The 57,671-nt window shown below is 32.6% G+C and carries 54 protein-coding genes (1 of these 54 running past the window's edge); 30 read left to right on the top strand and 24 right to left on the bottom strand.

The window, feature by feature from the left end:
- On the bottom strand, positions 1 to 124 hold the beginning of the coding sequence (locus tag O9267_RS12040) for a CvpA family protein (protein ID WP_298179863.1). It extends 368 nt beyond the left edge of the window; the window shows 124 of its 492 coding nt (coding positions 1-124); its start codon is at positions 122 to 124; the stop codon falls past the left edge of the window.
- A 154-nt stretch (positions 125 to 278) separates the two neighbouring features.
- Between O9267_RS12040 and O9267_RS12035 the strand changes: the two genes are divergently transcribed.
- From O9267_RS12035 to O9267_RS12025, 3 genes are all read left to right on the top strand, one after another.
- Positions 279 to 635 (top strand): hypothetical protein, encoded by a 357-nt coding sequence (locus tag O9267_RS12035; RefSeq protein WP_298179860.1) that lies wholly within the window; start codon positions 279 to 281, stop codon positions 633 to 635.
- A 77-nt stretch (positions 636 to 712) separates the two neighbouring features.
- Entirely contained in the window at positions 713 to 1,732 is a 1,020-nt protein-coding gene (gene pheS / locus O9267_RS12030) for a phenylalanine--tRNA ligase subunit alpha (RefSeq protein WP_298179858.1), read from the top strand.
- A 104-nt stretch (positions 1,733 to 1,836) separates the two neighbouring features.
- Entirely contained in the window at positions 1,837 to 2,244 is a 408-nt protein-coding gene (locus tag O9267_RS12025) for a hypothetical protein (protein WP_298179855.1), read from the top strand.
- Here the strand turns inward: O9267_RS12025 and O9267_RS12020 are convergent, their stop codons facing one another.
- The 11 genes from O9267_RS12020 to O9267_RS11970 all read right to left on the bottom strand — a co-directional run bounded on the left by O9267_RS12020 (position 2,245) and on the right by O9267_RS11970 (position 18,080).
- Positions 2,245 to 2,463 carry a hypothetical protein gene (locus tag O9267_RS12020; protein WP_298179852.1) on the bottom strand — a complete coding sequence of 73 codons (219 nt, stop codon included), beginning with the start codon at positions 2,461 to 2,463 and terminating at the stop codon, positions 2,245 to 2,247.
- A gap of 1 nt (position 2,464) precedes the next feature.
- On the bottom strand, positions 2,465 to 3,460 hold the full coding sequence (locus O9267_RS12015) for an NAD(P)H-dependent glycerol-3-phosphate dehydrogenase (protein WP_298179908.1): 996 nt from the start codon (positions 3,458 to 3,460) through the stop codon (positions 2,465 to 2,467).
- Positions 3,461 to 3,766: 306 nt separating this feature from the next.
- Positions 3,767 to 7,030: a PA domain-containing protein gene (locus O9267_RS12010; RefSeq protein WP_298179850.1), complete on the bottom strand. Its 3,264-nt coding sequence runs from the start codon at positions 7,028 to 7,030 to the stop codon at positions 3,767 to 3,769.
- A 126-nt stretch (positions 7,031 to 7,156) separates the two neighbouring features.
- Positions 7,157 to 9,916: a T9SS-dependent M36 family metallopeptidase gene (locus O9267_RS12005; protein WP_298179848.1), complete on the bottom strand. Its 2,760-nt coding sequence runs from the start codon at positions 9,914 to 9,916 to the stop codon at positions 7,157 to 7,159.
- Between the two features lie 85 nt (positions 9,917 to 10,001).
- Positions 10,002 to 11,336, bottom strand: coding sequence for a deoxyguanosinetriphosphate triphosphohydrolase (locus O9267_RS12000; protein ID WP_298179846.1), 1,335 nt, complete (start codon positions 11,334 to 11,336; stop codon positions 10,002 to 10,004).
- 36 nt (positions 11,337 to 11,372) lie between these two features.
- Positions 11,373 to 11,825: a GNAT family N-acetyltransferase gene (locus O9267_RS11995; protein WP_298179844.1), complete on the bottom strand. Its 453-nt coding sequence runs from the start codon at positions 11,823 to 11,825 to the stop codon at positions 11,373 to 11,375.
- A 5-nt stretch (positions 11,826 to 11,830) separates the two neighbouring features.
- On the bottom strand, positions 11,831 to 12,052 hold the full coding sequence (locus tag O9267_RS11990; RefSeq protein ID WP_298179841.1) for a hypothetical protein: 222 nt from the start codon (positions 12,050 to 12,052) through the stop codon (positions 11,831 to 11,833).
- Positions 12,053 to 12,147: 95 nt separating this feature from the next.
- Complete coding sequence (locus tag O9267_RS11985) at positions 12,148 to 14,565, bottom strand: ribonucleoside-diphosphate reductase subunit alpha (protein WP_298179838.1); 2,418 nt, start codon at positions 14,563 to 14,565, stop codon at positions 12,148 to 12,150.
- A 92-nt stretch (positions 14,566 to 14,657) separates the two neighbouring features.
- Entirely contained in the window at positions 14,658 to 15,635 is a 978-nt protein-coding gene (locus O9267_RS11980) for a ribonucleotide-diphosphate reductase subunit beta (RefSeq protein WP_298179835.1), read from the bottom strand.
- Between the two features lie 261 nt (positions 15,636 to 15,896).
- Positions 15,897 to 16,463 carry a DUF3109 family protein gene (locus O9267_RS11975; protein WP_298179832.1) on the bottom strand — a complete coding sequence of 189 codons (567 nt, stop codon included), beginning with the start codon at positions 16,461 to 16,463 and terminating at the stop codon, positions 15,897 to 15,899.
- Between the two features lie 3 nt (positions 16,464 to 16,466).
- Entirely contained in the window at positions 16,467 to 18,080 is a 1,614-nt protein-coding gene (locus O9267_RS11970) for a T9SS type A sorting domain-containing protein (RefSeq protein WP_298179829.1), read from the bottom strand.
- A gap of 101 nt (positions 18,081 to 18,181) precedes the next feature.
- Here O9267_RS11970 and O9267_RS11965 point away from each other — a divergent pair, with 101 nt between their 5' ends.
- From O9267_RS11965 to O9267_RS11955, 3 genes are read left to right on the top strand one after another with little or no spacing between them, the layout of a single operon-like run.
- The gene (locus O9267_RS11965; protein ID WP_298179906.1) at positions 18,182 to 18,760 is read left to right on the top strand and encodes a MarC family protein; all 579 of its coding nucleotides are present in this window, start codon (positions 18,182 to 18,184) and stop codon (positions 18,758 to 18,760) included.
- A gap of 42 nt (positions 18,761 to 18,802) precedes the next feature.
- Complete coding sequence (locus tag O9267_RS11960; RefSeq protein ID WP_298179827.1) at positions 18,803 to 19,003, top strand: hypothetical protein; 201 nt, start codon at positions 18,803 to 18,805, stop codon at positions 19,001 to 19,003.
- 3 nt (positions 19,004 to 19,006) lie between these two features.
- Entirely contained in the window at positions 19,007 to 19,615 is a 609-nt protein-coding gene (locus tag O9267_RS11955) for an FAD-dependent oxidoreductase (RefSeq protein ID WP_298179825.1), read from the top strand.
- A gap of 48 nt (positions 19,616 to 19,663) precedes the next feature.
- Here the strand turns inward: O9267_RS11955 and gdhA are convergent, their stop codons facing one another.
- Positions 19,664 to 21,007 (bottom strand): NADP-specific glutamate dehydrogenase, encoded by a 1,344-nt coding sequence (gene gdhA / locus O9267_RS11950; RefSeq protein WP_298179822.1) that lies wholly within the window; start codon positions 21,005 to 21,007, stop codon positions 19,664 to 19,666.
- Between the two features lie 265 nt (positions 21,008 to 21,272).
- Between gdhA and O9267_RS11945 the strand changes: the two genes are divergently transcribed.
- Positions 21,273 to 22,028, top strand: coding sequence for a glutamate dehydrogenase (locus O9267_RS11945; RefSeq protein WP_298179819.1), 756 nt, complete (start codon positions 21,273 to 21,275; stop codon positions 22,026 to 22,028).
- 51 nt (positions 22,029 to 22,079) lie between these two features.
- On the opposite strand, the gene O9267_RS11940 is transcribed toward O9267_RS11945, so the two are convergent.
- Complete coding sequence (locus O9267_RS11940; RefSeq protein ID WP_298179816.1) at positions 22,080 to 23,222, bottom strand: cystathionine gamma-synthase; 1,143 nt, start codon at positions 23,220 to 23,222, stop codon at positions 22,080 to 22,082.
- A gap of 30 nt (positions 23,223 to 23,252) precedes the next feature.
- On the bottom strand, positions 23,253 to 23,708 hold the full coding sequence (locus O9267_RS11935; RefSeq protein WP_298179813.1) for a DinB family protein: 456 nt from the start codon (positions 23,706 to 23,708) through the stop codon (positions 23,253 to 23,255).
- A 68-nt stretch (positions 23,709 to 23,776) separates the two neighbouring features.
- Between O9267_RS11935 and O9267_RS11930 the strand changes: the two genes are divergently transcribed.
- From O9267_RS11930 to gmk, 6 genes are all read left to right on the top strand, one after another.
- On the top strand, positions 23,777 to 24,130 hold the full coding sequence (locus tag O9267_RS11930) for an ArsC/Spx/MgsR family protein (RefSeq protein ID WP_298179811.1): 354 nt from the start codon (positions 23,777 to 23,779) through the stop codon (positions 24,128 to 24,130).
- Positions 24,130 to 25,008 carry a DMT family transporter gene (locus O9267_RS11925; RefSeq protein ID WP_298179808.1) on the top strand — a complete coding sequence of 293 codons (879 nt, stop codon included), beginning with the start codon at positions 24,130 to 24,132 and terminating at the stop codon, positions 25,006 to 25,008. Before O9267_RS11930 ends, O9267_RS11925 begins: the two co-directional genes overlap by 1 nt.
- A 62-nt stretch (positions 25,009 to 25,070) precedes the next feature.
- Positions 25,071 to 25,445 (top strand): four helix bundle protein, encoded by a 375-nt coding sequence (locus O9267_RS11920; protein ID WP_298179806.1) that lies wholly within the window; start codon positions 25,071 to 25,073, stop codon positions 25,443 to 25,445.
- 78 nt (positions 25,446 to 25,523) lie between these two features.
- Entirely contained in the window at positions 25,524 to 26,384 is an 861-nt protein-coding gene (locus tag O9267_RS11915) for a YicC/YloC family endoribonuclease (protein ID WP_298179804.1), read from the top strand.
- 30 nt (positions 26,385 to 26,414) lie between these two features.
- Positions 26,415 to 26,915: a MepB family protein gene (locus O9267_RS11910; RefSeq protein WP_366522006.1), complete on the top strand. Its 501-nt coding sequence runs from the start codon at positions 26,415 to 26,417 to the stop codon at positions 26,913 to 26,915.
- Positions 26,912 to 27,481, top strand: coding sequence for a guanylate kinase (gmk, locus tag O9267_RS11905; RefSeq protein ID WP_298179801.1), 570 nt, complete (start codon positions 26,912 to 26,914; stop codon positions 27,479 to 27,481). The genes O9267_RS11910 and gmk overlap by 4 nt, the downstream gene beginning before the upstream one ends.
- Here gmk and O9267_RS11900 read toward each other — a convergent pair.
- A complete protein-coding gene (locus O9267_RS11900) occupies positions 27,478 to 28,719 on the bottom strand; it encodes a pyridoxal-dependent decarboxylase (RefSeq protein WP_298179799.1) in 1,242 nt (413 codons plus the stop codon). The two genes, gmk and O9267_RS11900, sit on opposite strands and share 4 nt — an antisense overlap.
- A gap of 172 nt (positions 28,720 to 28,891) precedes the next feature.
- Here O9267_RS11900 and uvrC point away from each other — a divergent pair, with 172 nt between their 5' ends.
- From uvrC to O9267_RS11830, 14 genes are all read left to right on the top strand, one after another.
- On the top strand, positions 28,892 to 30,691 hold the full coding sequence (gene uvrC, locus O9267_RS11895) for an excinuclease ABC subunit UvrC (protein WP_298179797.1): 1,800 nt from the start codon (positions 28,892 to 28,894) through the stop codon (positions 30,689 to 30,691).
- Positions 30,692 to 30,703: 12 nt separating this feature from the next.
- Positions 30,704 to 33,082, top strand: coding sequence for a patatin-like phospholipase family protein (locus O9267_RS11890; RefSeq protein ID WP_298179794.1), 2,379 nt, complete (start codon positions 30,704 to 30,706; stop codon positions 33,080 to 33,082).
- A gap of 139 nt (positions 33,083 to 33,221) precedes the next feature.
- On the top strand, positions 33,222 to 34,694 hold the full coding sequence (locus tag O9267_RS11885) for an amino acid permease (protein WP_298179792.1): 1,473 nt from the start codon (positions 33,222 to 33,224) through the stop codon (positions 34,692 to 34,694).
- 262 nt (positions 34,695 to 34,956) lie between these two features.
- Entirely contained in the window at positions 34,957 to 36,117 is a 1,161-nt protein-coding gene (locus tag O9267_RS11880; RefSeq protein ID WP_298179789.1) for a homogentisate 1,2-dioxygenase, read from the top strand.
- A gap of 78 nt (positions 36,118 to 36,195) precedes the next feature.
- Positions 36,196 to 37,356 carry a 4-hydroxyphenylpyruvate dioxygenase gene (hppD, locus tag O9267_RS11875; protein ID WP_298179787.1) on the top strand — a complete coding sequence of 387 codons (1,161 nt, stop codon included), beginning with the start codon at positions 36,196 to 36,198 and terminating at the stop codon, positions 37,354 to 37,356.
- A 290-nt stretch (positions 37,357 to 37,646) separates the two neighbouring features.
- A complete protein-coding gene (locus O9267_RS11870) occupies positions 37,647 to 38,420 on the top strand; it encodes a DUF3108 domain-containing protein (protein ID WP_298179785.1) in 774 nt (257 codons plus the stop codon).
- Entirely contained in the window at positions 38,420 to 39,334 is a 915-nt protein-coding gene (locus O9267_RS11865) for a tryptophan 2,3-dioxygenase family protein (RefSeq protein ID WP_298179782.1), read from the top strand. The genes O9267_RS11870 and O9267_RS11865 overlap by 1 nt, the downstream gene beginning before the upstream one ends.
- A gap of 90 nt (positions 39,335 to 39,424) precedes the next feature.
- Positions 39,425 to 40,651, top strand: a complete 1,227-nt coding sequence (locus tag O9267_RS11860) for a peptidoglycan DD-metalloendopeptidase family protein (protein ID WP_298179900.1) — start codon at positions 39,425 to 39,427, stop codon at positions 40,649 to 40,651.
- 196 nt (positions 40,652 to 40,847) lie between these two features.
- Entirely contained in the window at positions 40,848 to 42,488 is a 1,641-nt protein-coding gene (gene pgi / locus O9267_RS11855; RefSeq protein WP_298179780.1) for a glucose-6-phosphate isomerase, read from the top strand.
- 132 nt (positions 42,489 to 42,620) lie between these two features.
- Entirely contained in the window at positions 42,621 to 45,929 is a 3,309-nt protein-coding gene (locus O9267_RS11850; protein ID WP_298179777.1) for a carboxypeptidase regulatory-like domain-containing protein, read from the top strand.
- A 30-nt stretch (positions 45,930 to 45,959) separates the two neighbouring features.
- Entirely contained in the window at positions 45,960 to 47,123 is a 1,164-nt protein-coding gene (locus tag O9267_RS11845; RefSeq protein ID WP_298179774.1) for a fasciclin domain-containing protein, read from the top strand.
- 89 nt (positions 47,124 to 47,212) lie between these two features.
- The gene (locus tag O9267_RS11840) at positions 47,213 to 47,635 is read left to right on the top strand and encodes a hypothetical protein (protein ID WP_298179772.1); all 423 of its coding nucleotides are present in this window, start codon (positions 47,213 to 47,215) and stop codon (positions 47,633 to 47,635) included.
- A 79-nt stretch (positions 47,636 to 47,714) separates the two neighbouring features.
- Positions 47,715 to 48,233, top strand: coding sequence for a septal ring lytic transglycosylase RlpA family protein (locus O9267_RS11835; protein WP_298179770.1), 519 nt, complete (start codon positions 47,715 to 47,717; stop codon positions 48,231 to 48,233).
- Complete coding sequence (locus tag O9267_RS11830) at positions 48,230 to 48,619, top strand: septal ring lytic transglycosylase RlpA family protein (RefSeq protein WP_298179767.1); 390 nt, start codon at positions 48,230 to 48,232, stop codon at positions 48,617 to 48,619. Before O9267_RS11835 ends, O9267_RS11830 begins: the two co-directional genes overlap by 4 nt.
- Positions 48,620 to 48,807: 188 nt before the next feature.
- Here the strand turns inward: O9267_RS11830 and O9267_RS11825 are convergent, their stop codons facing one another.
- Positions 48,808 to 49,275, bottom strand: coding sequence for a CYTH domain-containing protein (locus O9267_RS11825; RefSeq protein WP_298179764.1), 468 nt, complete (start codon positions 49,273 to 49,275; stop codon positions 48,808 to 48,810).
- Between the two features lie 139 nt (positions 49,276 to 49,414).
- On the opposite strand from O9267_RS11825, the gene dinB reads away from it, so the two are divergent.
- Entirely contained in the window at positions 49,415 to 50,497 is a 1,083-nt protein-coding gene (gene dinB / locus O9267_RS11820) for a DNA polymerase IV (protein WP_298179744.1), read from the top strand.
- Positions 50,498 to 50,635: 138 nt separating this feature from the next.
- Here the strand turns inward: dinB and O9267_RS11815 are convergent, their stop codons facing one another.
- From O9267_RS11815 to O9267_RS11790, 6 genes are all read right to left on the bottom strand, one after another.
- Positions 50,636 to 51,409 (bottom strand): Bax inhibitor-1/YccA family protein, encoded by a 774-nt coding sequence (locus O9267_RS11815; RefSeq protein ID WP_298179742.1) that lies wholly within the window; start codon positions 51,407 to 51,409, stop codon positions 50,636 to 50,638.
- A 138-nt stretch (positions 51,410 to 51,547) separates the two neighbouring features.
- Positions 51,548 to 52,978 carry a pyruvate kinase gene (gene pyk / locus O9267_RS11810; protein ID WP_298179740.1) on the bottom strand — a complete coding sequence of 477 codons (1,431 nt, stop codon included), beginning with the start codon at positions 52,976 to 52,978 and terminating at the stop codon, positions 51,548 to 51,550.
- Between the two features lie 5 nt (positions 52,979 to 52,983).
- Positions 52,984 to 53,460: an IPExxxVDY family protein gene (locus O9267_RS11805; protein ID WP_298179738.1), complete on the bottom strand. Its 477-nt coding sequence runs from the start codon at positions 53,458 to 53,460 to the stop codon at positions 52,984 to 52,986.
- A gap of 109 nt (positions 53,461 to 53,569) precedes the next feature.
- Positions 53,570 to 54,316: a ribonuclease III gene (rnc, locus tag O9267_RS11800; protein WP_298179735.1), complete on the bottom strand. Its 747-nt coding sequence runs from the start codon at positions 54,314 to 54,316 to the stop codon at positions 53,570 to 53,572.
- 7 nt (positions 54,317 to 54,323) lie between these two features.
- Complete coding sequence (gene fabF, locus O9267_RS11795; RefSeq protein ID WP_298179733.1) at positions 54,324 to 55,577, bottom strand: beta-ketoacyl-ACP synthase II; 1,254 nt, start codon at positions 55,575 to 55,577, stop codon at positions 54,324 to 54,326.
- Positions 55,578 to 55,751: 174 nt separating this feature from the next.
- Entirely contained in the window at positions 55,752 to 55,988 is a 237-nt protein-coding gene (locus O9267_RS11790; protein WP_007137004.1) for an acyl carrier protein, read from the bottom strand.
- Positions 55,989 to 56,161: 173 nt separating this feature from the next.
- Here O9267_RS11790 and purN point away from each other — a divergent pair, with 173 nt between their 5' ends.
- Both purN and rnhA read left to right on the top strand, forming a co-directional pair.
- Complete coding sequence (gene purN / locus O9267_RS11785; RefSeq protein WP_298179730.1) at positions 56,162 to 56,728, top strand: phosphoribosylglycinamide formyltransferase; 567 nt, start codon at positions 56,162 to 56,164, stop codon at positions 56,726 to 56,728.
- A 3-nt stretch (positions 56,729 to 56,731) separates the two neighbouring features.
- A complete protein-coding gene (gene rnhA / locus O9267_RS11780) occupies positions 56,732 to 57,211 on the top strand; it encodes a ribonuclease HI (RefSeq protein ID WP_298179728.1) in 480 nt (159 codons plus the stop codon).
- A gap of 54 nt (positions 57,212 to 57,265) precedes the next feature.
- On the opposite strand, the gene O9267_RS11775 is transcribed toward rnhA, so the two are convergent.
- Positions 57,266 to 57,671 (bottom strand): OmpA family protein (locus O9267_RS11775; RefSeq protein ID WP_298179726.1); only part of this gene is annotated, 406 nt, incomplete at its 5' end.

Below are 57,671 nucleotides of genomic sequence, written 5' to 3'. Positions count from 1 at the left end.
CAGCAATATAAATTCCGACAAAAAACGAAATAAGAGAAGCTAATTCTACAAAAAGTCCATTTTTTAATCCTTTATATGCACTATAACCAAGTAATCCTGCTAAAACGATATCAATAAAATCCATAAATACTTTTTTAAGCAACAAATATAGCTGAAATTCCAAAAGTCAAATTCCAAATTCCAAAATTTCAGTATTGATAAACTATATTTGCAAAAAAGTTTACGGTCATTTTTCAAAATTTGAAATCAAAAACCGTTACTCTTCAATCTGAAATCACATGTCAAGAGATATACAACTTAAAGAACGCTGGGAAAACCTAGTAGAAATCCTTTCTAATCAATTTTCGCAAGGAGAAGATTTAGATTTGGATGCCATTATATATTTAATTGGTTTACAAGAACTTGGAAAAGTACATAATCAATTCAAAAAAGACGAAAAACTCGACTTAATGCATATTGCCATCTGCCGATTACTAGAACCTTATGGTTATTATGAATTTGACTATGTTGACAAAGAAGGTTGGCCACATTATCGAGTAAAAGAAGAATTACCACCACTAAAAGCTGGCGAACAATCTGTACTAATGAAAGAAGCCATCGTGAATTACTTTCTCGAAAAAGAACTTATTGATTAATATTTATTTTGTACAGACAAGTCGCGACTTGTCCCTATCAAAAAAATCACTAAATTTGCACCTTCAAAGAACGAACGATGATAGATAAGATTAAAGAACATATTGAAGAAGCCAAAGCCTTCAACGAAAAAAACAAAGAAGCATTAGAGCAATTCCGAATTAAATATTTAGGAAGTAAAGGTTTGTTGAAAGAACTTTTTAATGAGTTCAAAAACATTCCAAATGACCAAAAGAAAGACTTCGGGCAAGTGATTAATACACTTAAAGCTGTTGCTGAAGAAAAAGTAAAAACCATTCAAGAAGAGTTAGAAAGCAAAGAAGAAGTTAAAGGTTTTTATGGCGATTTGTCTCGTCCTGGTGAGCCAATTCAAATTGGTTCTCGTCATCCTATTTCGTTAGTAAAAAACCAAATTATTGATATTTTTTCAACCATAGGATTCAATGTTTCCGAAGGTCCGGAAATTGAAGACGATTGGCATAATTTCACTGCATTAAACTTGCCAGAATACCATCCGGCACGTGATATGCAAGATACTTTTTTCATCCAAACCAATCCTGATGTTTTGTTAAGAACACATACCTCATCAGTGCAAGTGCGTTATATGGAAAACAACAAACCGCCAATTCGTACGATTTCTCCGGGAAGAGTTTTTCGTAATGAAGCGGTTTCATCACGTTCTCACTGTATTTTTCACCAAGTAGAAGGTTTGTATATAGATAAAGACGTTTCTTTTGCCGATTTAAAACAAACGCTTCTATATTTCACCAAAGAAATGTTCGGAAAATCTAAAATTCGTTTACGTCCGTCTTATTTCCCGTTTACAGAGCCAAGTGCAGAAGTTGATATTTATTGGGGTTTAAAAACCGAAACGGATTACCGTATTACTAAAGGAACAGGTTGGTTAGAAATTATGGGCTGCGGAATGGTAGATCCAAACGTACTTAAAAATTGCGGAATTAATCCAGATGAATACAACGGATTCGCCTTTGGAATGGGAATTGAACGTATTGCGATGTTGCTTTATCAAATTGGCGATATTAGAATGTTCTATGAAAATGACGTTCGTTTCTTAGAGCAATTCAAGTCAAGCATATAATTTTTTTAACCACAAAGAGCACAAAGTTTTTTCACAAAGCTCACTAAGTTTTGTGTTCTTCTTGCATTCTTTGTGCTCTTCGTGGTTATTATTAATTTTAAAACATGAAATCAGATATTACAATTCCAACTGTAGAAAACGTATTCCTTGCCGCCGTTCAAGAATGGAGCGACGATTTTATGGAAAAAGTTTGGTATGTATATCTAGTAAACGATTCTGATTTCAATTTAGATAGCGTAATGGTGGTTTCTAAAGCCTTTGGAACTATTGACGGCGAAATGAAAAAAACGTCGCTTCTTCGCCACGCATTTATGCAAGTGCCTGCGGTTTCTGTTGTTAAGGTAGAAATGGTAGAAAAAAGCGTTTTACAGCTCAACAACGAATTTATGGTTACTTATTTTATCGGTAACACTTTATACGATAAAAAATTTATTTTCAGAGCACAATCCATCACACCAGATTATGTAGAAGAAGTTCCTATTCTGTTTGTCGATGGTGTGATTGTTAGATAATTACTGATTATTTTCTCTTTTGTTTTTGGAATTCCAATTGAAATATCCTAAGACAAATATTCCAAGAAGTATAAAAGAGACAGCTCTAATGTAAAAATTTTGATCAGAAAATTGTTGGGCAAAAGATTTTTCTTTTAGTTCAAATAACATCATAAAAACGACCATAAACAATCCCCAAACACCACCCATTTTAATTTGATATTTCCATCTTTCACTCATGCTAATCTAATTTTTCGGTTAGTTTTTTGAATGTACTTTTGGCATCTTTCCCTTCATACAAAATTTCATAAACAGCATCAATAATTGGTGTTTTGGCTTTGTATTCTTGATTTAATTTGTAGGCACTTTTTACAGCATAATATCCTTCGGCTACCATACTCATTTCCATCATAGCAGATTTCACTGTATAGCCTTTACCTATCATGTTTCCGAACATTCTATTACGTGAAAAAACCGAATATCCAGTAACTAATAAATCACCCAAATAAGCCGAATTATTGATGTTACGCTTCATTTTATGTACTTTTCTGATGAACTTTTTCATTTCACGAATAGCATTACTCATAATCACCGATTGGAAATTATCTCCATAACCCAAACCATGAGCAATTCCAGCGGCGATTGCATAGATATTTTTGAGCATTGCTGCGTATTCAGTACCAATAATATCGTCAGAAATTTTAGTTTTTATATAATTTCCAGCTAAGACTTTGGCAACTACTTTAGCTTTTTCAGAATCGCCACATGCAATTGTTAAATAAGAAAGTCTCTCTAAAGCAACTTCTTCTGCGTGACATGGACCAGTTATTACGCCAATATTTTCAAATGGAATATTATATTGTTTATTGAAATGTTCGCCGACAATCAAAAACGTTTCAGGCACAATTCCTTTGATTGCAGAGAAGATAACTTTATCTTGTAGGCTTACGGTCAATTTTTCTAATTCTGCGCTTAAAAACGCTGAAGGAATAGCAAAAATGATGTAATCAGCATAAGCAACCGCTTCGTTAATATCAGAAGTTAATTTTAGTTTGTTAGTATCAAACTCTACCGAACTCAAATAATTAGGATTGTGTTTTTGGGATTTTATGTGGTCAATTGCCGATTGATTTCGCATGTACCAAGCAATTTCGTCAAGATTAACACACAGCATTTTTGCTATTGCTGTAGCCCAACTTCCACCACCGATTACCGCAAATTTTGGATATTTATTCAATTTTGTCATTCCGTAGGAATCATTTATTATTAAATTTTACTCTTATCAAAAATAGTTAAAATATTAGAAATACACTCAGAAAACGGGCAGTATTTAACTTTAACTTAATTTTATGATATTCAATACAATACACAAAAAAGAGATGCGTTATAAATAAATATAAAATTGTTACAAATTAGTTAAGTTTTGTTTTGAGGTTTGGGGAAAGACGTTCATGATACATTTCATGAGCGTCTTTTGTTTTTGAAACAATTAAAAAAAGCCGATAACTTTCGCTATCGGCTTTGATTTATATAATTGAAAAAATTAGTTTTTAATCAATTTTTCAGTATAGTTTAATTTTTGTCCATTAACATTAAGAATATAAACACCAGATTGTAAATTACTTAAATCTATTGATTTAATATCGTCAGCATTAACATCCTTTTTGCTAAAAACTTCTTTTCCGTTTATATCCACAACTTTAACATTCACTCTTGAAGAAATGTCTTTGATTTGGATAGAATATAAACCATTAGAAGGATTAGGAGAAACAACCACTGCATTAGTATTTTCAAAATTAATAGTTGAAAGAGATGGAGCAGTAAATGCACCTGAGAAAATTCCTCTACCATAAGTTGCTGCAAAAACTACATTGTCATTTCTTAAATCTAAATCGGTTACTTTTACGTTACTCATTCCATTGTATGATTGTAACCAAATTGGAGAAGCTGTGTTAAAAGTATTTGTGTACCAAACACCTAGTTCAGTTCCAATGATAACTTCGTCAACATTTAAAGGATTTCTTAAAACTGCTTTTACAGGAATATCAGGGAAATTACCTTCTTTATTTTGCCAAGTTACACCACCATCAGCAGTATACCATAAACTAACTACATTGTAATTATGGAAAGTTACAAAAATTTCGTTTTCAGAATTCCCGTACTCAACATCAGAAACACTGCCAACAAAGCCGGGTCCAGCAATATTTGACCATACAATTGCTGCACCTGCAGTAGTTGTACCGTTATCTGCATTTTCTACTTTTAAAAGTCTTCCATTTCTGGTACCTATTAGCAATGTAGAAGTAGATGTTGAAGAAATATATGGGCTAACGGTTAATGCCGTTGCTGCACTATTCATAATTGGGTTTGATAATAATGCTTTTTGAATTGCGCCTGATTTAACATTTTTATATCTTCTAATTCTATAATTTGGATTTGTAAAATATTCTGAATATAAAATATCTTTACTAGAATCTAAGGTCATCGGATTGATAAATGAACCATTTCCTGGCACAGCAGATTCTGTATTAATAGATCTTGTTTGACCACTTACATAATTATATAATCTAATAGTGTTGTTATAAACATAATTAGTGATTCTATATTGATCTATACCATCTTGATCAAACATTGAATAAGCGCCATCACCTCCTTGAACTTCTACAGAAGCATTTTGACCTGGTGTAGCATTTAAAAACATTTGAGAGCCATTATCTTGAGCACCCGCTACAAAATTATCTCCAGGCAAACCATTGGTGGTTGGAGCAACTCCTAAACTATAAAACTGTGTAACATTAAAACCGTTATTTCTAACAGAAATAGTGTTTCCTCCATCATTACTATAAAATACTCCTCCGTCATTACCAAAAACCATTTTACTTGCATTGTTAGACGCAAAAGAAGCTGCATGTTGGTCGGCGTGAACTTCTTGAAGAACATTTCCTGTCCAATCAGATTTTCTTACCCAAGATGTTCCTCCATCTGTTGAATTAAAAATATTGATTCCACCAACAAACAATTTTTGATCATTTGTAGGGTCAACTTCTAATACTAAATCATAACCAGCTTGTCCTCTTGTAAAATCATTTGCAGGAATTCCGCTATCAGGATCATCTGGTAATGCCAAAGATGTTGGAGCGGTTGCAAAACCATCTATTGTACTTATTATAGAAACTGTTTCTGTAGTTGGAGTTGGAATACTTACTTCTGCTAAAGCATAAACTTTATCGGGAACAGTTGAAGATACAGCTATTTGTGTTCTTTTAGCATCTTGTATTTGGTGTTTTTGAGTGAAAGTGTTTCCATCTGTCGAAGAGAAAATCTTTCCACCTCCATCACCCCAAACCGCACTATTGGTTGTTGCTAACCATATTTTGTTGTCTGCACCAAATTCAATATCATTTGGGCAATGTTTTTTACCATTTGCCGTTAGTGGAAGTACTACTTCAGACCAAGTTGTACCATTATCAACAGATTTATACAAACCATAGGTAGTTCCGCCAAGATATGTAGTTGAACCTGATGCGCTATAGAAACTATCTCCAGCAGCAACATATATCTCAGATGTTCCAGCGTTATTTCTAATTTTTATTGCGTTTACATGTTGAATCCCAGGTAGCATATAACCTGTGAAATTTCCGTTTGAAGGATTTAAAGAAACATTTACTGCTCCTGATAATAATGCGTTCTGTAACATATTGCCATCCACTTGTGTAATCATTACAGACGGAATAGTAATAGTTGTATCTGTTCCACCCATCGAGAAAGGTGCGTCTGTATTATTATTCATAATAATTACAGCAATAGCACCAGCTAATTGTGCATTTTTAACTTTAACTGTAAAATTACATGTGCCTCTTCTAACAAGAGCAATCTTACCAGCCAATGCACCTGAATTAACAAAAGCACTACATCCTTCTGTATTGAAAGTTGTTCCATCATCTGCAAGTACTATATCACCCGTAATTGGAGAACTTATTGCAGGAGCAGAATCAAAACCTTCACTAGATTCAACCATTATATAACTTCCAGCAATAGTTGATGGAGAATTTACTGTAAGATTTGAGGCATTATCAAAGTAAATTGGAGCCGAAATTCCACCAAAAATATTTGACCATGTTGCGCCACCATCAGTTGATTTCCATACTCCATCTCCATTAACATCGCCACTAACATACGATTCACCTGTTCCTACATAAAAAACATTTGAATTATTCGGATCAACAGTAATACATGACACTGCTAAATTTTCAGGAATGCCTACTCTTACCCAAACTGAACTTGGATTAGAAATGTTGGTGTTTTTCCATAAACCACCACTTACACCACCAGCAAAAACAGTTTCATTTGTTGCATCATTTGGATCAAACATAACAGCTCTTGTTCTTCCGCCCACGTTAGTTGGCCCTCTTTCTATCCAGTTATTGTCAACTCCATCACCAGGTGTTCTACCACCTAATTCTTCTCTATCTTTTAGAAGTTTTTTTCTAAGTTCAACAAGGTTTTGTGTATCAGGTTTCCCAGTTTCAGGATTCATGGTTAGTTCCCATTCTGTTTCGAAATATTTGTTAGGTGGTATTCCCATTGCTCTTCTTTCCTTTTTTGATAACTGTAAAGTTTTCTTAAAAGGGCTTTTCTCAAGGTTTTCAGAATGACACTCTCTTAGTTCAAGTGTTTTTGCATCAGGTTTTTGAGCAATAACTTTGTTTGTGCTTTCTTTTTTTAATTTAGATTTTGTTTGTTTGTTTTGAGCATACGTTGACACAAACAACAAAAACGAGCAGATTAGTAATAATTTATTTTTCATAGAAAGTTAGTTGGTTTATTGTTGTAAAAATAAGTATTTTAATGTAATATGTAGTAAAAATAGAAAAATGTTACAAAAAAAGCCGATAACTTTCGCTATCGGCTTTGATTTATATAATTGAAAAAATTAGTTTTTAATTAATTTTTCTGTATAATTTAAATTATTAGCATTCACTTTCAAGATATATACTCCTGATTGGAATTGGCTTAAATTGATAGTTGCTTCGTTATTAAAGTCAGCATCTGTTTGACTCAATACTACTCTTCCATTAATATCAACAACTTGCATGGTTACTTTACCTGAGAACTTATTAATTCTTACATTAAAGACACCATTTGAAGGATTTGGAGAAACATTAATCATTCCTTCATTATTGAAATAATCAACAGCTAATGTACAATTTGGTCCTGCAGGGAAAGCTGTGAAATCTTCAACTTGGTCACCAGAATTATTTGCATCTCCTGAAGAAGCATTAAGTCCTAAACCTCTTCTTCTGAATACTTCCGCAATCATACAATAGTCTTGTCCTCCTGTAGTTGCTTGATCAGCAGCAAAAAGATTATCTCTTCCACTTACCATTGAAGCAGTATTACATGCTTGTAACTTAAGAGCATCTAATGCTAATTTCATTACTTTGTTATTACCGCCAGTTCCTGTGTAAATATTTGGATCATAACCATATTTATCAATGTATGCCCATGTTAAATCCCACATTACTGTAGCCCAAGTTTCACCTATTGTATATCTATAACCTGAATTGGAATTATCAGGATTGTTAGAACTATTTAAAGTTCTTGGATTAACATTCATATCAGTTGTGTATGGAAATTCTCTTAATCCAGGACCAGTAGTATTTGCTTGATTCATAACATAAGTTCCAATATAAACATTATCTGTAGCAGTTGCTCCAGGTTTAATTTGCATCATCATACTAAACCAGTCAGACCATCCTTCTCCCATTTGTTCAAGATTAGTCATACAAGAAGAGTTTGTTGGTCCACCAATCAACTTATTAGAAATTCCATGTCCATATTCGTGAGCAACAACACCATTATCATAACTTCCATCAGAAAATAAATAAGAATTGCCTGGATCTTGTACAGTAACATTTACAGTACCCAATGCCAATTGAGCAATTAATTCATCCCCTAAATCTTTAGTAATAGAAATAGCAGGTATAGTAATATCGTTAAGACCCGTTGATGTCATACCAATAACGAAAGGCAATCCTGCACCAAGTGATTCATAGTGACTTTGCGAAAGGCTATCTGCTATAATAACAGCCACTGCACCTGCATTTTGAGCATTTTTTACTTTATCTTTAAAGAAACACCCTCCTCTTTTAATTAATACTATCTTGCCATCTAATTCAAAAGAATTAGTAGCTGCTTGACACGCACTGTTTGGGTTTTGACCTACATTTACGGGTACATTTGTATATAAAGCCAAATCAGATGTAATTCCTGCTGGAGCTATTGGAACAGGAATATGATCTGTTCCTTCAAAAGAATTATCTTTAGCTGGTTTTGGCCCTGCAATAGACGAAGGAGAATTAACATTTAAATAATTTACCAAAGGAGCACCATCATCCCACATAAACATTTGCATTCTAGGTCTAACTCCATCGTTTGGTGTAGAAAAGTTTGCATTGTTTCTGTTTTGAAGATTTGTAGCAGTAAATGGTGGCAAAGTTTCAGCATTTGCTATTCCGTCTTGTCCGTCAGCTAATACGTAATCTCCAGTTGCTGAAGTAGCTCCACCACGTCCTAGATTATTTTGTTGAAAATTACCCGCAACTTCTGTAAAACCATATTGGTACCAAACATCATGCATGATATTATTCATGTAAAATAAATTGGTTAGAGATGATGACAAATAAGTTGATGGTATTGAAGAAGTTGCACCTGGAGCAAAATCAAAATTTAATGATGCTCCTCCTTCTGCTCTCGTTCCATTTCCATTATTAGCATCAATATCATCTTGAGCTAAAACGTTGTTACCTCTACTGTAAGTAAATTTTAAAGAAGCATTTGTGCCTCCGATAGTATTAGCATCGTGCCATCCGTTTGGAGAAGCTAGTGCATCCCCTTCTGTTGTAATTAGATCAAAAGGACTGTGATTTGGACTTGTATAGTTAAATGGGATTACTCTATAGGTTCCAGCTGGAGCTACCACTAAGGAATTTGAAGATTTTAAAGCTTTGTTTTCAAAACTAAAGTTTTTTTCTGCTTTATGAGTATCATGATTGTGATATCTATGATTTGCACCAAAAGCACAAGAAATAACTAAATCTTTTTTCTCAAGTATAGAACCGTTTAAAGCATCAATTCTCAAATCCCACAGATTTTTACCATCGGGTGTGTAGAACTGATAATACCAAGCTAATTTTAAACTATTGTTTGGCATAGTTTGGTAAACCAATTTAGCTGTAATTAAGTCTTCATTAAGACCATCTGTAAGCATAAATGATTTGCTATTCTTTGTTTCTGCGATAGTAAATGTTGGTGTTTGAGTAATTCCTAATTTAGCATAAGCAGCAGAAATTCCTTGTAAAACAGACAATGTAGGAGTTGTAGTGTTAACTCTTGCCGCTACATTATTTTGAAAATTATTAACAACATTGATTACTTGGTCGTTTTTTACCCAAGCAACAGATTGTGCATTAAAAACAGGAATTCCTTGATGTTTTTGAGTAAAGTGAATACTTGTAATACCCGTTCCAGCACCTGGAACTTCGCTCTCGATTTGCCAATCTGAAGCGTCTTGTTTTGTAATCCCAAATCGTGCTACATTAGCATCAAGATAGGACTGGATTTTTTGTTGTGTAGTTTGCGAAACAGCAACTAAACTGAACAAAAATGTAGTTAATAGTGTAATTTTTTTCATCTTATATAATTTTTTTGGAAAACAAACTTAATTTAATTTTACTACATTTCAAAAAAAAGCCTTAAATATTAACAATTACAAGCAATTAAGCTGTAACTATTTGATTATATAAAACAGCTTTTCCATCGGTTAACATAGAAATAAAATGGCAAATATGAATCAATCTTTCGTATAAAGTTTCTTTTTCTAAATGATGTTTTTCGGGTAGAATTTTTAACAATAGTTTATCGTAATTAGTTGCTTTTCCTTCATAATTGTTATTGTAAGCCGTTATGAATTTATCCAATAAATTATTAATTATTTGATAACCTGATAACTCTTTTTCAATAACTTCTCGACTTTGGTAAATATTTTTTACGCTTAACTTTATAATATCATCAATTTGAGCTTTGTATTTGCTTTTGTCGGTTAGAGCATAAGGAAATTCGCCTTTAAGAATGGCTTCTTCGTTTTCTACAAACACTCTTACAGCATCGTTTATCAAATTTCCTATGGCTAATGCACGCAAATAACTTATTCTATCTTCTTTGGTTGTAAGTGTTTGATATTTTGTTGTATCAATTGTATCTTTTACTAATTTTATTAAATACTCCAAAGCATAATCTTCGGAAACTAATCCAAGGTTTATTCCATCTTCAAAATCGATTATGGTGTAGCAAATATCATCGGCTGCTTCTACCAAATAGGCTAACGGATGACGTTCAAAACCAATATCATTTCCTGATTTATTTGGAATCAAACCTAATTCGTCTGCCACTTCTTTGAAAAAATCTTTATCTGATTGAAAGAAGCCGTATTTTTTGTCTGCAATATTAGAAGTTGGTTTCTTTGGTAAACTTTCTTTTGGATATTTCATAAATGCACCCAAAACGGCATAAGTCAATCGAATGCTACCTTCAATTCCAGGTCGAGAACTTGTAAGCACTGAAAATCCGTTGGCGTTTCCTTCAAAATCTATTAAATCTTGCCACTGTTTATTGGTTAATTGGTCTTTGTATTTTTGTCCTTTTCCGATAGAAAAATATTCTCCAATTGCTTTTTCACCCGAATGCCCAAATGGTGGATTACCTATATCGTGAGCTAACGAAGCTGCTGCTACAATGGCTCCAAAATCATTCGCTTGATAACCATGAATTTCTTTAAGATGTGGATATTTTTCAATGATTTTTTTACCTACTAATCTTCCTATTGAACGTCCAACAACTGAAACTTCTAAACTATGTGTCAATCTTGTATGAACAAAATCGGTTTTTGACATTGGAATTACTTGCGTTTTATCTTGCAGACTTCTAAAAGCTGCCGAAAAGATAATTCGGTCATAATCAACCTCAAAGCCTAATCTTGTATCGTCTTGTTCTATTCGCAAGCGTTTGCCTTTGTCGCCTTGACGTTTTAGTGATAAAAGTTGTTCCCACTTCATGATTAACTTAGGATTTAGGATTTTGATATTTAGGATTTAAATTATATTTTTTTTCATGCAAATACTATTTTCAACGCCTATGTATTGCCCGAAGTTTTCGGTGACTTTATAACCAACTTTTTTATACAAATGAATGGCGTCTTTTTGCATAAATCCTGTTTCAAGAATAGAAACTATATATTTTTCTTCTTTTGCCCAATTTTCTAATTCTGATAAAATTGTTTTAGCAACTCCTTTTCCGCGATATTCTGGCAAAGTAAACATTCTTTTGATTTCGACGGTTTCTGAATCATATTCCTTGTAGGCGCCAATACCAATTGCTATCTCATTTTCATAGCAAATTAAAGCATTCTTCAATAAACTAGATTTATTAAATTGTGCATAAAACGCATGATCATCGCCATCTAAAACTCGCAAATAAGCATCTAATTGAACGACTAATTTTTCAAAATCTTTGTTGTCAGAAGTTGTGCGTTTTAACGAAATCATTTGATTTACTTTTTATCATTTGCCAAAAAGAAATTTCTCGATTTCTTTGGATATTGGTTGTAACTTCTATCGCTAGGATTAGCTATTACGGTTTTGATATTGATTTTATCGCCTAACTTAAAACTTGCCTCTGTGTATTGATAATCCAACAAATATTCTCCGCAAAAATAATTTCCGTCTTTGTCTTTTTCTATTATTCCTGTGTAAACTCCTTTTTCTGTTGCCATTGCTTTTTTATTTGATTTTCAAAGATAATTAAAAAATAAAACAGCCGTCAATTAGACAGCTGTTTATATTTATAATCTAATATCTATATTTATTATTAAGAACCACACATTTCGCAATCATCTGGTCCAGCATTTCTTGCTCTTTCTACCATTGCAGCAAAATCTTCTGCTGTCATTTCACCCGTTTCATTTGGAGCGGCAACTTCTAGTGCAACGGCTTCTTTTTCGGCTAGTGGTTCTGCTTTTTTATCATTGTTTAATGTAAACTTGATAGCATCAACCGCTGCTTTTGTTCTTAGGTAATACATACCTGTTTTCAAGCCGCTTTTCCATGCGTAAAAGTGCATTGATGTCAATTTTGCATAATTAGCATCTTGCATAAACAAGTTCAACGATTGCGATTGGTCAATAAAGTAACCTCTATGACGCGACATGTCTATAATATCTTTCATCGACATTTCCCATACGGTTTTGTACAATTCTTTCAAGTCTTGTGGAATATCTAAATCTTGAACAGAACCGTTGTTTCGCATTAATTCTTGTTTCAATGTTTCGTTCCATAATCCTCTTTCTACTAAATCGTTTAGTAAATGTTTGTTTACCACGATAAATTCGCCAGAAAGTACACGACGTGTATAAATATTAGAAGTGTAAGGTTCAAAAGCTTCGTTATTTCCAAGAATTTGCGATGTTGAAGCCGTTGGCATTGGCGCCATTAACAGTGAGTTTCTAACACCGTTTTCCATTACTTCTTTTCTCAAACTTGCCCAATCCCATCTTCCTGATAAGTCAGCATCTTTTAATCCCCAAAGGTTGTATTGGAATTCACCTTGCGAAATTGGTGAACCTTCAAAAGTTGAGTATGGACCTTCTTCTTTTGCCATTTCCATAGAAGCAGTTACAGCTGCAAAGTAGATAGTTTCAAAAATATCTTGGTTCATTTGCTTAGCTTCGTCACTTGTAAATGGTAAACGTAGCATAATGAAAGCATCTGCCAAACCTTGAACTCCTAATCCAACTGGACGATGACGCATATTTGAGTTTTCGGCTTCTTTTACTGGATAGTAATTTCGGTCGATAACTTTGTTTAAGTTTCTAGTTACACGTTTTGTTACATCATATAACAATTGGTGATTGAATTTTCCGTTTTCAACAAACATTGGCAACGAAATTGAAGCTAGGTTACAAACTGCAATTTCATCTTCAGAAGTGTACTCCATAATTTCGGTACACAAGTTTGACGAACGAATTGTTCCAAGATTTTTTTGATTCGATTTTCTGTTTGCTGCATCCTTGTACAACATATAAGGTGTTCCAGTTTCGATTTGTGATTCTAGGATTTTTTCCCAAAGTTCACGCGCTTTAACTGTTTTTCTTCCTTTTCCTGCTGCTTCATACGAAGTATATAATGCTTCAAATTCATCGCCATAAACATCACATAATTTTGGACATTCGTTTGGACACATCAATGTCCAATGAGCATCTTCTTCTACACGTTTCATGAACAAATCAGATGTCCACATAGCGAAGAATAAATCTCTAGCACGCATTTCTTCTTTTCCGGTATTCTTTTTCAAATCAAGGAATTCAAAAATATCAGCGTGCCAAGTTTCTAGGTAAATCGCAAAACTTCCTTTTCTTTTTCCACCACCTTGATCTACATAACGAGCCGTATCATTGAATACTCTCAACATCGGAACAATTCCGTTTGAAGTTCCGTTAGTACCGCGAATGTATGAACCTGTTGCACGAACATTATGAATAGACAATCCGATTCCACCAGCCGATTGCGAAATTTTGGCCGTTTGTTTTAACGTGTCATAAATTCCATCGATACTGTCGTCTTTCATCGTTAATAAGAAACAAGAAGACATTTGTGGTTTTGGCGTTCCTGCATTGAATAATGTTGGCGTTGCGTGGGTAAAGAACTTTTTCGACATTAAGTCGTAAGTTTCAATAACCGATTTTAAATCGTTTAGGTGAATTCCAACCGAAACACGCATCAACATGTGTTGTGGTCTTTCTACGATTTTTCCATTGATTTTCAGTAAATACGAACGTTCTAATGTTTTGAAACCGAAATAATCGTAGTTGAAATCGCGGTTGTATATAATGTGTGAATCTAAAAATTCAGCATTTTCTTGAATTACTTTGTGAACTTCTTCAGAAAGTAATGGTGCTTCTTGGTTGGTTCTTGGATTTACATAATGAAACATATCGTTCATTGTTTCCGAGAATGATTTTTTAGTATTTTTATGTAGATTTGAGATAGCAATTCGAGCTGCTAATTGAGCATAATCTGGATGTGCAATGGTCATAGAAGCTGCTGTTTCGGCAGCTAGATTATCTAGTTCGGATGTGGTTACACCGTCATATAATCCTTCAATAACACGCATGGCAACTTTTACTGCATCAACTAAATCGTTTAAACCATAGCATAGTTTTTTAATTCTATCTGTGATTTTGTCGAACATTACCGGCTCTTTGTGGCCGTCTCTTTTTACTACGTACATAAGTTTTTGTTTTTGTGAAATAGAAAATCCCTTCGCTATTTCGGGTTATTTGTAATCTTTTTTATCAACCCTTTCTGGGTCAAATGGAAATCTTAGAAATCTGCGTCGAAACTAATTTTACTTGCTTCAGAATCGGTGTTCATTACACCTGCTTTTTGGTATTCGGCAACTCGTTTTTCAAAGAAATTGGTTTTTCCTTGAAGGGAAATCATATCCATAAAATCAAAAGGATTTGACGAATTGTATACTCTGTCGCAACCTAATTCTACCAATAATCTATCAGTAACAAATTCTAAATATTGTGTCATCAAAGTGGCATTCATACCTATTAAACTTACTGGAAGCGATTCGGTAATGAATTTTCTCTCAATGTTTAGTGCGTCTGTTAGAATTTCTGTTATTCTTGCTTTTGGAACTTTATTTACAATATGATTGGTATGTAAATGCACGGCAAAATCGCAATGCATTCCTTCGTCACGCGAAATTAATTCGTTAGAAAAAGTCAATCCTGGCATTAAACCACGTTTTTTCAACCAAAAAATAGAACAAAACGAACCAGAAAAGAAAATTCCTTCTACAGCTGCAAATGCAATTAATCTTTCTGCGAATGAATCAGATTCTATCCATTTCAATGCCCAATCAGCTTTGTCTTTAATAGCTGGAAAAGTTTCTATTGCGTGAAAAAGTTCATGTTTTTCTGCTTCATCTTTTACATAGGTATCAATTAATAAAGAATAGGTTTCGCTATGGATGTTCTCCATCATAATTTGAAAACCATAAAAGAATTTTGCCTCTGGATATTGCACTTCACTTACAAAGTTTTCAGCTAGATTTTCATTTACAATTCCGTCAGATGCCGCGAAAAATGCTAAAATATGCTTGATAAAATATTTTTCATCATCATTCAACTTATTGTTCCAATCGTTTAAATCGGTGTGTAAGTCAATTTCTTCGGCAGTCCAAATGCATGCTTCTTGCTTTTTGTACCATTCCCAAATATCTTGGTGTTTGATTGGGAAGATTACGAAGCGATCTTTGTTTTCTTGTAAAATAGGTTCAACTTGAGACATGATGTAAATTTATTGTAAATTTTAAGTAAAAATTAAGAATTTTTCCGATTACAAAGATTGCAATTAGTTGTGTGAAATGAAAGCCAAACTTATTCACAATCGCAACTAGTTTTTAACAAAGAAGAATGATAAAAGTATAAAAATGATTGTTTTTAATATATTGTAAATCAATAACTTAAAATAAAACAAATGTTCTGAACCCCTTGAAACAAAGGGCGTTTGGAGTAATGAACAATTATATTTTTTGTAGAGTTCTGGAAGTTATTTTTTTAATTCTTCTGCTACTTTTTCAAGTTCAGAATACCAATCTTCACCAAATTTTCGGATGAGCGCTTCTTTGACAAAAATGTAAATTGGAACTTGTAATTCTTTACCCAAAGAGCAAGCATCATCACAAATATCCCAACGATCATAATTAACCGCGGCAAACTCAGTAAAATCTTTTACTCGAATTGGATATAAATGGCAAGAAACTGGTTTTTTCCAAGAAACTTCGCCTTGATTATAAGCTTGTTCGATACCACAAAGCGCGGTTTTACCATCAAAAATTACGTACGCACAGTCTTTTTCGTTTATTAAAGTTGTTTCAAGCGTTCCGTCGGTTCCTATTACAGATGTTCCCAATTTTTCGATAGCTTCTATTCCTTCTTTGCGAAGAAAAGGTTTCACTTTTGGGTAAATTTCAGCAAGAATTTTGGTTTCTTCTTCGCTCAAAGGTGCGCCAGCATCGCCATCGACACAACAAGCGCCTTTGCAAGCCGAAAGGTTACATACAAAATCTTTTTCGAGAATATCTTCTGATACGATGGTTTTTCCTAGTTGAAACATGCCTTAATTTGAAATAATAATTTTATGAGTTGATAATTTGTTATTGTTGTCAGTTAAAAGAAGAAAATAAATACCATTTGGCAATTGTTCAATATTAATTCTGGAATTATTTTCAAGAGATTCTTTTTGAACCAACATTCCAATTGAATTGAAAAATTTAGCTTCAAGTAATTGCTTTTCCGATAAAATATTTAAATAAGAACTTGCAGGATTTGGTGTAATTTTAATATGAGAAACATTTTCAAAGCTTTCATTTGACAATGAACCAATACTAAAAACTTTGCTTTGAGTATAATTTGAAAATTGATTTTCAGCAATTGAAATCAACTTTTTATTTAAACCATTAATTTCATTTATAAAAATATAATTAGCATTTACTGTCAAAAGATTTAATCCGTTTTCATTAATAACAGCACTTTGATAATAATCCTCTAATAAATATTTATTTTTATAATTGTAGCAAACTTCTATCAAAGCATCAGGAACAATTTTAGATTCTGAAATTGAATTAACATTAATTACCTCAAAATCTTCATTAGGAACAGGAAGCGATATTGTTTTCCATAGACTATGGTCAGAATTATAAATTTTTAGTTGATTATTTATAGGTTTATCAAATGTGTAATATTTCTCCATACCTGAGTTATCAAGTTTCAACCTTCCTACCAAGCTTTCATAAGCATTCTCTAAAGATAAATTTGAAACATTAAACACACTTGTTGTATATGAATAAAAGTTTTGAGATGTGTTAGGATAGGAAACCATTAATTTATTTTCAAGACCATCTAAAACACTAAGCTCAATGCCTGACGCATTTGGCAATGACAGTAATTCTTCATTGCTTTCATTTATAATTTTGCATCCATATATATACATTGGAGTCATTACAAAATAATATCTATACCCAACTTCAATGAGATTATCAGAATTGATTTGATTTTCAGACAAAAAAGACACATCAAACAAGGTTGCGTCTAGTGGTATTGTAAGATTTATTATTTTCCAAATTGAATAATTTGTGTTGTAAATTATTACTCTTTTGTTTATTTTATCTAAAACATAATATTTTTCTCCAGAATTTTCTAGTTTTACTCTTTCAATTTGTCCAAATATGTTTGTGTTTTCAAGAACTAAACTAGGGAACGAATACACGTTACTATTAGGATTATTACTATCCGCATTCATTGTAATTAATTTACTATCAAGCCCTTCAATTTCATCAATAAAAACCCAAAAACAGTTTGGAATTGTTAAAATGACTGTTTGATTTTCTGAAATCACTTTGGTCTCATAACTGATAGAAGAATTATTATAATAGCCAAAAATTACTTCTAAATTAGTATCAGGATTAATCAATGATTCTGAAATGTGAAATATTCTGGTTGGAGCTAGTTGGTTGTTTCCAATAATTGGCAAAACAATTGTTTTCCATAAAGTATGGTCAGAATTATATAATAGTAATTCATTAGTGCTATTTTTGAACATATAATACTTCTCTCCAGAATTTTCCAAATTTATTCTTTGAATTAGACCATCATTATAGGTGTGTTCCAAGTTAATTTGTCCCGAAAAAAATGATGTAGAAAAAAGCAATAAATAGGTAAATAAATTTTTCATATTGTAGCTTTTAGAATTAGTAACAAGAGAATTTGAAAACAAATTTACTCTTTTTCCCTTTAAGATTTCTGTTTTACCTAATTTTACACATTTAAAAAAGTATTATGTATTTAGATTTTAGAGAAATTGTCACCGTAACTATGGTTTTGTTTGCAGTAATTGATATTGTCGGCACAATCCCTATTATTGTAGATATGCGAAATAAAGTCGGGCATATTGAATCGGAAAAAGCATCTATTGTTGCTGGAGTTATTATGATTGTTTTCCTTTTTATAGGAGAAGAATTCTTAAAACTTATTGGTATTGATGTGCATTCGTTTGCCGTTGCAGGTTCGTTTGTGTTGTTTTTTCTAGCTCTTGAAATGATTTTAGGAATTCGTATTTATAAAGATGAAGCGATGACATCAGCATCAATAGTTCCATTAGCATTTCCGCTTATTGCAGGTGCTGGAACGATGACTACTTTGTTGTCTTTGCGTTCACAATTTTATTCAATAAATATTGTAATAGCCATTATTTTAAACATTTTATTGGTTTATGCCGTTTTAAAATCATCTGCTAAAATTGAAAAACTACTAGGAAAAACAGGTTTAGGCGTTATAAGAAAAACATTTGGAGTAGTTTTGTTAGCGATTGCTGTTAAATTATTTGCTGCAAATGTTAAGGGTTTATTTGCTTAACAACTTTTTTAGTATTTTTGTATCCAATTATATTTCAAAATAATGAAAATCTTTACCTACGTATTACTTTTTCTTGCTATTGCACTAATTGTTTTTAACATCACAATGTTAGATTTCAATAATTTATTAGAAGGAGACAGTTTTGTTGCACTTATAGGAATTGTTGCTTCTTTTTGTGCTGTTTTAATCTTGTTGATTTTTAGAATGTCAAAATCAATTGAAGAAAAGTTCAAAAATCAATAATTTATGTTTGATGTTTTGATAATTGGTGGCGGTGTAGCTGGCGTTTCTTGCGCACTTGTATTAGGTTCGGCAAAAAATAAAACTTTTGCATCTGATAAAAAAGTTGGTATTATTGCACATCAAAAAACCTCAGCATTGCAAGAAGCATTATTTAATAACGCATACGGAATCCCGACTGGGAAATTAGGTTCGGAATTATTAGAAGAATCTTTGCTGCAACTTTCTACATTATATCCTCATATTACTCAAATAGAAGATGAAAAAGTGATGAAAATTACTGGTTCTTTTCCAAATTTTGAAGTCATTACCAACAAAGATTCCTATTTGACTAAAAATATTGTTGTTGCCATTGGAAGTTCAAACACATTTGCTATTGAAGGTTTAATGGACTTTGTTTATCAACATCCAAAAGCAATTGTTGAAAAAAAACGAATTTATTTAAAAAACAATGACCATAAAGTAGCAGAAGGAATTTTTGTTGCAGGAACTCTTGCTGGTCATAGAAGTCAACTAGCCATTGCGGCAGGAAGCGGCGCAGCTGTTGCAACCGACATCCTTACTTTATGGAACAATGGTATTGACGCTCAAAGTCATGATAGTATAAAAAAATAAAGCTACCTTATTATAGATAGCTTTATTTTTATTTATTGTTTGTTTGTTTTATACAACACCTTGTCCTAACATAGCATCGGCAACTTTTACGAAACCTGCAATATTAGCACCTTTTACATAATCTACGTATCCATTTGCATCTGAACCGTATTTTACACAAGAAGCGTGAATATTTAACATGATGTTTTTAAGTCTTTCATCAACTTCTTCTGTTGTCCAGCTTAAACGTAATGAGTTTTGAGACATTTCTAAACCAGAAGTGGCAACACCACCTGCATTAGAAGCTTTTCCTGGAGCAAATAATATTTTTGCATTTTGGAAAACAGTAACCGCTTCTGGAGTTGAAGGCATATTAGCACCTTCAGCAACACAGATACATCCGTTAGCTACTAACGTTTTTGCTTCCTCTTCGTTCAACTCGTTTTGAGTTGCACATGGTAAAGCAACATCACATTTAACTTCCCAAGGACGTTTTCCTGCAACATATTTAGCATTTGGATATTTGTTCAAATAATCACTAATTCTACCATAGTTTACATTTTTGATTTCCATGATGTAAGCTAATTTTTCTGCATCAATACCAGCTTCATCGTGAATGTATCCAGCAGAATCAGACATAGTAACTACTTTTCCTCCTAATTGAGTTGCTTTTTGAGCAGCATATTGCGCTACATTTCCTGAACCAGAAATTACAACTGTTTTTCCTGTAAAGCTATCGCCTTTGGTAGCCAACATACTTTGAGCAAAATAAACATCACCATAACCTGTAGCTTCTGGACGAATTAATGAACCTCCAAAAGAAATTCCTTTACCAGTTAAAACTCCAGTAAATTCGTTTCTTAATCTTTTATATTGACCAAACATATAACCAACTTCTCTTCCACCAACACCGATATCTCCAGCAGGAACATCAGTATCAGCTCCAATATGTTTTGATAATTCAGTCATAAATGATTGACAGAATTTCATGATTTCGTTATCTGATTTACCTTTTGGATCAAAATCAGCTCCTCCTTTTCCTCCACCCATTGGTAAAGTTGTCAAACTGTTTTTGAAAGTTTGCTCAAAAGCTAAGAATTTTAGGATGCTTAAATTTACAGATGGATGAAAACGAATTCCTCCTTTGTATGGTCCGATTGCTGAATTCATTTGAATTCTGTATCCGCGATTTACTTGCGTATTACCAGCATCATCAAGCCAAACAACTCTGAACATGATAACACGTTCTGGTTCAACCATTCTTTCCAATAGCATTTTGCCTTGGTATTTTTTATTTTGTTCGATAAAAGGAATTACAGTTTCTGCAACTTCTTTAACTGCCTGCATAAACTCAGGTTCGTTTTGGTTTCTTTTTGAAACTAATTCAAGAAAAGTGTTAATACTTTGTGACATGATTATTAGATTATTAACGTTTAAGAAAACGTTTTCGTTTGTGATGACAAATATACATTTTATAAAAATATTTGAGTGATTTTTTTTAAATTCTCAAAAGAATTATTTTTTTTATAATAAATCTTAAAAAATCATAGTATATACTTTCTTTTTTAAATGTTTTGATAGGTTTTTCTCTATTTGAATAACTATTTTTTTATTTTCTTTTATATGTGAATGATGTTTTTATATATTTGTAACCAAATAAGTAAAATCCTTTCTTTCTATGTTAAAGAAACTTCTATTAACATTCGTGCTAATTTTTGGTGCTTACAACGCCAACGCTCAATATTACAACACCTATACCGAGGTTGGTATTATGGCTGGTCCAGTATTTTTTAAATCTGATTTCGGCGAAGCTGGAAATGTAGAAAACTTTGTAAAAAATAACGGCTTTTCTATTGGTGGTTTTTTCTATATTTCTCAAGTTGAAGACTTAGAAAGTTTTAGAGAAAATTTTAAACTTCGTGCTGAGTTATCTTATCTAAAAGCAGATCTTGAGCATTATGGTCAGTATGTAGACCCATCTAAAAAGAGTTTATTTGCCAACCAATTAAGAGCAATGTCTGGGTCAACCCAAGTCACAAGCGCTGGTTTTCAAGTGGAGTTTTACCCTTTTAAAATTGATGACTACGTTAGAGGTATGACTTTTAGTCCATATGTAGGTTTTGGTCCACAAGTGAATTATTTTTCTTCTAAAGTTACTTCTTCATTAGGCGAACTTAATTTTCCATATACTACTCCAGTTAAATATATGAATGCATTAAGAACAAACGATGATTATGCATTTTCATTAACTGGAACTTTAGGCATTAGATACAAATTATCTGAATACCATTCTCTTATTGCTGAAGCAAGAGGTCAGCACTATTTTTCTGACTGGGTTGACGGTATGAATCCTGATAAATATATATATACAGAAAACAAATCAAATGATTGGAATATAGGTATAAACTTAGGTTATATCTATTATTTCTATTAATTAAATATCTTTATAAAAAGCCCCGATTTAAAAAAAATCGGGGCTTTTTTATTATCTGAAAGCTTGTTCTAAGTCGGCAAGTAGATCATCTATATCTTCTACTCCTACACTTAATCGAACTAAGTCGTCAGTAATTCCAACTTCTTTTCGTTTTTCTTCTGGTATAGAAGCGTGTGTCATTAAAGCTGGATGATTGGCTAAAGATTCAACTCCGCCTAGAGATTCCGCTAAAGTGAATACTTTCAATTTTTCTAAAAAAGAAATCGCATCTTCTTTTCTTCCTGATGTAAAAGTGAATGAAACCATTCCACCAAAAGACTTCATTTGTTTTTTAGCAATTTCATGAAATGGATGGTTAGGTAATCCTGGATAAAATACCGTTGAAACTTCTGGATGATTACTCAAAAATTCGGCAACTTTCATACCATTTTCACAATGTCTCTGAACTCGTAAATGCAATGTTTTAATTCCTCTAAGAACCAAATAACTATCCATTGGACCAAGTGTTCCACCGGTTGCAAATTGTTTAAAATGCAATTCATCACCCAATGCTTTATCTTTTATAATAAGAGCACCAGCAATAACATCTGAATGTCCACCTAAATATTTTGTGGCTGAGTGCATTACAATATCAGCTCCTAAATCTAGTGGTTTTTGTAAATATGGTGTAGCAAAAGTATTGTCGACTGCAAAAAGTAAATTATGCTTTTTTGTTATTTTGGCTATTTCTGCAATATCCGCTAATTTCATTAATGGATTTGTGGGTGTTTCAACCCAAACCAATTTGGTGTTTTCATTGATTAATGATTGAAATTTCTCCAAATCATTCATATCGACAAAATGGAATTTTATACCACTATCTTTATATAAACGGGTAAACAATCTATAGGTTCCACCATATAAATCATCCATCGCTATAATTTCGTCACCTGCTTTGAACATCCTCAACAAACAATCAGTTGCTGCTAAACCTGATGCAAATGCTAAACCACGAGCTCCATTTTCTATTGAAGCTAAAGCATCCTCTAATGCTTGACGAGTTGGATTGGCTGCACGACTGTACTCATAGTCACCAACTGGTTGACCTGGACTTTTTTGTACATAAGTTGATGTCTGAAAAACTGGAGTCATAACAGCTCCTGTAACTTTTTCATGATGTTGACCACCATGTATCACTTTAGTATTGAATTTCATTTTTTTTAATTTTTTACAAAGATAAATAGTTTACACAAACTTCTTAATATTTAACATCATTCCCAAATGAATTCCTTCATGATAATTATTAAATTCTAACGAATCTTGAAATGAACCCAAATGAAATCCGGTTTTGGTTTGGTACTCGGTAAAGTTTTCGAACAAACCATTTGCAAAATCATTTTTGGTCTGCGCAATTGTTGAAAGTAATAACTGTTTAATTTCATCTAAATCTTCTTGAGTTGCATTTCCATTTGGTCTTGAACCGTTTTGGTATTTCTCAATCATCGCTTCCGAAATAGAAACAGGTAATCCTGAAAGTGTGTAGATTAATTTTTGTTGCGAAACAATGACATGACCAGCATTCCAAATGATATTATTGCTAAAACCATCAGGGATTTTGTTTAATTGCGGTAACGAATAAGTTTCTAAAAACTTTAAATAAATGTGGCGGCTGGTTTCCCAAACTTTGAATAATGATTCCATAACTTAAATTTTTATCAAAAATACAGATTATAAGTTTGAAATGAATTTTCTTTGCAAAAACAATTCTTATGGCAAACAAAATATACTACTTAGCTTCATGCGATACTTGTAGAAAAATTATAAAATCGCTTCCAAATACCGATAAATTAGAATTTCAAGATATTCGACAAAATCCAATTACCGAACAACAATTGGATGAAATGCATCAATTATCGGGCAGTTACGAAGCTTTATTTAGCCGAAAAGCGCAACTATACAAATCGATGGATTTAAAAAGTAAAAACTTGACTGAAGCTGATTATAGAAACTATATTTTAGAACATTACACGTTTTTAAGTCGTCCCGTTTTTATCATTGATGGCAAAATTTACATCGGAAACAGCCAAAAAAATATTGCAGAAGTAATTAAAGCATTGAGTTAATGTCAAAAAGAAATTGGGCATTACTAGCCGCTACTTTAGTATCAATTATTTATGGCGTAACCTTTACCATTGCCAAAGATGTAATGCCAAAATATGTTGAACCATTTGGTTTTATAACCATGCGAGTTGGTGGTTCGATGTTGCTGTTTTGGTTAGTTTCATTTTTTGGTCCAAAAGAAAAAATTGCCAAAGAAGATTTTCCTCGAATAGTAGCTGCCGCTTTGTTTGGCGTGGCTTTAAATATGCTGACATTTTTCAAAGGGTTGAGTTATACTTCGCCAATTATGGGAGCCGTTTTGATGGTTACAACACCAATGATTGTATTGATTCTTTCCGCAATAATTATGAAAGAACGAATGCAAAAACGTAAAATTTTCGGAATAATGTTGGGTTTAACCGGAACCATAACACTCATTCTTTACGGGAAATCGATGGTTAATGCTCCAAATGCAACTTTGGGAAATCTACTAGTTTTTATAAATGCCGTTTCATATGGTTTTTATCTAATAATTGTAAAAAAATTAATGGATAAATACAACGCTTTCACTTTCGTAAAATGGATTTACACCTTCGGATTCATAATGGTGTTACCTTTTGGCTGGAATGAATTTCAAGCGATTGATTGGGCAATAGTTCCAACTACTATTTTCTGGAAAATTGGTTTTGTAGTGATTTTTTCCACGTTTTTAACCTATTTACTCAACTTGGTTTCGATGCGCGAATTAAAACCAACAACCGTTGCTGTTTTCATATATCTACAACCGCTTTTTGCAACGATTTTCGCCGTAAGTTTAGGGAAAGATGATTTGAGTTTAGTCAAATTACTTTCGGCAGTTTTGATATTTACAGGTGTTTATTTGGTAACGCAGAAAAAGTAGGCAGTCGTATAGTTTAGTCGCAGTTGGCAGTCACAGTTGGCAGTAATTAAAAAAATAAATATATGGATTACAAAGACTTATTGGCATATAAAAAAGCTTTTTCTTTGGCAATGGAAATTTTTAAAGTTTCCAAGTTATTCCCAAAAGAAGAAACTTATTCATTAACAGACCAAATTAGACGTTCATCAAGAAGTGTTTGTGCAAACATGGCGGAAGCATATAGAAAAAGAAGATATGTAAATCATTTTATAAGTAAATTAACCGATTGTGATGGTGAAAATTCTGAAACAAATACTTGGCTTGATTTTGCTTTAGAATGTGAATATATCAGTATTGAAATTCATAAAAGTTTAAACGAAAAATCCTTAGAAGTGGGAAAACTTATTAATTACATGATTAATAATCCCGATAAATTTGGTTGCAATTCAGAAAAATAAAAAAACTGTAAACTGTGACTGTAAACTGTGACTGAATAATTAACACTTTTTATTATCTTTGAATACTTATAAAAAAATATGATACAATCCATGACGGGTTTTGGGAAAGCTTCTTTGCAATTACCTACCAAGAAAATTACAGTTGAAATCAAATCGCTTAATAGTAAAGGTTTAGATCTGAATACCAGAATGCCATCGGTTTACCGCGAAATGGAATTGGGTTTACGCAATCAATTATCACAACGATTAGAACGCGGAAAAATCGACTTTTCACTTTATATTGAAGTTACTGGCGAAGAAACATCTTCTAAAATTAATGTGCCAATTGTAAAAGGGTATATCAATCAGATGAAAGCCGTAATTCCAAATGCTGACGAAACCGAATTGATGAAAATGGCAGTAAGAATGCCCGATGCGCTAAAAACTGAACGTGACGAAATAGACGAAAACGAATGGAAAGAAATTCAAAAAGTCATTGATGATGCGTTAGAAAACATGGCACAATTCAGAAAAGACGAAGGTGCTTCTTTAGAAAAAGAATTTCAATTGAGAATTGCCAATATTCTTTCATTAATGAATGATGCCGTTTCGTACGATGCTGAAAGAGTTGAAACGGTAAAAACTCGTTTAAGAACGGCTTTAGACGAATTAAAAGGCAATGTTGATGAGAATCGTTTTGAGCAAGAATTGATTTTTTATCTTGAAAAATACGATATTACCGAAGAAAAAGTACGTCTTGAAAATCACTTAAATTATTTCAAAGAAACGCTTGCTGGAAGTGAAGCCAACGGAAGAAAATTGGGATTCATAACGCAAGAAATGGGAAGAGAAATCAATACAATGGGCTCAAAATCAAATCATTCTGAAATGCAGAAATTGGTTGTGATGATGAAAGACGAATTGGAGAAAATTAAGGAACAAGTTTTGAATGTTTTATAAAGAAAATAGAGAACTGAATAGACTCAAAAAATGATGAATTCAATTTTAATCGAAACTAAAGAATTAGTATTTGACAAGTTGGGTTTTAAATTATCAAATATCGAAATTGAGAAAGAAAGTTCTGAATATTGTGCACATCGATTTGAAATAAATAATTTGAAAATTGTTTTCCGTCAAGCCAAAATTACTCCAACTAAAATGGGACAATTTGTAACTTTATGGAAGCGAAAAACAGAAAAAAGTCATATTGAACCATTAGAGTTTACCGATGATTTTGATTTTGTTTTAATAAATGTGAAAGAAGGAAATTATTTCGGACAATTTGTTTTTCCAAAATCAGTTTTACTGCTAAAAGGAATTATTAGTGACATAAAAGAAGGGAAAAGAGCCTTTCGAGTTTATCCAAGTTGGGTTAAAACGGAAAGTTCTCAAGCTCAAAAAACACAAAAATGGCAATTGGATTATTTTATAGAAATTCCAATTGATAAAAATAGTGATAGTAACCAAGCTAAATGCTTTTTTAAACAATGAACAAAGGAAAATTACTCGTATTCTCAGCTCCATCTGGTTCGGGAAAAACAACTATAGTGCGACATTTATTAGAACAAAACGATTTGAATTTGGAGTTTTCAATTTCGGCTGCAACTCGTGATCCTCGCGGTGAAGAAGTTAACGGAAAAGATTACTATTTTATGTCAATTGCTGATTTTAAAAAACACATCAAAGCCGAAGATTTTGTAGAATGGGAAGAAGTCTATCGTGACAACTTTTACGGAACGTTAAAAAGCGAAGTCGAGCGTATTTGGGCAAAAGGGAAAAACGTAATTTTTGACATTGATGTTGCTGGCGGATTGCGAATTAAATCTAAATTTCCGCAAGAAACATTGGCCGTTTTTGTAAAACCACCAAGTGTTGACGAACTAAAACGCCGTCTAAAAGAACGTTCAACCGAAAGCGATGAAAAAATCAATATGCGAATTGCCAAAGCGCATGTTGAACTAGCAACCGCACCACAATTTGACAAAATCATCAAAAACTATGATTTAGATGTAGCTAAAGAAGAAGCGTATCAGTTGGTGAAAAAATTTGTGTCTTAACTTTTAACGCAAACCGCCGCTTTCAATTCCTCAATAAAAATGGATAAATGTTGTACTTCAACGTGATTCATAAGTACGATTTTGTACCATTTATTTTCATGATTGTGCGTTTCTGGAACTAAATCATACTTTTCAGCAATTTCTCTTGGAATATATTCTGCATGAATAGTAACAATATTCATAAATGGTTCACGGAAATATTTAATTCCTAGTTTATCCAATTCATTACACAAAAATTGCGTTCTCATTTGTAAAACACTAATTTTTTCAAACCATTTGTGCGGTCCGTAAGTAAACAAAATCATCCAAACGGCAATCGCATTTGCACCAGAACGACTTCCGCAAAGCGTCAAATCCATTCCTTCTACATATTGTGCTTCTTTGGTAAGTACATTTTCAATCAAACCTTTTCGGCAAATAAAAATTCCTGTTCCATAAGGCGCTTGAAGCATTTTATGAGCATCAATTGTAATCGAACTGATGTTTGGATTACTAAAATTTATAGTAGAATTTTCATTACTAAATGGATAAACAAATCCGCCATAAGCGCCATCAATATGAAGTTTAAAATCTAAATTGTATTTTTCTAGAACAGAAATATAATCTTCCGGATTATCAACAGAACCAAACATTGTGGTTCCCATATTGGAAATTACAATGAAATATTTTTTCCCATTGTTTTTGGCTTTAACTATGATTTCTTCTAATGCAATTGTATCAATTTCTCTGTTTTCAAATGAAACTGGAATTTTCAACCAATCCAATTGTAATAAATTAGCACCTTTCGGAATAGAATAGTGTGTGTCTTCCGAAGCTAAAATTAATATTTCCTCAAGTTTAGCGTCTTTTTTGTACATAAAAAAGTTGCGATACATCCAAATAGCTTGAACATTAGCTTCAGTTCCACCTGGAGAAATATAGCCGTCAAAATCGTTTGGTTTTGATTTAAAAACATCAGTAGCAAGTACGTTCAAAACTTCTTTTTCCAATTCGTGAGTTCCTTTAAAAGCACTTTCAGAATCACCCAAAGTATGACATCCAATATGATTTGGATTAGCAACAAACGTTTGCAAAACTGGCGCGTCTTTCAAAAAATCGGCATCATAAAATACTTTTCCATCCAATTTTGATGCTGGATAACCCAATGAAGTGTCTTTTGCAAAATTGACATTCGCATTCAAAGCTTGTTGAATTTTATTTTTTCGTTCCTCTTTTGGGAGTTTTTTCCAATAAATCATACCTGAAATTTTCGCCAAAACTACTTTAACCACTTAATATAAAACATGATAATTGTTAGTTTAAAAGATTGCCAATAGGAATTTGCTTTGTGAAGAATTTAAAGTTAAATTTGTTTGAAGATAATTTACAAAATCTATTTTCTTTATTCTTTGCTCTATTTTCTTAAAAACAATGAACAATCCATCTTTAGAACTTCAAATACAAACGCTTCCCGATAATCCCGGAGTATATCAGTATTATGATAAAGAGGATAAAATTCTATATGTAGGAAAAGCCAAAAACCTCAAAAAACGAGTTTCTTCCTATTTCAATAAAGTGCATGATAACGGAAAGACAAATGTGCTAGTTCGCAAAATTGTTACTATAAAACATATTGTAGTTTCGTCTGAACAAGATGCGCTTTTGTTGGAAAATAATTTGATTAAAAAACTCCAACCGCGTTACAATGTCTTATTGCGAGATGATAAAACTTATCCTTGGATTTGCATCAAAAAAGAACCTTTTTCTAGGATATTTCCAACGCGTAGAATGATAAAAGACGGTTCGGAATATTTTGGACCTTATACTAATTTCAAAACGGTTAATACGATTTTGGATTTGATAAAAGAATTATATCCATTGCGAACTTGTAACTATGATTTAACCGAAAACAATATAGATAAAGGAAAATATAAAGTTTGTTTAGAATTTCATATTGGTAATTGCAAAGGCGGATGCGAAGGTTACGAAATTGCTGAACATTATCAAATTCAAGTCAACGCTATTCGTGAAATATTGAAAGGAAATTTCAAAGAGAGTTTGAAAGATTTTAAATCTAAAATGCAGGAATTTGCAGCTAATATGCAATTTGAAGAAGCACAACAAATCAAAGAAAAAATCGAAGTACTTGAAAACTATCAATCACGTTCAACAGTTCTAAATCCGAAAATTTCTAATATTGATGTATTTTCAATTATTTCCGATGAAACTATGGCGTATGTCAACTTCTTGCAAATCGCACACGGAGCTATTATTCGTTCGTATACATTGGAATTAAAGAAAAAATTAGATGAAACCAACGAAGAACTTCTGGAACTAGCCGTTGTCGAACTTCGGGAGCGTTTTCATTTGACTTCTAAAGAAATTGTTTTGCCATTTCCTTTAAATCTTGGAGATAATATAAAAATTACCGTTCCACAACTAGGCGACAAAAAACAAATTCTTGATTTATCTGAACGAAATGCTAAATATTACCGTTTAGATCAGTTAAAACAAATTCAAATTGTTGATCCCGAACGTCACACGAATAGAATTATGGCGCAAATGCAAAAAGATTTACGCCTTTCGGTTGAGCCACGACATATTGAATGTTTTGACAATTCCAATATTCAAGGAACCAATCCTGTTGCTGCTTGTGTAGTTTTTAAAGACGGAAAACCATCCAAAAAAGATTACCGTCATTTCAATATAAAAACTGTTGAAGGTCCAAACGATTTTGCCTCAATGGAAGAAGTCGTTTACCGCAGATACAAGCGATTATTAGACGAAAACCAACCATTACCTCAATTAATAATCATTGATGGAGGAAAAGGACAACTTTCATCTGCTTTAAAAAGTATTGACGATTTAGGTTTGCGAGGAAAAATAGCCATCATTGGAATTGCAAAACGCCTCGAAGAACTTTTCTATCCTGGCGATTCAGCACCATTATATCTCGACAAAAAATCGGAAACACTTAAAGTTATTCAGTTTCTAAGAAACGAAGCACATAGATTCGGAATCACATTTCACCGTGACAAACGAAGCAAATCGGCATTAAATTCATCCATAGAAACCATTCCTGGAATTGGAGAAAAAACGATGCTCACATTAATAAAACATTTCAAAAGTGTTAAAAGATTAAAATTAGCCACCGAAAAAGAAATTTCTGACGTAGTTGGTGTATCAAAAGCCAAAAAAATTTCCGACTTTTACCATAAATTAGATAATTAATATTTGAAGCGAATGTTTAAGGCATACTTTCAGTCCATATTCCCGCTATCCATTCCAATCTTTTTCTTTTCAAAAAGAAAAGAAAAAGGATTTCCATTCCTATCGGGGCTAGTTGGTAATGGTCTTTTGTCAAAATCAATTTTCAAGAACATCTTTTCGTTTCAACTCGCAATCCGCAACTCGCAACTCGCAACTTTTTTACTAATAACTTCCATCTTCCATCTTCCGTCTTCCGTCTTTTCTCAAGAAACTATAAAAAAACAAAAAATCGGACTAGTATTAAGTGGTGGTGGCGCAAAGGGTTTTGCTCACATTGGAGTTTTAAAAGTAATTGAAGCTGCCGGAATAAAAATAGATTATATTGGAGGAACCAGTATGGGAGCAGTTGTTGGCGGATTATATGCCTCAGGTTATAACGCAACTCAAATAGATTCTATTTTTAGAAAAATAAATTTTGACGAACTTCTTCAAGATTACAATCCAAGAACATCCAAAAGTTTTTACGAAAAAAGAAACGACGAAATGTATGCCATTTCATTGCCTTTCAACAAATGGAGTTTGGGAATTCCGGTAGCATTATCCAAAGGATTATATAATTACAACGTTCTAAACCAACTAACAAATAAAGTAAGACACGTAAGAGATTTTAGCAAATTGCCAATTCCTTTTTTGTGCATTGCAACCGATATTGAAACAGGTGAAGAAGTAATTTTAGACAAGGGTTATTTACCACAAGCAATGTTGGCTAGTTCAGCATTTCCAACACTTTTTTCACCAGTAGAAATTGATGGAAGATTACTTATTGATGGTGGTGTTACCAATAATTATCCTATTGATCAAGTAAGAAAAATGGGAGCCGATATCATCATTGGCGTTGATGTTCAAGATGATCTAAAAGACAGAAATTCTCTAAAAGATGCCACTCGGATATTAGTTCAAATATCTAATTTACAGATGATTGAAAGCATGAAAGAGAAGATAAGCAAAACAGATATTTATATAAAACCAGATATTTCGGGTTATAATGTAATCTCATTTGATGATGGAAGAGATATTATTAGAAAAGGAGAAGAAGCTTCTTTTACAGTGTATGAAAAATTAAAAGTTTTAGGTAATACAGAAACATATAAACTTCAATCTTTAAAAAACGTTAACGATAGTATTCAAATAAATAGAATTAGTTTTTCAAATTTAAAAAATTACACAAGAGCTTATGTTGTAGGTAAACTTGGGTTTAAACAGCCATCAAAAATAAGTTATACAGATTTAAAAAACGGATTAAACAAATTAAATGCAACTCAAAATTTCAGTTCTATCGGTTATAATTTAAACCAATTAGATAATGGTGATGATTTACAGTTAACATTGACAGAAAGTAAAAACAAAACATTTTTAAAATTTGGCTTACACTATGATGATTTATACAAAAGTGCCATTTTAGTTAATTTAACTCAAAAAAAATCAATATTTAGAAATGACGTGCTTTCGTTAGACTTAGTGCTTGGCGATAATTTTAGATATAATCTGGATTATTATGTTGACAATGGTTTTTACTTTAGTTTCGGATTCAAATCGAGATTAAATCAGTTTAACCGAAATGTTTCAACCGATTTTAGCAACGGAAGTCTATTTACATCACTTAATATTACATCTCTAAATGTCGATTTCCTAGATTTGAATAACCAGGCTTATGTTCAAACTATTTTTGCTCAAAAATTTCTAATTGGCGTTGGAGTTGAATGGAAACATATGCGAATAAGATCAAAAACGCTCAACAATTCAGCATCTATATTTGAAAACAGCGATTATGGAAGCGCTTTTAGTTACATAACCTATGATTCTTATGATAACAAATATTTCCCTAGAAAAGGATGGAATTTTAATGGAACTTTTCAAACCTATCTTTTTTCAAATAATTATTCCGATCAATTTAATAGATTTTCAACAGTAAAAGGTGAAATTGGAATTGCCAGAAAATTGTATAAAAAAGCAACTCTTAAACTTCAAGCTGACATTGGATTAGTTATTGGCGAAGAAAGTGTTTCCTATTTAGATTATGTTTTTGGGGGTTATGGCTACAACACCATTAATAATTTTAATCATTTTTATGGTCATGATTTTATATCGATGGCTGCTGATAGTTTTATAAAAACTGCTGCTACTGTTGATTATGAAATTTTCAAAAAAAACCACTTGAATTTTTCTGCAAACTATGCAATTATAGAAGATGCTCTTTTTGAAAAAGTAGATTGGATTGATAGAAAAAAACAATCAGGATATGCTGTTGGTTACGGACTTGAAACTATAATTGGCCCAATAGAATTTAAATATTCTTGGTCGCCAGATAATCCAAAACCTTTTGCTTGGTTGAGCGTTGGTTTTTGGTTTTAAATTCTTCATCAAGTGTATTTTTCTTTTTTTACTAAAAAAATGATATATTTGGAACCTTCATGAATCTTTTTTGATTTTAAAGATTTATTGAAATTTTCAAAAATAAAATAAAAACTAACCAAACTAAAAACTAAAAAATATGTCAATCTGGAAAAGAAAACCTATGGCTATTTTGCTTGCAGAAGCATCAGAATCAGAAAAAGGATTAAAAAGAACATTAACTGCTTGGTCATTGGTCGCTCTTGGAATTGGAGCTATTATTGGAGCTGGACTTTTTGTTAGAACAGCAACGGCAGCAGCTCAAAATGCTGGTCCATCAGTAACCATTGGATTTATAGTTGCTGCAATTGGTTGTGCATTAGCAGGTTTATGTTATGCCGAATTATCATCTTCTATTCCAATTTCAGGAAGTGCATATACTTATACTTATGCAACAATGGGCGAATTATTAGCTTGGATAATTGGTTGGGATTTAATTCTTGAATATGCCGTGGGAGCAGCAACGGTTGGTATTGCTTGGAGTGAATACCTCAATAATCTGCTGGTCAATGTCCTCCATACCAGTCCGATTCCTTATGAATTATGTCATTCGCCCTTTCAAACATCGGCAGATGGAGTTACTGGAATTATAAATTTACCAGCATTGTTTATTGTAGCAGTAATTAGTTTATTATTAATAAAAGGAACCCAAGAATCAGCGTTTGTAAACGGAATTATTGTTGTTGTAAAAGTGGCAATTGTTGTAATGATTATCGTTTTTGGATGGAGTTTTATAAATCCAGCAAATCACACTCCTTATATTCCTGAAAGTTCTATTTTTACAGACGAACACGGAGTTGGTCATAATTTTGGAGGTATTATGGGAATACTTGGTGCAGCAGGAACAGTGTTTTTCGCATTCATTGGTTTTGATGCAGTAAGTACAGCCGCTCAAGAAACTAAAAACCCAAAACGCGATATGCCTATCGGAATTTTAGGTTCACTAGCTATTTGTACCATTTTATATATTCTTTTTGCTCATGTTTTAACGGGTTTAGAATCAGTAGAGTTTTTTAGAACTGGTGGAAAAGAAGCATCAGTTGCTAATGCAATTACTTCTGCAATGCCAGGTTATGGTTGGTTGGCTCAATTTGTAACAGTTGCCATTTTATTCGGATTTACTTCTGTAATATTAGTAATGTTACTTGGTCAATCAAGAGTTTTTTATGCAATGGGAAGAGACGGTTTATTGCCAAAAGCATTCGGAGATTTACACCCAAAATTCAAAACGCCTTACAAAGCAAATCTTGCTATTTTAGTTATTGTAGGTTTATTTGCAGCATTTGTGCCTGGAGACATTGTTGGTGATATGACAAGTATTGGAACTTTATTTGCCTTTATTTTAGTTTGTATTTCGGTAATTGTTTTGAGAAAAACAGAACCTGATATGAAACGTGAATTTAAAACACCTTTAGTTCCTTTAGTTCCAATATTAGGAGTTGTTGTTTGTCTTGCGATGATTTATGGTTTAGGTTGGACAAACTGGTTAAGACTTGCCGTTTGGTTAGCGCTAGGGCTTATAATATATTTTGCATATAGTAAAAAGAATAGCAATCTGAATAATCCAAAATAAATAGATTTTCAGCTATTCTAAAAAGCATTAAAATTTGATTTTTCATTTTTTAATGCTTTTTCATTTTATAAATATTTTATAATTTTTATCAACTAAAATAAATTTTCCCGATATTTGTTTTATGAAAAAATGGGACAACCTTTTAATCCATTTAAAATTCCTCATCAAGAGAAATCCTGAATGAGTTGATTCTTTTTGAGTGTTAACGAAAGTTAGGTTCTCCTAAACTTTTATACTTTTAAACTTTTAAACAAAAAGAAAAATGCCATTTTATCACAAACTTGGAAACATTCCACCAAAACGACATACACAATTCCGAAAACCAAACGGCGATTTGTATTATGAACAACTTTTTGGAACAGTTGGTTTCGACGGAATGTCAACCAATTCCTATCACGAACAACGACCAACGCAAGTAAAAGAAATTCGTTCACAATATAGCGTTGCGCCAACTATTGCAAAATCAAACAACATTCAGTCCTATAAATTAAGAGGTTTTGAAGTGGCACCACAAGACGATTTCTTAGAAAGCCGCAAAATTGTATTAACCAATTCCGATTGTCATATTGTTTTAGCAGCTCCAAGAAAATCAACAACCGATTATTTTTATAAAAATACTGATTCTGACGAAATGATTTTCATTCATCAAGGATCAGGAAAATTAAGAACTATCTACGGAAATCTTGACTTTAAATATGGTGATTATCTAATCATTCCTCGTGGTATCATCTACAAAATAGATTTTGATACTGAAGAAAATCGTTTGTTTATTGTCGAATCTCATTCTCCAATTTACACACCAAAACAATACAGAAATTGGTTTGGACAATTATTAGAACATTCACCCTATTGCGAAAGAGATATTCGTCGTCCATATGAATTAGAAACAAATAATGAAATAGGAGATTTTATTATTAAAGTAAAAAAGAAAGATGAAATTTTCGAGATGGTTTATGCTTCACATCCATTTGATGTAGTTGGTTACGACGGTTTTAATTATCCATACGCACTATCTATTCACGATTTTGAACCTATTACAGGTCGCATTCATCTTCCGCCACCAGTTCATCAAACATTTGAAACTTCAGCTTTTGTAGTTTGTTCATTTGTTCCAAGACTATACGATTATCATCCTTTATCAATTCCAGCACCATACAATCATAGTAATATAGATGCCGATGAGGTTTTATATTATGTAGATGGCGATTTTATGAGTAGAAACGATGTAAAACCTGGCAATATTTCGCTTCATCCAGCAGGAATTCCTCACGGACCTCACCCAGGAGCAGCAGAAAGAAGTATTGGTAAAAAAGAAACGCTTGAGTTAGCCGTAATGGTTGATACATTCAAACCTTTAATGGTTACAGAAGAAGCTATGAAAATTGCTGATGAAACCTACTACCTGTCTTGGTTGGATAAATAATAATAAATTTTTAGAAAATATTTTTTGAATAAAGTTGAATCTTAATTCTTAAAACTTTCATCTTAATACAAAACAAAAATGAGTAAAGAAGTAAAATCCGTAGATTACGGACTAGAAAAAATATTCAGTGGAGCACAAGATTTTCTTCCACTATTAGGAACAGATTATGTTGAATTTTACGTTGGTAACGCAAAACAATCAGCACATTATTACAAAACAGCCTTCGGATTTCAATCGCACGCATACCGTGGATTAGAAACAGGTTCTAAAGATTCTGTAAGTTACGTTTTGAAACAAGACAAAATTCGTTTGGTTCTAACAACTCCATTAAACAGTAGCTCACCAATTAATGATCATTTGCGCAAGCATGGTGATGGTGTAAAAGTTATTGCTCTTTGGGTTGAAGATGCAAAATCTGCATTTGAAGAAACTACTAAACGTGGTGCAAAACCATTTATGGAACCAACAGTAGAAAAAGACGAGCACGGAGAAGTAGTTCGTTCAGGAATTTACACCTATGGTGAAACTGTTCACATTTTCGTTGAAAGAAAAAACTACAACGGCGCCTTTTTACCAGGTTTTGTAGAATGGAAATCAGAATATAATCCAGAACCACTAGGTCTAAAATATGTAGATCATATGGTGGGAAATGTAGGTTGGGGACAAATGAACCAATGGGTAAAATGGTATGAAGACGTTATGGGATTCGAAAATTTCTTATCGTTTGATGATACTCAAATTCACACCGAATATTCAGCTTTAATGAGCAAAGTAATGAGTAACGGTAACGGAAGAATTAAATTTCCAATTAACGAACCAGCAAAAGGAAACAAAAAATCACAAATTGAAGAATATTTAGATTTTTATGAAGATTCAGGCGTTCAGCACCTTGCTGTGGCAACAGATGATATAATAAAAACAGTTGCTGGATTAAAATCTCGTGGAGTTGAATTCTTGCCACCACCACCACAAGCCTATTATGATGATATTCCGAACAGATTAGGTGTTCACAGAGACATGATGAAAGAAGATATCAAAGAATTGCAAAAACTTTCTATTTTAGTTGATGCTGATGAAGATGGTTATCTTTTACAAATATTCACAAAACCAGTGGAAGACAGACCAACCTTATTTTTTGAAATAATTCAAAGAATGGGCGCAACCGGATTTGGAGCAGGCAACTTCAAAGCACTTTTTGAGTCAATTGAAAGAGAACAAGCGCTGAGGGGAACACTATAAAAACCATCATTTCTTAAACATTTCGCAAACTACAACGTTGTAGAACGTGTTCAATTATGAAATAAATGTTAAAATTGATTTTTTATTGATGATATATCAAAAAAACGTTTTACATTTGCATCAGAAATAAAAGGGGTGGTTCCCTGTTATTTTTATAAATTTTTCATAATTTATAGTTTTTTGGTTGGTTAATAGCATAAAAACTCCGTCATTTTTTGATGGAGTTTTTTTGTTTTTAGTACATTTGGAACAGAAATTGTATTAGACTTACAAAATATAAAATTTATACAATGAAAAATTTTCTCTTATTAACACTATTACTGGTTACTGTAAGTTTTAATAATCAAAAACAATCTGCTTTTGAAGTAGGCGAATGGTTTAAATTTAGAATACATTACGGAGTTGTAACAGCCGGTTATGCAACTGTTGAAGTAAAAGAAGCTGTAAAAAACAACAAAAAAGTTTTTCACGCTGTTGGAAAAGGTTATACAACTGGTATGACTAAATTTTTCTTTAAAGTTGAAGATAATTACGAAAGTTATTTTGACAAAGTAACCAGCAAACCCTATCAATATGTTAGAAAGATTGATGAAGGTGGTTACAAAAAAAATCAAGAAGGATTTTTCAACCAAGACAAAAACACTATCTTAGTTAAAGATTATAAAAACAAAACCGAAAAAACGTTTACAACACCAGAAAACGTTCAAGATATTTTGTCAACTTTTTATTTTTTGAGAAACCATCCAAATATTGATAAGCTAAAAGTGGGCGAATCTATTATTGCTGATATGTTTTTTGATGATGAAACGTTTAAGTTCAAACTAAAATATATTGGTAATGAAGATATAGAAACTAAATTTGGAACTGTTCCAACCATGATTTTTAGACCTTTAGTTCAATCTGGAAGAGTTTTTAAAGAAGAAGAAAGTGTAACCGTTTGGATTTCAGCCGATGAAAATAAATTACCAATAAGAATTAAAGCAAGTCTTGCAGTTGGATCTCTAAAAGCCGATTTAGAATCTTTCAAAGGATTAAATAATTCTTTCAAAATAAAAATGAAATAATGAACCAACAAACAACAAAATTAATTTCTGAATTAGAAAAAAAATTTGATGCTATAAATCAAAATACAAATACACATCTTGAAGGTTTACTTTGGTCAAAACCAATCACCTATTGGGATTATATTCAAACAGATGCTTTATTAAATCTGCAAACTCAAAAAACCATTTTGCCCGACGAAATGGTTTTTATTATGTATCATCAAGTCAATGAGTTATTGTTCAAAATGGTTCTTTGGGAAATTAAACAAGTATGCCATTGCGAAAAACCCGAAACCAAGTTTTTTGCCGAAAGATTAATGCGAATTTCTCGTTATTTCGACATGCTTACAACTTCATTCGATATTATGGGCGACGGAATGGAAATAGAGCAATACATGAAATTTAGAAACACATTAACGCCTGCCAGCGGATTTCAATCAGCACAATATCGTTTAATCGAATTTTCTTCAACCGATTTAATCAACCTTATCGATTACCGTTTCAGAGCAACTATTGATAGAAATACTCCTTATTCCCATGCTTTTGAGCATCTTTATTGGCAAGCGGCCGGAAAAGACCACACAACAGGCGAAAAATCTTTTTTAATTCTTGAATTCGAAAGAAAATATAAAGAAGAGTTTTTGCGTTATATGGAAGAATACAATACCATCAATCTTTGGCAAAAATTCAAACAATTACCTGAAGAAGATCAAAAAGATGCTGATTTAGTAGCGGCTATGCGTCATTACGACAAAACAGTAAATATCACTTGGGTTATGGGACATTTGAATGCAGCCCGAAAATATATTGGTGATGGCGATGCAACAGGCGGAAGCGATTGGAAAAAATACATGCATCCTAAATACCAACGAAGAATTTTCTTTCCAGAACTTTGGAGCGAAGACGAATTAAAAAACTGGGGAGAAGACGTCTAATTTTTTTATTTGCCACGTTTTTCTTAACTTCGTAAAATGCTTTCAAGAGAAAAGTCTTTTCTTGTTGACAATGTGGCAATTAAAAATTATTTGAAAAAAATAACGTTAATATTACTTCTACTTCTTTCTTTTTCTGCTTGTAAAAAAGCCGAAGAAGATTTTATTATTGAAGATATTGAACCGCGCAAACCAATTGTCGATTTCGGATTCAAATATGACGATTTCAATGTGCATTATGACACAATTGGACATCAAGATACTTTTGAAAGAATTCTGAAAAAACAAAACCTTAATGGCAAAAAAGTTGCTGAGATAATTGATGTTGTAAAAGATTCATTTCCAACACAAGTACGTTTTATGCGACCTTATGTTTGCTTGCGCTCTAAGAATAAATATCACAAACTTCAATATCTTATTTACCAACCCAATCGATTAGATTATTACTTGGTTGATTTGACCGATTCTGTTGTTGGATTCAAAAAATCAAGACCTTTATCATTCAAAATAAGAACAATTGCTGGTAGAGTAAACGGTTCACTTGCTGCAACACTCAAAAAGGAAGGAATTGACGCTTCTATGTCTAAAAAATTAACCAAAGTTTATGCTTGGTCAATCGATTTTTTCAAGTTGCGTCGTGGCGATAAATTTGCCTTAAGTTTTACTGAAAGATATATAAACGACACACTTTACGATGGAATCGATTCGCTAAGAGCTGCTTTTTTTGAATACAAAGGCGAAAAAATATATGCTTTCCCATACACACCTAATGCTAGTAGTAGCAAAGTCGATTATTACGACGAAAACGGAAAAGCGCTAAAAAATTATTTCTTAAAAGCACCTTTGAAATTCGTAAACATAACATCACGTTTTTCTAAAAACCGCTTTCATCCAGTACAACTTCGCTGGAAACCTCATAGTGGAACCGATTACGCAGCACCAACAGGAACACCAATCATGACAACTGCTGCGGGTATTGTAGAACAAACAGGTTATACCGCTGGAAATGGGAATTTTGTAAAAGTAAAACACGACAAAACCTATTCTACACAATATCTTCACATGTCCAAAATCATGGTACGTCGTGGTCAGAGTGTTCGACAAGGCGATATTATTGGTAAAGTAGGAAGTACAGGGCTTGCCAGTGGTCCGCACGTATGTTATCGTTTCTGGAAAAATGGCGTTCAAGTTGATGCTCTTAAACTCAAATTACCCAATTCCATTCCGATGGATAAAAGACATTTGCCTAAGTTTTTAGAATACAGCAAACCTCTCAAAAAAGAACTCGATAGCGTTGCTTTAGCTAAATTTGGGTATTAAATTTTAGAAGCTAATCTCGCCATCATTCCAAATTTTTAGGCATTCTAGCTTTTTTTGAATGACTTTACAGGAACTTCCGTTGGTCGTTCTGCAAAGTCAGCAAAAAATAGCCATACTGCCCAAAAGATTTTCCCTTCTGTCAAGGCTAAAAATTCCCAAACAATGATTACTTTTGCACATCTAAAATTATAAAAAGATGGCACTACAAAATACTAATCCTACTACAACAAAAGCTTGGGGAAAATTGCAACAACATTTCCAAACCATGCAAACAGCCTCCATGAAAGAGATGTTCGCTGAAGATGCTTCAAGAGCGGCAAAATTTCATATAAAATGGGAAGATTTTTTAGTAGATTATTCTAAAAACAGAATCAATCAAGAAACCATCAATTTATTACTAGAATTAGCAAACGAAGTCAATCTAAAACAAGCAATTGCAAGCTATTTTGACGGACAAGCCATTAATCAAACCGAAAACAGAGCGGTTCTTCACACTGCATTGCGAGCGCCAGAAAAAGCAACCGTCTTGGTAGATGGAAAAAATGTAATGCCCGAAGTTTATGAAGTAAAAAACAAAATAAAAGCATTTTCCAACGAAGTAATTTCGGGACAAAGAAAAGGATATACAGGAAAAGCATTTACTGATATTGTAAACATTGGAATTGGCGGCTCAGACCTTGGACCAGCAATGGTTGTTGAGGCTTTGCAATTTTATAAAAACCACTTAAATGTACATTTTGTTTCCAATGTTGACGGTGATCATGTAAACGAAGTAATCAAGAAAATAAATCCAGAAACAACATTGTTTGTGATTGTTTCTAAGACATTTACAACACAAGAAACCTTAACTAATTCTGAAACCATAAAAGATTGGTTCTTGAAATCGGGCCAACAAGAAGATATAGCCAAACATTTTGTGGCCGTTTCAACAAACATCCAAAAAGTAACCGAATTCGGAATTGATTCTAACAACATTTTTCCAATGTGGGATTGGGTTGGTGGTCGTTTTTCACTTTGGAGCGCAGTTGGTTTGTCTATAAGTTTAGCCGTTGGTTTTGATAATTTTGACCATTTGCTAAAAGGCGCAAACAAAATGGACGATCATTTCAAATCAGAATCTTTTGACCAAAATATACCTGTAATTCTGGCTTTATTGAGTGTTTGGTACAATAACTTTTTTGGAGCAGAAAGCGAAGCGCTAATTCCATACACACAATATTTACAAAAACTAGCACCTTACTTACAACAAGGAATAATGGAAAGCAATGGAAAAAGTGTAGGTCGTGACGGAAAAATTGTGAATTACCAAACTGGAACTATCATTTGGGGTGAACCAGGAACTAACTCGCAACATGCTTTTTTTCAACTAATTCACCAAGGAACAAAATTAATCCCAACCGATTTTATAGGTTTTGTAAAACCTTTGTATGGCGATAAAGACCATCATGACAAATTGATGTCTAACTTTTTTGCTCAAACAGAAGCATTACTAAATGGTAAAACCCAACAACAAGTTCAAGCAGAATTTGACAAACAAGGAGTTGCTGCCAAAAAAGCTGCTTATCTTTTACCTTTCAAAGTTTTTGCAGGAAATAAACCAACCAATACATTGTTAATTAATCAACTAACACCTGAATCTTTGGGTTCATTAATAGCTTTATACGAACATAAAATTTTCGTACAAGGAATTATTTGGAACATTTTTAGCTATGATCAGTGGGGTGTTGAACTTGGAAAACAATTAGCCAATTCAATTCTAGATGAAATTAATTCTAAAGAAGTAAAAGTACACGACAACTCTACAACTTTCTTATTAAATTATTATTTAGGAAAATAATTTTCAACCGACAAAATATACTTTAATTTGTATTCAAAGGTTTTCACAAAGGAATAGGAAAATTGTTAATATTATCATAACATAGATGTTTTGATTAGGTTGTACTTTTGCGGAAACTTAAACAAAACAAAAATGAAAAGAAAATTATCGCTTTTTTTTCTCTTCCTATCTATGATTGGTTTTTCACAAGTTACGAAATCTTCTATTTCGGGAACTGTTAAAACTGACAAGGGAGAGCGATTGCCAGGAGCAACTGTTGAGGTAAAACACGTTCCAACTGGAACTAAATATTTTGCCAATTCTGATGCATCAGGAAATTATGGAATTCCATCGTTAAGACCAGGTGGACCTTATACAGTTTCAGTATCTTATGTTGGATACAAGCAAACTGTTCTTTCTGACATTACCGCATCTTTAGGTAATAACGTAACAGTAAATCTTTTTTTAGAAGAAGAATCAAATGCTTTAAAAGAAGTTGTTATAACTAAATCTAAATCAGGGGTTTTTTCTAAAGGCAGAACAGGTGCATCTCAACAATTTAATAATCGTGAACTAAATGCAATACCTGTAACAGGTGCAAGATCGATTACTGCTATTACAAAATATAATGCAAATGCTGGAAGCAATGGAACTTTTGGAGGACAAGATTCTAGATTGAATAATTTTACTATTGATGGATCAGTTTTCAACAATGGTTTTGGTTTAGGTTCTGATTCTCAAGCTGGTGGTAGAACTGGTTCATCAGCGATATCATTAGATGCTATCGAACAATTACAAGTAAACATTGCTCCATATGATGTACGCCAATCAGGTTTTACAGGTTCAGGAATCAATGCAGTTACTAGAAGCGGAACAAATGAAGTTGAAGGTTCTATTTACCATTCTTTTAGAAATAACAAAAAAGATTTTGTTGGAACACGTGCAGATGAAGTCAAAATTGTACCTGCCACTTTTGAAGAAAAAATTTGGGGAGCTAGAGTTGGTGCACCAATAATTGAAGATAAATTATTTTTCTTTGGAAATTTTGAAACAATTGACAACTTAAGCCCTGCTACTACTTGGACAACGAGTAATTCACCTATTGCTGGAGGACAAGTTTCAGCTCCAACAACAGGGCAAATGCAAGAGGTTTCTGATTTGCTAGGCAAACTTGGTTATCAAACAGGTCCCTGGGAAGGATATGATGCTGTAAAAGAATCAAAAAAGTTTTTGGCAAGGATAGATTGGAATATAAATAACAATCATAAATTAACAGCAAGATATGTTCATCACGATTCAAGTTCTGATGAGTTAATATCAAATTCAAATTCACTTGGTTTTGGTAATAGAAGAACTAACGTAAACTCGTTGTCTTATAAAAACAGCGGTTATGTAATTAAAGACAATACTAGATCAGTAGTTCTTGAACTTGATAGTAAACTTTCAGAAAAATGGCATAACAATTTTATAGCTGGATACGATTTACAGATTGAAGATAGAGCTTTACAAGGCGGTGGAATATTTCCAACTATAGATATTAAAAACCCTGAAAACAACACAAACTTTATTTCTGCAGGTTTAGACCCATTTACACCTGGTAATTTATTAGATTATTCTACATTACACTTTACTAATAATATAACTGGATATTTTGGAAAACACACTTTAGTATTTGGTGCAAATTATGAAAGATTTAAATCTAACAATTCGTTTTTCCCAGGATCTAATGGTGTTTTTGTTTTTAATTCATTACAAAATTTTATTGATGCTGCAAATGAAACTATTGGTTTAGGAGGATTACCAACAGTAACCAATCTTCCCGCTCAAGTACAATTTAGATATTCTGCTTTACCTGGTGGAGCAGAACCTTTGCAAATATTAAAATCAAATAAGTTTGATATTTATGGTCAAGACGAAATTAAAGTTTATGATAATCTAAAACTTACTTTTGGAATTAGAGCTACAGCTATAACATTTGCAAATACAGCTCTTGAAAATCCAATAGTAACAAATTTAACTTTTGCTAATGGAGAAAAGTATAATACGGGAAAAATGCCAAAAACACAATATCTTTTTGAGCCTAGAATTGGTTTCAACTTAGATGTAAAAGGTGATGCTACAACACAAGTAAGAGGTGGTACAGGAATATTTACAGGAAGACCTCCTCAGGTTTTCATCTCTAATGCAATAGGTAATAATGGAATTTTAACAGGGTTTGTTGATGCAAGCGGTGATGCTGTTGGTGCTGGTAATTATGGATTTACACCAAATCCAAGTCAATATTTTACACCAAGTACACCACAACTGCCGGCAACAATTGAGTTAGCTTTTACCGATTCTGATTTTAAATCACCTCAAGTATGGAAATCAAATGTTGCAGTAGATCAAAAATTACCTTTTGGTTTTATAGGTACAATTGAAGGAATTTTTAATAAAAACATTAATGAAGTTTATTACAGAAATGTAAACTTAGACAAACCTGTAGGAACTTTGAGCGGTGTTGATACAAGACCATACTACTCTGGAACTGCAAATGGAAGTAGAATTAACAACAATGTTTCAAGTGCAGTTTTATTGACAAACTCTAATAAAGGATATTTTTATTCTACAACTTTTAAATTAGAGTATCCTTATAAAAAAGGGATTTGGGGTTCTATAGCTTATACACACTCAGGAGCTTATGATTTAATGTCTGCAGGTTCAATAGCAGCAGGTTCTTGGACGGGTGCTAGATCTGTTAATGGAAATAATGATTTGGATAGATCTATTTCTAACAACAATACACCACATAGAATAGTTGGTATCTTAGGGTATAAAATAGAATATGGTAAAAACATTGGCGCTGCAACCTCTATAAATCTTGGTTATATAGGCGAGCAAGCAAGTCCGTTTTCTTACACATATAGCGGAGATTTAAATGGTGATTCTGTTGCAGGAAACGATTTATTATATGTGCCATTAAAAGCTTCTGATATTCGTTTTGTTCCAATTACACAAACAGTTGCGGGTTCAACATTGGTTTTATATACAGTTCAAGAACAAGAAGAAGCTTTTGAAAAATATATTAGCCAAGACCCATATTTATCTGAAAGAAGAGGCCAATACGTTGAGAGAAATAGTAATGTGTTACCTATGTTACATCGTTTAGATTTATCAGTAACACAAGATTTTTTCATCAAGATTAAAGGTAAAAAGAATAGTTTCCAGTTTAGAGCAGATATTTTAAACTTCACTAATTTTCTAAATAGTGATTGGGGTGTTACAAAAAGAGCTACTAATACAAATCTTCTTTCTGTATCTCAGGCGCCAAATAGTGGTAATAACTTTATTGCAGGATATAATTTAGCACTACAAACAGATAATCAAGGAAAACGTTTCTTAATTAAAGATACATTCCAAAAAAACGCATCTGTATTTGACGTATGGCAAGCACAATTTACATTAAGATATACATTTAATTAATAAAACATAAAATAATAAAACATAAAGATTATGAAAATAGTTAATAAACTTCAAAAAGCAATTTTGCTATTGTCAATGATATTCTTAGTAGTTTCATGTGATGAAAAATCTGAAGAAGTAGTAAAACTTCCAACAATTTATGACATTGTTAGTACCGATGCAAATTTTAGTATTCTGAAAAAAGCTATTGAAAAAACAAGTCCAGCAAGTGATAACAATAGTATATTAAATAGAGTTAAAGGTGCAGGATCTTATACTGTTTTTGCTCCTACAAATGCTGCTTTTATTGCAGCTGGTGTAACAGAAGCTTCAGTGGACGCTTTAAATCCTGCTTCTACTGTTCCAGCAGATGTTTCTGCAATATCTACTTTAAGAAGAAGATTGCAAAACCACATTCTTGGAGTTGGAACTTTATCAAGCGACTTACCATCTGATGGTTATGTAAAAACATTTGCTGCTGGTGTTGGTTCTACAACATTAAGTATGTATGTTAACAAATCAAGCGGTGTTGTGCTTAACGGCGGTACTGCTAATGGTGGTGCAACTGTAACTACCGCAAATATAGAGGCAAGTAATGGAATTGTGCATGTGATTGATAATGTTATGACATTACCAACGTTAGTAAATCATATAAAAGCTAACCCAAGCCTTTCAACTCTTTTAGCTGTTGTAACAAGTGGAGTTGGCGGTTCTTTTGGAGATCAATCAGCAGTATTAAATTTATTGACAACTGCAAATTCTAATGCAGTATATGCTTCTAACAATACTAATCCTGCAATTACATTATTTGCGCCATTAAACTCTGCATTTACTTCTGCTACAGCTAGTGGAGGTTTTTTAACAGGTGCTAATTTTGATCCAGCAACTAACTTGGGAACAAATGTTACAAAAGTTTTGCAATATCATGTAAGTCAATCATTACCATTTACTCCGCCAGCAGTTGCTACCGTAGGAAATTTATCAGCAGCTTCAAACACTGCTTGGTCTACATCTACTACATCTGATTCAACAATTAGAACTATAGCTCCAACTTCTACAACAGGAACGCAAACATTTTTAATTACAAGACAAACTTTAAAAATAACTGAATTACCTGCTATATCTGCACCAGCAAGTATTCTAAAAACAGTAAATATTCAAGCAACAAATGGTATTATTCATACTATTGACAGAGTATTACAGCCTGTTTTATAAAAATTAAGTTTAAACAATTTCTAAAACCTCTTAAATATTTTTTTTAAGAGGTTTTTTTGTTTAAATTTGAAATCCTAAAAAAATAATTTATGTACACTTTTATTCAAAAATTTCATTCTGGTTGGGCTTATTTAGTGCTTTTATTGCTAGTTGTTGCTGTTGTTAATTCGTTTCTTGGATTATCTTCTAAAAAAGATTTTACTGCTAAAGATAGAAAAATTGCTCTTTTTGCCTTAATTTTTACTCATGTTCAATTAGTAATCGGATTTATACTTTATTTCGTTTCTCCGCTTGGAAAAGATAGTTTAGGACAAATGAAAGATGCAGCACTACGCTTGACTTCACTAGAACATCCATTAATCAATATAATTGCTATTGTTCTTATTACAATTGGTTGGTCATCACATAAAAAACAAGAAAGTAGTAACGGGAAATTCAAAAAAATAGCTATTTTTTATGGTCTCGGATTACTTCTAATTTTAAGTCGAATCCCATGGTCATTATGGTTTTAAAAATTTAGAAAGTCCTGAATAAGGACTTTTTTTATCCATTTGGGTATGGTTTTTGTAAAAAAGTTATAAACGCTAAAAAATGAAAAAACATTCTATAACATATCTGCTTCTGGTCGTCACAAATTTATTTTGGGTTTCTTTTTATGCTCAAAAAAGTCAAATTCAACCAAGTAAAACGACTCTAAAAGTTGAAAAAACTACAACCGTTGTAGACACAATAAAAAAAGGAAAAGAAATTGCGTTAGAAAGCAATGACGAAATAATTGACACACTTATTGTCGAAAAAGGAAAATTTAAACTTCACAAAAAAAACGCACATGCTTCTTATTACGCCAATAAATTCAACGGAAGACGAACTGCAAGCGGAAAAAAATTCAACAATAACGCAATGACTTGTGCTCACAAAAAATTTCCTTTTGGTACAAAACTAAAAGTAACCAACGAAGCAAACGGTAAATCTGTCTATGTAGAAGTAACCGATCGTGGACCATATGTAAAAGGTCGTGAACTCGATTTATCAAGAAGAGCTTTCATGGAAATTGCTCATAATAAAGGTTCGGGTTCAATGAATGTGACAATTGAAATTCTTCAAAAATGATAGTAAAAAGAGGTTTTATTTTACTTTTTTCAACGCTATTTTTACTAATTACTGCAAGTTGTTCTTCCACCAAAAAAACTTCTGCTAAAGTCTTCAAAAGTAAAGTAGAAGCTTCCTATTATGCCGATAAATTCAACGGAAAGAAAACCGCAAGTGGCGCCGTTTTTAGTAATTCAAAACTAACAGCCGCGCACCGAACATTGGCTTTTGGAACAAAAGTAAAAGTAACCAATACTGCCAACAACAAAAGTGTTGAGGTTGAAATAAACGACCGTGGACCATTCAAAAAAACTAGAGAAATCGATTTATCCAAAAAAGCGTTTATGCAAATTACCGAAAACAAAAACAACGGCATTCTAAACGTCAACATTGAAATTCTAAATTAGTTTACCACATTTTTATAAAATATATTGATTTTCTTTAATTTTGCCACTGATTAAATGGATTAAAAGGATTTACCATTTACATAATAAAAAATCTGTGGCTTGAAAAAAAATTAATTATTCAAAGCCCACTATTTCAAACTAATTTTTTACAAAAAATTTGTGAAAATTTGCGTAATTTGTGGTTGCGTTCACCACTTTGTAAAAGGATTATTGCTTAAATAAGCATTATAATATTTCACATCGTTTGTAACTTCTTTTCCCAACCAACTTGGTTTTTCGAAAGCTTCATCTTCACTTTCCAATTCTATTTCGGCTATTACCAAACCTTCATTTTGGCCAAAAAACTCATCGACTTCATAAACATGATTGCCAACCTTCACTTCATAACGAATTTTTTCAATCGCTCCTTCTTCACATAATTTCAATAAAGCAGTAGCTTCATCAAGCGAAATTATTTTTTCCCATTCAAATCTTGTCATACCGCTTTTATTGCCCATTCCTTTGATAGTTATAAAGCCATCCTTGCCATTTGTCCTAATTCGCACCATTCGTTCGGGATTTGAGCTTATATAGCCTTGTAGAATACTTTTTTTAGCAAAAGCTTCGTTCTTAAATTCAAAACTAGTTACCAGAAACTTTCTTTCTATTTCTATCATTTTTTAGGAGCTTTATCCTGCTATTCGCTATATCTTTATTTTTTTAAAGAAAAAAAATAAAGGATGCCGCTACTATCAGGGCTAGATTACGTAACAAAGATAAAAAAAACGAATGCTACTTTTTGATTAAATTTGTAACATGCAAGAACCAATTCCAAATAGAAAAATTATTCATGTCGATATGGATGCATTTTATGCCTCGGTCGAACAATTGGATAATCCCGAATTGCGAGGAAAACCGCTTGCTGTTGGTGGTTCAGAACATCGTGGTGTTGTTTCTGCTGCAAGTTATGAAGCTCGAAAATTTGGCGTTCGTAGTGCATTAAGTGGCACTTTAGCTAAAAAATATTGTCCAGAACTTATTTTTGTACGACCACGATTTGATAGATACAAAGAGATTTCTAACAAAATCAGAAACATTTTTCACGATTATACCGACTTAGTCGAACCACTTTCGTTAGACGAAGCTTATCTGGATGTAACCGTAAACAAAAAAGGAAATCCAAGTGCTAGTTTGATAGCGCAAGAAATAAGAAAACGAATTTATGACGAACTAGGCTTAACAGCTTCTGCAGGTATTTCAATCAATAAATTTGTGGCAAAAGTCGCTTCTGATTATAACAAACCTAATGGACAAAAGACAATTGGACCAGACGAAGTAATTCCATTTCTAGAGCAATTGCCCATCAGAAAATTCTATGGTGTTGGAAAAGTTACCACCGAAAAAATGTACCAATTAGGTATTTTTACGGGTTTAGATTTAAAAAACAAATCGCTAGAATTTCTAGAAAAACACTTTGGGAAAACGGGTACTTTTTATTACCATGTTGTTCGTGGCATTCATAATGGTCAAGTTAAGTCAAATCATATTGCCAAATCGGTTGCTGCCGAACATACTTTCAATGAAAATTTAACTTCGGAAATCTTCATGCTCGAAAAATTAGAAAGAATCGCAGCCGAACTCGAACGAAGATTAAAAAAGCACAATATTTCGGGAAAAACAGTTACACTAAAAATAAAATATAGTGATTTTTCACAACAAACTCGAAGCAAAACCTTGCCTTACTTTATTTCAGACAAAGCATTGATGCTAGAAACCGCCAAAGAACTATTGTTTCAAGAACGCATGAAAGAATCTGTTCGATTACTCGGAATTTCGTTAAACAATCTCAATACCGAAGTCAAAAAAACAGTTGTTGTTCAGTTGAAATTTGATTTTTAAATAAAAAAAAGCTGCTCAAATCATGAACAGCTCTTATATATTATTAATTTTTGCCACAGATTTAAAGGATTAAAATGATTCACTTCACAATTTTAAAAATCTGTGTTAATCTTTGTAATAAGTGTTATTTTAACAAAATTAATCTCTACTTGATAGTTTAGACAATAAACGCAAGAATTCGATATACAACCAAACCAGTGTTACCATCAATCCCATTGCACCAAACCATTCCATGTATTTAGGCAAACGATTTTCAACACCTTTTTCTATTTGATCAAAATCTAAAAACAAGTTTAAAGCAGCAATTACTATCACAAAAACACTTATTCCGATACTCATCATCGAGTTGCCATAATGAACAGGTTGAAAGCTAGTAAACATTGATAACAACCAGCTAATCAAATAATAAGTAGCAATAGCAAGTGTCGAAGCCACTACAACTGATTTAAATGTTTCAGTAACCTTTACGATTTGGTATTTGTATAACCCAAAACAGATTAAGAAAGTAACAAACGTTGCTCCAACAGCTTGCAAAACAATTCCTGGGTAACTTGTCATTTCGAAAAATGCAGAAATTCCGCCTAAGAACAAACCCTCAAAAACGGCATAACCTGGCGCTAAATATCTTGACAAATGCGGTTTGAAAGAAGAAACAACAACCAAGATTAATCCAACAATGGCGCCACCAATGGTTAGAATCATAGTATTATAACCTTGAAAAGTCAAATACCAAGTAACAAAAGCTGATGCAATAAGAAGAAATAAAAGCGCAAAACTTTTGTTGATGGTTCCCGATACACTCATGGTATCATTATAATCTATTACTACAGATTTGTTTTCTGTTCCATCATAACTAGATACGTCGGCATCTTTAAACGATTTGTTTTTAAAAAACGGATTGCTTGAGTTCATATTTTTTAATTTTATTGGTGATTCAAATATAGAAAAAAAAGGATTATGGTTTAAAATTTATTTTGTGTACAAAAAAAATCACAAAAAAATCCGTCAAGTAATACAACAAGACGGATTTTATATTTTATTACGTATAATTTACTCTATCTCCGAAACTCTCAAGGTATTTACCATTCCTTTTTCGGTTACTGGCATTGCTGCAAGATTGATTAAAAAATCGCCTTTGTCAACAAATCCTTTTACACGAGCAATTTCATTCACATCGGTTACAGTATCGTCTGTACTAACGAATTTATCATAGTAGAAAGACTTCACGCCCCAAAGCAGATTTAATTGCGTTAAAATGCGCTTATTTGACGTAAAAACTAATATATGAGCCGATGGTCGCCAAGCCGAAATTTGAAAAGCAGTATAACCGCTATTGGTTAAAGTACAAATCGCTTTTGCTTTGATATAATTGGCCATCATAGCCGCGTGGTGACAAATTGATTTTGTAACAAAACGATTGGTTCTAACTTGTGGCGTATTTTGTGGTACTTGAATAAGTGGTGAATCTTCAACAGCTTCAATAATTTGTGTCATTTGCTGAATTACTTGTACTGGATAATTTCCAACAGAAGTTTCACCCGAAAGCATTACAGCATCGGCACCATCCATAACAGAGTTGGCAACGTCATTTACTTCGGCACGTGTTGGTGTAAGGCTTGTAATCATGGTTTCCATCATTTGCGTTGCCACAATAACAGGAATACGAGCCGTTTTAGCTCTATGAATCAATTTTTTCTGGATTAACGGAACTTCATGCGCTGGAATTTCAACACCCAAATCGCCACGAGCAACCATTAATCCATCGCAATAAGCTACTATTTTATCAATGTTTTCAACACCTTCTGGTTTTTCAATTTTGGCAATAATTGGAATTTTATGATCAGAATGTTTAGTAATTAAATCCTGTAATTCCATCAAATCTTCTGCGGTTCTTACAAACGAAAGTGCTATCCAATCTACTTTTTGTTCGATTGCAAAAAGTGCATCTTTTATATCTTTCTTTGTTAATGCAGGCAAAGAAACTTTGGTATTAGGTAAGTTTACACCTTTTTTAGATTTTAATGGTCCACCTTGAATTACTCTACATTTAACTTCGGTTGTTCCGTTGGTTTCTAATGCTTCAAACATCAATTTTCCGTCGTCCAAAAGGATTTTTTCGCCCGGATTTACATCGCTAGGAAACGCTTTGTAGTTCATATAAACTCTATCGGCAGTTCCAGGAACATCTTCGGCAGTTTGAAATGTGATGATATCACCAGGATTTACAACTACATCTTCTTTCATCACACCAACTCTAAGTTTTGGCCCTTGTAAGTCTCCTAAAATTGCAGTAGTATAACCGAATTCATCATTTAAACCTCTAATTAAATCTATCTTTGATTTTACATCATCATAATCGGCATGCGAAAAATTTACTCTAAAAACATTAACACCAGCTTCAATCATGTCTTTTAGAACTTCTCTAGTGCTACAAGCAGGACCAAGTGTGGCTACAATTTTTGTTTTTTTATTTGTTGGCATTTGTATTAAAAAATTAGATTGTTTTTTGATTTTATTTTAGCTAAATCAACAGCATAAACCGTTGAAATTCTTTCTATTGTATTTATTTTGGTTAGAATTGATTCAATATCAATTTCTGAGTTTTCAATTTTTATAAAATAATCAACTTTTTTAAATTCAGGAACTAAATAAGTTGTTGTTGTTTCTTCTTCATTACCAAAAAGATTTTGGGTTGCCAATTTCTTTTGAATAATAATCTCGTTTTTATTTTGAATTAAATCCCAATATTCCTCTTTTTCTGTATTACTATAACTGTATTTAGAAAAATTTATTTTACCAATTTTACTAATTACCTGAATTTGTTTTTCGCTTTTAGAAAAAAGAACAGGAAGCTTTTGGTTAACAAAATAGGCTAAACGATAGTCTTCTAGTGAAGTATGAATTGCTAATAGCTCATAATTTGCTTCTTCACAATCATCAATTATCAATTTATGAATTGCCATTTTATTGAAAATTTAGGTGTAAATATAGTATTTCTTGTTTAGAAAATTCTTTGAAAACGTCAACTAACTGTTTATTTATCAACGAAAACGATATAGTTTTGAGAATTATTTACTTTTTGGAATCGATTTTTCCTTGAAATGCAAAATAAGCTCTTTGCGATGCTTTTTCTTCGGCTTTCTTTTTGGAAGTTGCTCTAGCTTTTGCCACAACAACATCGTCAATACTAAGTTTAACACCAAAAAGGCGGTCGCCACTTATGCTATTATCTTCAAAAATATCGTAAAAAAAAGTCTTTTTCTCTTTCTGACACCACTCTATCAATAAACTTTTATAGCTAATTACTTTCCCTTCAAGTCTTGGTATATCAACATAAGGCTCAATTACTTTATTATGGATAAATTTTTCACAATGTGAATAACCTTGATCTAAAAAGATAGCTCCAACCAATGCTTCAAATATATTTCCATGTATGTTTTCACCAAAATGCTGTGTTTGTACTTTACTTTCAACGAATTTAATTAAATTTAAGTCCTTTCCTAGCTCGTTAAGATGTTCACGGCTAACAATTTTAGAACGCATTTTAGTCAAATAACCTTCGTCTCCAGATGGAACTTCATTAAAAAGATGAGCCGCAATTACTGAACTTAGCATAGCATCACCAAGAAATTCAAGTCGTTCGTAACTAATAGGATTTCCTTTTAAATCTACTTTGTTTATAGAACGATGGGTAAATGCTCTTGTGTAATTCTCAATGTTTTTGGGTTTAAAACCTATGATTCTTTCTATATCACCAAAAAAATTCCCGCCTTCTGTAGGACGGGAATTTTTAGAAAATATTTTTTTTAATAAACTCATTTAGTGGTTATTCTTCCAATTTTTTAAATAATACACAAGCATTGTGACCACCAAAACCAAAAGTGTTACTCATAGCAACATTGATTTCTCTTTTTTGCGCTTTATTCAAAGTCAAATTCAAAGAAGGATCAATATTTTCATCCACAACTTCATGGTTAATGGTTGGAGGAACAATACCGTTTTTCATTGCTAAAATTACTGCAATAGCTTCAATTGCACCAGCAGCACCAAGCAAGTGACCAGTCATAGACTTAGTCGAATTGATATTAATATTTTTAGCATGATCACCAAAAACATGAGAAATTGCTTTTAATTCGGCAACATCACCAAGTGGAGTAGAAGTTCCGTGAGTATTAATATGATCCACTTTGTCAGGAGACATTCCAGCATCACGCAAAGTGTTTTCCATAACGGCAATAACACCAATTCCTTCAGGATGTGGAGCTGTTAAATGGTAAGCATCGGATGACATTCCGCCACCACCAACTTCACAATAAATTTTGGCACCACGAGCTTTTGCATGTTCGTATTCTTCAAGAACTAATGCACCTGCGCCTTCACCAAGAACAAATCCGTCACGAGTAGCATCAAAAGGTCTTGAAGCTGTTTCTGGACTATCATTTCTTGTTGATAAAGCTTGCATAGAGTTAAATCCACCCATTCCAGAAATAGTAACAGCTGCTTCAGAACCACCTGAGATAATAACATCACAAAGTCCTAAACGAATATAATTGAATGCATCAATTAATGCATTGGCAGATGATGCACAAGCAGAAACTGTTGTGTAGTTTGGTCCCATAAAACCATTTCTCATAGAAATATGAGCAGGCGCAATATCAGCAATCATTTTTGGAATAAAGAAAGGATTGAATCTAGGAGTTCCATCACCAGCAGCATAATTTAAAACTTCTTCTTGAAAAGTCTCTAATCCGCCAATTCCTGCACCCCAAATTACACCAACTCTTTGTTTGTTTACATTATCAGGAGTTATTCCGGCATCATTAATGGCTTCTTCACTAGCAGCAACAGCATACTGAGCAAATTTATCCATTCTACGAGCCTCTTTTCGATCCATAAAGTTTTCAATATTGAAATCTTTTACTTCACAAGCAAATTTTGTTTTATGCTTTTCAGTATCGTAATAAGTTATTGGAGCAGCACCGCTTTTACCATTTACTAAACCATCCCAATATTCTTGAATGGAATTTCCGATAGGAGTTAATGCTCCAAGACCTGTTACAACAACACGCTTTAATTGCATATATTTTTTTTTAAATAGTATTTAAACAAATAATACCCTGTATTCTTTATGATGTTAGCTTAAAGAGACAAGGGTATTTCAATATAGTGTGATTGAAATTCAATCAAAAATAGACTAATTTTTTGAAAAAATAATAAAACCCGTCACAATTATGCAACGGGTTTTAAGGCTTTATTATTTTTTTGCTTCTTCGATGTAAGAAATAGCTTGACCTACAGTAGCGATATTTTCTGCTTGATCATCTGGAATTTGAATGTCAAATTCTTTTTCGAACTCCATAATAAGCTCAACCGTGTCTAATGAATCCGCTCCTAAATCGTTTGTGAAGCTTGCTTCTGTTACAACTTCGTTTTCGTCAACACCTAATTTGTCTACGATAATCGCTTTTACTCTTGATGCAATGTCTGACATAATCTTTAATTTTAAATTTAATTTGTTGGCAAAAATAAAAAACTTTATTTTAAAACAACATTTTAGTTAATAAATATGACCACGAATTTAAAAAATAAATTTAACAAAGACCAATTATTTTTATTTATTATCATTTATTATTCTTTTTTTTGCGTAATACTAATTACCAATAAATGAAAAAGATTGTAATTTTTGCTTCTGGTTCGGGTTCTAACGCCGAAAAAATCATATTACACTTTAAAAACAATAGTCAAGGAACCGTAGTCGGGATTCTCACTAACAATCCTAATGCCAAAGTTATAGAAAGAGCAAAGAAATTTGATATTCCATGTGAAGTATTCAATAAAGAGGAGCTTTCCAACGGAATAGTTTTAGAAAAAATAATGGGTCTAAAAGCAGATTTAATTGTATTGGCTGGTTTTTTACTAAAATTTCCCTCTTCTATAATTGAACATTATCCTAATAGAATAGTAAATATTCATCCAGCACTTTTGCCAAATTATGGAGGAAAAGGCATGTATGGAATGAATGTACATCAAGCAGTTTTAGATAATAAAGAAAAAGAAACTGGAATTACAATTCACTATGTAAATGAAAATTATGACGAAGGAGCGATTGTTTTTCAAAAAAGCGTCTCAATAGAAGATTGTAAAACTGCCGAAGAAATTGCTGAAAAGATTCATGTTTTAGAACATCACTATTTTCCTGAAGTTATCGAAAATCTCATAAGTAAACTTTAAAAAATGCAACACGAAGTTCATATTTATACAGATGGAGCCGCCAAAGGAAATCCTGGAAATGGTGGTTACGGAGTTGTTATGGAATTAGTCGGAAGTCATTATAAAAAAGAGTTTTATGAAGGTTTCCGATTAACAACGAACAATCGCATGGAGTTGTTAGCAGTTATTGTTGGTTTAGAAAAACTGAAAAATCCAAAAACGAAAGTTTTAGTAGTTTCAGATTCAAAATATGTTGTAGATGCAGTTGAGAAGAAATGGGTTTTTGGTTGGGAAAAAAAGAATTTTTCGGGTAAAAAAAATCCTGATTTATGGATTCGTTTTCTTAAAATATACAGAAAGCACCAAGTAGATTTTAAATGGATAAAAGGGCATAATAACCATCCACAGAACGAAAGATGTGATGAATTGGCAGTTATGGCTTCTATGCAAGAAAAACTTTCTGTAGATGCGTTTTATGAGTCCGAGAGGGATTCTTTATTATAAAAAAGCCTCTATATGTTTTCATATAGAGGCTTTTATTTTTACATATGATTTGATTTACTTCACAATCAAGAACTCGCTTCTTCTGTTTTGTGCGTATTGTTCTTCTGTGCAAGTTTGTCCGCAATCAACTTTTGGTTCAGTTTCTCCAAATCCTTTTCCAGAGATTCTAGCTCTGTCGATTCCTTTAGAGATGATGTATTGTACCGTTGATTTAGCTCTTCTGTCTGATAAGTTTAGGTTGTACGTATCACTTCCTCTGTTATCAGTATGAGATTTGGCCAAGATTACTAGTTTTGGATTGTCTTGCATTACTTTTACTAGTTTGTCTAACTCAAAGGCGCCGTCTTCGGTGATGTTGCTTTTGTTGTACTCAAAGTAAATTGGTTGTAAGATGATTTCTGTTTCTGTAATAACTGGCTCAATTGGTGTAAGCTTGATAGTAGCTTTTAACTGATCGTCT

The sequence above is a fragment of the Flavobacterium sp. genome (assembly GCF_027531705.1).
GTDB lineage: Bacteria > Bacteroidota > Bacteroidia > Flavobacteriales > Flavobacteriaceae > Flavobacterium.
The sequence above is the reverse complement of the archived record's forward strand: the minus strand, read 5'-3'. Positions and strand labels throughout refer to the sequence as shown.

Excerpts from the sequence above, each read along its gene's own strand:
- O9267_RS12035 (WP_298179860.1), top strand. The coding sequence starts at position 279 with ATGTCAAGAGATATACAACTTAAAGAACGCTGGGAAAACCTAGTAGAA.
- pheS (WP_298179858.1), top strand. The coding sequence starts at position 713 with ATGATAGATAAGATTAAAGAACATATTGAAGAAGCCAAAGCCTTCAAC.
- O9267_RS12025 (WP_298179855.1), top strand. The coding sequence starts at position 1,837 with ATGAAATCAGATATTACAATTCCAACTGTAGAAAACGTATTCCTTGCC.
- O9267_RS12020 (WP_298179852.1), bottom strand. The coding sequence starts at position 2,463 with ATGAGTGAAAGATGGAAATATCAAATTAAAATGGGTGGTGTTTGGGGA.
- O9267_RS12010 (WP_298179850.1), bottom strand. The coding sequence starts at position 7,030 with ATGAAAAATAAATTATTACTAATCTGCTCGTTTTTGTTGTTTGTGTCA.
- O9267_RS12005 (WP_298179848.1), bottom strand. The coding sequence starts at position 9,916 with ATGAAAAAAATTACACTATTAACTACATTTTTGTTCAGTTTAGTTGCT.
- O9267_RS12000 (WP_298179846.1), bottom strand. The coding sequence starts at position 11,336 with ATGAAGTGGGAACAACTTTTATCACTAAAACGTCAAGGCGACAAAGGC.
- O9267_RS11995 (WP_298179844.1), bottom strand. The coding sequence starts at position 11,825 with ATGATTTCGTTAAAACGCACAACTTCTGACAACAAAGATTTTGAAAAA.
- O9267_RS11990 (WP_298179841.1), bottom strand. The coding sequence starts at position 12,052 with ATGGCAACAGAAAAAGGAGTTTACACAGGAATAATAGAAAAAGACAAA.
- O9267_RS11985 (WP_298179838.1), bottom strand. The coding sequence starts at position 14,565 with ATGTACGTAGTAAAAAGAGACGGCCACAAAGAGCCGGTAATGTTCGAC.
- O9267_RS11980 (WP_298179835.1), bottom strand. The coding sequence starts at position 15,635 with ATGTCTCAAGTTGAACCTATTTTACAAGAAAACAAAGATCGCTTCGTA.
- O9267_RS11975 (WP_298179832.1), bottom strand. The coding sequence starts at position 16,463 with ATGTTTCAACTAGGAAAAACCATCGTATCAGAAGATATTCTCGAAAAA.
- O9267_RS11970 (WP_298179829.1), bottom strand. The coding sequence starts at position 18,080 with ATGAAAAATTTATTTACCTATTTATTGCTTTTTTCTACATCATTTTTT.
- O9267_RS11960 (WP_298179827.1), top strand. The coding sequence starts at position 18,803 with ATGAAAATCTTTACCTACGTATTACTTTTTCTTGCTATTGCACTAATT.
- O9267_RS11955 (WP_298179825.1), top strand. The coding sequence starts at position 19,007 with ATGTTTGATGTTTTGATAATTGGTGGCGGTGTAGCTGGCGTTTCTTGC.
- gdhA (WP_298179822.1), bottom strand. The coding sequence starts at position 21,007 with ATGTCACAAAGTATTAACACTTTTCTTGAATTAGTTTCAAAAAGAAAC.
- O9267_RS11945 (WP_298179819.1), top strand. The coding sequence starts at position 21,273 with ATGTTAAAGAAACTTCTATTAACATTCGTGCTAATTTTTGGTGCTTAC.
- O9267_RS11940 (WP_298179816.1), bottom strand. The coding sequence starts at position 23,222 with ATGAAATTCAATACTAAAGTGATACATGGTGGTCAACATCATGAAAAA.
- O9267_RS11935 (WP_298179813.1), bottom strand. The coding sequence starts at position 23,708 with ATGGAATCATTATTCAAAGTTTGGGAAACCAGCCGCCACATTTATTTA.
- O9267_RS11930 (WP_298179811.1), top strand. The coding sequence starts at position 23,777 with ATGGCAAACAAAATATACTACTTAGCTTCATGCGATACTTGTAGAAAA.
- O9267_RS11925 (WP_298179808.1), top strand. The coding sequence starts at position 24,130 with ATGTCAAAAAGAAATTGGGCATTACTAGCCGCTACTTTAGTATCAATT.
- O9267_RS11920 (WP_298179806.1), top strand. The coding sequence starts at position 25,071 with ATGGATTACAAAGACTTATTGGCATATAAAAAAGCTTTTTCTTTGGCA.
- O9267_RS11915 (WP_298179804.1), top strand. The coding sequence starts at position 25,524 with ATGATACAATCCATGACGGGTTTTGGGAAAGCTTCTTTGCAATTACCT.
- O9267_RS11910 (WP_366522006.1), top strand. The coding sequence starts at position 26,415 with ATGATGAATTCAATTTTAATCGAAACTAAAGAATTAGTATTTGACAAG.
- gmk (WP_298179801.1), top strand. The coding sequence starts at position 26,912 with ATGAACAAAGGAAAATTACTCGTATTCTCAGCTCCATCTGGTTCGGGA.
- O9267_RS11900 (WP_298179799.1), bottom strand. The coding sequence starts at position 28,719 with ATGATTTATTGGAAAAAACTCCCAAAAGAGGAACGAAAAAATAAAATT.
- uvrC (WP_298179797.1), top strand. The coding sequence starts at position 28,892 with ATGAACAATCCATCTTTAGAACTTCAAATACAAACGCTTCCCGATAAT.
- O9267_RS11890 (WP_298179794.1), top strand. The coding sequence starts at position 30,704 with ATGTTTAAGGCATACTTTCAGTCCATATTCCCGCTATCCATTCCAATC.
- O9267_RS11885 (WP_298179792.1), top strand. The coding sequence starts at position 33,222 with ATGTCAATCTGGAAAAGAAAACCTATGGCTATTTTGCTTGCAGAAGCA.
- O9267_RS11880 (WP_298179789.1), top strand. The coding sequence starts at position 34,957 with ATGCCATTTTATCACAAACTTGGAAACATTCCACCAAAACGACATACA.
- hppD (WP_298179787.1), top strand. The coding sequence starts at position 36,196 with ATGAGTAAAGAAGTAAAATCCGTAGATTACGGACTAGAAAAAATATTC.
- O9267_RS11870 (WP_298179785.1), top strand. The coding sequence starts at position 37,647 with ATGAAAAATTTTCTCTTATTAACACTATTACTGGTTACTGTAAGTTTT.
- O9267_RS11865 (WP_298179782.1), top strand. The coding sequence starts at position 38,420 with ATGAACCAACAAACAACAAAATTAATTTCTGAATTAGAAAAAAAATTT.
- pgi (WP_298179780.1), top strand. The coding sequence starts at position 40,848 with ATGGCACTACAAAATACTAATCCTACTACAACAAAAGCTTGGGGAAAA.
- O9267_RS11850 (WP_298179777.1), top strand. The coding sequence starts at position 42,621 with ATGAAAAGAAAATTATCGCTTTTTTTTCTCTTCCTATCTATGATTGGT.
- O9267_RS11845 (WP_298179774.1), top strand. The coding sequence starts at position 45,960 with ATGAAAATAGTTAATAAACTTCAAAAAGCAATTTTGCTATTGTCAATG.
- O9267_RS11840 (WP_298179772.1), top strand. The coding sequence starts at position 47,213 with ATGTACACTTTTATTCAAAAATTTCATTCTGGTTGGGCTTATTTAGTG.
- O9267_RS11835 (WP_298179770.1), top strand. The coding sequence starts at position 47,715 with ATGAAAAAACATTCTATAACATATCTGCTTCTGGTCGTCACAAATTTA.
- O9267_RS11830 (WP_298179767.1), top strand. The coding sequence starts at position 48,230 with ATGATAGTAAAAAGAGGTTTTATTTTACTTTTTTCAACGCTATTTTTA.
- O9267_RS11825 (WP_298179764.1), bottom strand. The coding sequence starts at position 49,275 with ATGATAGAAATAGAAAGAAAGTTTCTGGTAACTAGTTTTGAATTTAAG.
- dinB (WP_298179744.1), top strand. The coding sequence starts at position 49,415 with ATGCAAGAACCAATTCCAAATAGAAAAATTATTCATGTCGATATGGAT.
- O9267_RS11815 (WP_298179742.1), bottom strand. The coding sequence starts at position 51,409 with ATGAACTCAAGCAATCCGTTTTTTAAAAACAAATCGTTTAAAGATGCC.
- pyk (WP_298179740.1), bottom strand. The coding sequence starts at position 52,978 with ATGCCAACAAATAAAAAAACAAAAATTGTAGCCACACTTGGTCCTGCT.
- O9267_RS11805 (WP_298179738.1), bottom strand. The coding sequence starts at position 53,460 with ATGGCAATTCATAAATTGATAATTGATGATTGTGAAGAAGCAAATTAT.
- rnc (WP_298179735.1), bottom strand. The coding sequence starts at position 54,316 with ATGAGTTTATTAAAAAAAATATTTTCTAAAAATTCCCGTCCTACAGAA.
- fabF (WP_298179733.1), bottom strand. The coding sequence starts at position 55,577 with ATGCAATTAAAGCGTGTTGTTGTAACAGGTCTTGGAGCATTAACTCCT.
- O9267_RS11790 (WP_007137004.1), bottom strand. The coding sequence starts at position 55,988 with ATGTCAGACATTGCATCAAGAGTAAAAGCGATTATCGTAGACAAATTA.
- purN (WP_298179730.1), top strand. The coding sequence starts at position 56,162 with ATGAAAAAGATTGTAATTTTTGCTTCTGGTTCGGGTTCTAACGCCGAA.
- rnhA (WP_298179728.1), top strand. The coding sequence starts at position 56,732 with ATGCAACACGAAGTTCATATTTATACAGATGGAGCCGCCAAAGGAAAT.